Annotated in this window: 43 protein-coding genes, 7 tRNA genes, 1 pseudogene and 1 other annotated feature (1 of these 52 running past the window's edge); of the genes and pseudogenes, 13 read left to right on the forward strand and 38 right to left on the reverse strand. The window is 38.0% G+C overall.

Annotated features, from left to right (window positions below; genetic code table 11):
• Positions 1 to 107 precede the first annotated feature (107 nt).
• Positions 108 to 521: pseudogene (locus H8700_RS01540) on the forward strand (manganese catalase family protein); the annotation flags it as partial.
• Positions 522 to 675: 154 nt separating this feature from the next.
• Here the strand turns inward: H8700_RS01540 and metG are convergent.
• The 6 genes from metG to H8700_RS01570 all read right to left on the reverse strand — a co-directional run bounded on the left by metG (position 676) and on the right by H8700_RS01570 (position 7,651).
• A complete protein-coding gene (gene metG, locus H8700_RS01545; RefSeq protein WP_249302550.1) occupies positions 676 to 2,676 on the reverse strand; it encodes a methionine--tRNA ligase in 2,001 nt (666 codons plus the stop codon).
• A 627-nt stretch (positions 2,677 to 3,303) separates the two neighbouring features.
• Entirely contained in the window at positions 3,304 to 4,086 is a 783-nt protein-coding gene (locus H8700_RS01550) for a TIGR03915 family putative DNA repair protein (RefSeq protein ID WP_022142512.1), read from the reverse strand.
• A gap of 82 nt (positions 4,087 to 4,168) precedes the next feature.
• Positions 4,169 to 5,659, reverse strand: coding sequence for a putative DNA modification/repair radical SAM protein (locus tag H8700_RS01555; protein ID WP_249302554.1), 1,491 nt, complete (start codon positions 5,657 to 5,659; stop codon positions 4,169 to 4,171).
• Positions 5,660 to 5,767: 108 nt separating this feature from the next.
• Positions 5,768 to 6,418, reverse strand: a complete 651-nt coding sequence (locus H8700_RS01560) for an HAD family hydrolase (RefSeq protein ID WP_249302556.1) — start codon at positions 6,416 to 6,418, stop codon at positions 5,768 to 5,770.
• An 83-nt stretch (positions 6,419 to 6,501) separates the two neighbouring features.
• Positions 6,502 to 7,194, reverse strand: coding sequence for an LrgB family protein (locus tag H8700_RS01565; RefSeq protein WP_022142509.1), 693 nt, complete (start codon positions 7,192 to 7,194; stop codon positions 6,502 to 6,504).
• An 88-nt stretch (positions 7,195 to 7,282) separates the two neighbouring features.
• On the reverse strand, positions 7,283 to 7,651 hold the full coding sequence (locus H8700_RS01570) for a CidA/LrgA family protein (RefSeq protein ID WP_249302558.1): 369 nt from the start codon (positions 7,649 to 7,651) through the stop codon (positions 7,283 to 7,285).
• Positions 7,652 to 8,123: 472 nt separating this feature from the next.
• Here H8700_RS01570 and H8700_RS01575 point away from each other — a divergent pair, with 472 nt between their 5' ends.
• Positions 8,124 to 9,767 (forward strand): glycoside hydrolase family 25 protein, encoded by a 1,644-nt coding sequence (locus H8700_RS01575; RefSeq protein WP_249302561.1) that lies wholly within the window; start codon positions 8,124 to 8,126, stop codon positions 9,765 to 9,767.
• Positions 9,768 to 9,954: 187 nt separating this feature from the next.
• Here H8700_RS01575 and glgB read toward each other — a convergent pair whose 3' ends face one another.
• The 8 genes from glgB to H8700_RS01615 form a co-directional block, all read right to left on the reverse strand.
• Entirely contained in the window at positions 9,955 to 12,183 is a 2,229-nt protein-coding gene (glgB, locus tag H8700_RS01580; protein WP_249302563.1) for a 1,4-alpha-glucan branching protein GlgB, read from the reverse strand.
• 203 nt (positions 12,184 to 12,386) lie between these two features.
• Entirely contained in the window at positions 12,387 to 13,115 is a 729-nt protein-coding gene (locus H8700_RS01585; RefSeq protein WP_249302565.1) for an OmpA family protein, read from the reverse strand.
• Between the two features lie 30 nt (positions 13,116 to 13,145).
• A complete protein-coding gene (locus H8700_RS01590) occupies positions 13,146 to 13,997 on the reverse strand; it encodes an anti-phage protein ZorA-like protein (protein ID WP_249302569.1) in 852 nt (283 codons plus the stop codon).
• A 259-nt stretch (positions 13,998 to 14,256) separates the two neighbouring features.
• The gene (locus H8700_RS01595) at positions 14,257 to 15,990 is read right to left on the reverse strand and encodes a phospho-sugar mutase (protein WP_249302570.1); all 1,734 of its coding nucleotides are present in this window, start codon (positions 15,988 to 15,990) and stop codon (positions 14,257 to 14,259) included.
• Between the two features lie 121 nt (positions 15,991 to 16,111).
• Positions 16,112 to 17,443, reverse strand: coding sequence for a PEGA domain-containing protein (locus tag H8700_RS01600; protein WP_249302572.1), 1,332 nt, complete (start codon positions 17,441 to 17,443; stop codon positions 16,112 to 16,114).
• 156 nt (positions 17,444 to 17,599) lie between these two features.
• Positions 17,600 to 18,661: a YutH/CotS family kinase-like spore coat protein gene (locus tag H8700_RS01605; protein ID WP_249302574.1), complete on the reverse strand. Its 1,062-nt coding sequence runs from the start codon at positions 18,659 to 18,661 to the stop codon at positions 17,600 to 17,602.
• Between the two features lie 193 nt (positions 18,662 to 18,854).
• The gene (locus tag H8700_RS01610) at positions 18,855 to 19,691 is read right to left on the reverse strand and encodes a DegV family protein (protein ID WP_249302576.1); all 837 of its coding nucleotides are present in this window, start codon (positions 19,689 to 19,691) and stop codon (positions 18,855 to 18,857) included.
• 104 nt (positions 19,692 to 19,795) lie between these two features.
• Positions 19,796 to 20,965: an FprA family A-type flavoprotein gene (locus H8700_RS01615; RefSeq protein WP_249302578.1), complete on the reverse strand. Its 1,170-nt coding sequence runs from the start codon at positions 20,963 to 20,965 to the stop codon at positions 19,796 to 19,798.
• Between the two features lie 256 nt (positions 20,966 to 21,221).
• Here H8700_RS01615 and H8700_RS01620 point away from each other — a divergent pair, with 256 nt between their 5' ends.
• Complete coding sequence (locus H8700_RS01620; protein WP_249302580.1) at positions 21,222 to 22,586, forward strand: MATE family efflux transporter; 1,365 nt, start codon at positions 21,222 to 21,224, stop codon at positions 22,584 to 22,586.
• A 109-nt stretch (positions 22,587 to 22,695) separates the two neighbouring features.
• Here H8700_RS01620 and H8700_RS01625 read toward each other — a convergent pair.
• The 7 genes from H8700_RS01625 to H8700_RS01655 form a co-directional block, all read right to left on the reverse strand.
• A tRNA-Gln gene (locus tag H8700_RS01625) sits at positions 22,696 to 22,767 on the reverse strand.
• A gap of 110 nt (positions 22,768 to 22,877) precedes the next feature.
• Positions 22,878 to 22,951 (reverse strand) — tRNA-His (locus H8700_RS01630).
• Positions 22,952 to 23,010: 59 nt separating this feature from the next.
• Positions 23,011 to 23,084 (reverse strand) — tRNA-Arg (locus tag H8700_RS01635).
• A gap of 7 nt (positions 23,085 to 23,091) precedes the next feature.
• A tRNA-Gly gene (locus H8700_RS01640) sits at positions 23,092 to 23,162 on the reverse strand.
• 59 nt (positions 23,163 to 23,221) lie between these two features.
• Positions 23,222 to 23,296: transfer RNA gene (locus H8700_RS01645), tRNA-Pro, on the reverse strand.
• 174 nt (positions 23,297 to 23,470) lie between these two features.
• Entirely contained in the window at positions 23,471 to 24,535 is a 1,065-nt protein-coding gene (hisC, locus tag H8700_RS01650; RefSeq protein ID WP_249302584.1) for a histidinol-phosphate transaminase, read from the reverse strand.
• Between the two features lie 3 nt (positions 24,536 to 24,538).
• On the reverse strand, positions 24,539 to 25,732 hold the full coding sequence (locus H8700_RS01655; RefSeq protein ID WP_022142496.1) for a pyridoxal phosphate-dependent aminotransferase: 1,194 nt from the start codon (positions 25,730 to 25,732) through the stop codon (positions 24,539 to 24,541).
• Positions 25,733 to 26,051: 319 nt separating this feature from the next.
• On the opposite strand from H8700_RS01655, the gene H8700_RS01660 reads away from it, so the two are divergent.
• From H8700_RS01660 to H8700_RS01670, 3 genes are all read left to right on the forward strand, one after another.
• Positions 26,052 to 26,124: transfer RNA gene (locus tag H8700_RS01660), tRNA-Lys, on the forward strand.
• Between the two features lie 77 nt (positions 26,125 to 26,201).
• Positions 26,202 to 26,274 (forward strand) — tRNA-Lys (locus H8700_RS01665).
• Positions 26,275 to 26,377: 103 nt separating this feature from the next.
• Positions 26,378 to 27,757 carry a sodium-dependent transporter gene (locus tag H8700_RS01670; RefSeq protein ID WP_249302586.1) on the forward strand — a complete coding sequence of 460 codons (1,380 nt, stop codon included), beginning with the start codon at positions 26,378 to 26,380 and terminating at the stop codon, positions 27,755 to 27,757.
• A 199-nt stretch (positions 27,758 to 27,956) separates the two neighbouring features.
• Here the strand turns inward: H8700_RS01670 and H8700_RS01675 are convergent, their stop codons facing one another.
• The gene (locus H8700_RS01675) at positions 27,957 to 28,721 is read right to left on the reverse strand and encodes an SDR family NAD(P)-dependent oxidoreductase (RefSeq protein ID WP_249302588.1); all 765 of its coding nucleotides are present in this window, start codon (positions 28,719 to 28,721) and stop codon (positions 27,957 to 27,959) included.
• Between the two features lie 359 nt (positions 28,722 to 29,080).
• On the opposite strand from H8700_RS01675, the gene H8700_RS01680 reads away from it, so the two are divergent.
• Positions 29,081 to 29,314, forward strand: a complete 234-nt coding sequence (locus H8700_RS01680) for a hypothetical protein (RefSeq protein WP_022142493.1) — start codon at positions 29,081 to 29,083, stop codon at positions 29,312 to 29,314.
• Between the two features lie 389 nt (positions 29,315 to 29,703).
• A complete protein-coding gene (locus H8700_RS01685) occupies positions 29,704 to 30,462 on the forward strand; it encodes an HAD family hydrolase (protein WP_249302590.1) in 759 nt (252 codons plus the stop codon).
• A 462-nt stretch (positions 30,463 to 30,924) separates the two neighbouring features.
• Here the strand turns inward: H8700_RS01685 and eno are convergent, their stop codons facing one another.
• Positions 30,925 to 32,226: a phosphopyruvate hydratase gene (gene eno / locus H8700_RS01690; RefSeq protein WP_249302592.1), complete on the reverse strand. Its 1,302-nt coding sequence runs from the start codon at positions 32,224 to 32,226 to the stop codon at positions 30,925 to 30,927.
• A 530-nt stretch (positions 32,227 to 32,756) separates the two neighbouring features.
• Between eno and H8700_RS01695 the strand changes: the two genes are divergently transcribed.
• Entirely contained in the window at positions 32,757 to 33,494 is a 738-nt protein-coding gene (locus H8700_RS01695) for a LytR/AlgR family response regulator transcription factor (protein WP_249302594.1), read from the forward strand.
• Between the two features lie 270 nt (positions 33,495 to 33,764).
• On the opposite strand, the gene rplL is transcribed toward H8700_RS01695, so the two are convergent.
• The 3 genes from rplL to H8700_RS01710 all read right to left on the reverse strand — a co-directional run bounded on the left by rplL (position 33,765) and on the right by H8700_RS01710 (position 36,818).
• A complete protein-coding gene (gene rplL / locus H8700_RS01700) occupies positions 33,765 to 34,130 on the reverse strand; it encodes a 50S ribosomal protein L7/L12 (protein ID WP_022142490.1) in 366 nt (121 codons plus the stop codon).
• Positions 34,131 to 34,239: 109 nt separating this feature from the next.
• Complete coding sequence (rplJ, locus tag H8700_RS01705) at positions 34,240 to 34,740, reverse strand: 50S ribosomal protein L10 (protein WP_022142489.1); 501 nt, start codon at positions 34,738 to 34,740, stop codon at positions 34,240 to 34,242.
• An 83-nt stretch (positions 34,741 to 34,823) separates the two neighbouring features.
• Positions 34,824 to 34,969: a sequence feature (ribosomal protein L10 leader region), on the reverse strand.
• Between the two features lie 124 nt (positions 34,970 to 35,093).
• Entirely contained in the window at positions 35,094 to 36,818 is a 1,725-nt protein-coding gene (locus H8700_RS01710) for an ABC transporter ATP-binding protein (RefSeq protein WP_249302632.1), read from the reverse strand.
• 248 nt (positions 36,819 to 37,066) lie between these two features.
• Between H8700_RS01710 and H8700_RS01715 the strand changes: the two genes are divergently transcribed.
• Positions 37,067 to 38,551, forward strand: coding sequence for a TRM11 family SAM-dependent methyltransferase (locus H8700_RS01715; RefSeq protein ID WP_249302596.1), 1,485 nt, complete (start codon positions 37,067 to 37,069; stop codon positions 38,549 to 38,551).
• Positions 38,552 to 38,660: 109 nt separating this feature from the next.
• Here the strand turns inward: H8700_RS01715 and H8700_RS01720 are convergent, their stop codons facing one another.
• Positions 38,661 to 39,929: a chloride channel protein gene (locus H8700_RS01720; protein ID WP_249302597.1), complete on the reverse strand. Its 1,269-nt coding sequence runs from the start codon at positions 39,927 to 39,929 to the stop codon at positions 38,661 to 38,663.
• A gap of 217 nt (positions 39,930 to 40,146) precedes the next feature.
• Here H8700_RS01720 and H8700_RS01725 point away from each other — a divergent pair, with 217 nt between their 5' ends.
• Together H8700_RS01725 and H8700_RS01730 are read left to right on the forward strand one after the other, a co-directional pair.
• A complete protein-coding gene (locus tag H8700_RS01725; RefSeq protein WP_022142485.1) occupies positions 40,147 to 40,533 on the forward strand; it encodes a Fur family transcriptional regulator in 387 nt (128 codons plus the stop codon).
• Positions 40,534 to 40,803: 270 nt separating this feature from the next.
• Positions 40,804 to 41,391 carry an NADH peroxidase gene (locus tag H8700_RS01730; RefSeq protein ID WP_022142484.1) on the forward strand — a complete coding sequence of 196 codons (588 nt, stop codon included), beginning with the start codon at positions 40,804 to 40,806 and terminating at the stop codon, positions 41,389 to 41,391.
• 164 nt (positions 41,392 to 41,555) lie between these two features.
• Here the strand turns inward: H8700_RS01730 and H8700_RS01735 are convergent, their stop codons facing one another.
• From H8700_RS01735 to H8700_RS01760, 6 genes are all read right to left on the reverse strand, one after another.
• Positions 41,556 to 42,557 (reverse strand): hypothetical protein, encoded by a 1,002-nt coding sequence (locus H8700_RS01735; protein WP_249302598.1) that lies wholly within the window; start codon positions 42,555 to 42,557, stop codon positions 41,556 to 41,558.
• Between the two features lie 32 nt (positions 42,558 to 42,589).
• Positions 42,590 to 44,065, reverse strand: a complete 1,476-nt coding sequence (locus H8700_RS01740; protein ID WP_249302599.1) for a zinc-ribbon domain-containing protein — start codon at positions 44,063 to 44,065, stop codon at positions 42,590 to 42,592.
• A gap of 12 nt (positions 44,066 to 44,077) precedes the next feature.
• Positions 44,078 to 44,632: a YARHG domain-containing protein gene (locus H8700_RS01745; RefSeq protein WP_249302600.1), complete on the reverse strand. Its 555-nt coding sequence runs from the start codon at positions 44,630 to 44,632 to the stop codon at positions 44,078 to 44,080.
• A gap of 180 nt (positions 44,633 to 44,812) precedes the next feature.
• Positions 44,813 to 45,847 carry a hypothetical protein gene (locus H8700_RS01750; RefSeq protein WP_249302601.1) on the reverse strand — a complete coding sequence of 345 codons (1,035 nt, stop codon included), beginning with the start codon at positions 45,845 to 45,847 and terminating at the stop codon, positions 44,813 to 44,815.
• A gap of 380 nt (positions 45,848 to 46,227) precedes the next feature.
• Entirely contained in the window at positions 46,228 to 47,961 is a 1,734-nt protein-coding gene (locus tag H8700_RS01755) for an Ig-like domain-containing protein (protein ID WP_249302603.1), read from the reverse strand.
• 433 nt (positions 47,962 to 48,394) lie between these two features.
• A complete protein-coding gene (locus H8700_RS01760) occupies positions 48,395 to 48,826 on the reverse strand; it encodes an Lrp/AsnC family transcriptional regulator (RefSeq protein ID WP_334299637.1) in 432 nt (143 codons plus the stop codon).
• Between the two features lie 536 nt (positions 48,827 to 49,362).
• Here H8700_RS01760 and H8700_RS01765 point away from each other — a divergent pair.
• On the forward strand, positions 49,363 to 50,622 hold the full coding sequence (locus H8700_RS01765) for a Glu/Leu/Phe/Val family dehydrogenase (protein ID WP_249302605.1): 1,260 nt from the start codon (positions 49,363 to 49,365) through the stop codon (positions 50,620 to 50,622).
• Between the two features lie 156 nt (positions 50,623 to 50,778).
• On the opposite strand, the gene H8700_RS01770 is transcribed toward H8700_RS01765, so the two are convergent.
• The 5 genes from H8700_RS01770 to H8700_RS01790 form a co-directional block, all read right to left on the reverse strand.
• On the reverse strand, positions 50,779 to 51,354 hold the full coding sequence (locus tag H8700_RS01770; RefSeq protein ID WP_249302606.1) for a 4'-phosphopantetheinyl transferase family protein: 576 nt from the start codon (positions 51,352 to 51,354) through the stop codon (positions 50,779 to 50,781).
• The gene (locus H8700_RS01775) at positions 51,347 to 51,571 is read right to left on the reverse strand and encodes an acyl carrier protein (protein WP_249302608.1); all 225 of its coding nucleotides are present in this window, start codon (positions 51,569 to 51,571) and stop codon (positions 51,347 to 51,349) included. The genes H8700_RS01770 and H8700_RS01775 overlap by 8 nt, the downstream gene beginning before the upstream one ends.
• Positions 51,568 to 53,208: an AMP-binding protein gene (locus H8700_RS01780; RefSeq protein ID WP_249302611.1), complete on the reverse strand. Its 1,641-nt coding sequence runs from the start codon at positions 53,206 to 53,208 to the stop codon at positions 51,568 to 51,570. The genes H8700_RS01775 and H8700_RS01780 overlap by 4 nt, the downstream gene beginning before the upstream one ends.
• Before the next feature lies 1 nt (position 53,209).
• Positions 53,210 to 57,484: a non-ribosomal peptide synthetase gene (locus H8700_RS01785; protein WP_249302613.1), complete on the reverse strand. Its 4,275-nt coding sequence runs from the start codon at positions 57,482 to 57,484 to the stop codon at positions 53,210 to 53,212.
• A 96-nt stretch (positions 57,485 to 57,580) separates the two neighbouring features.
• On the reverse strand, positions 57,581 to 57,671 hold the 3' portion of the coding sequence (locus H8700_RS01790) for a leucine-rich repeat domain-containing protein (RefSeq protein ID WP_249302616.1). The gene runs 275 nt beyond the window's last position; 91 of the gene's 366 nt are visible here — the last part of the coding sequence; its start codon lies off the right edge, out of view; the stop codon is at positions 57,581 to 57,583.

Here is a 57,671-nt window from a genome sequence, read left to right on the forward strand (position 1 = left end):
TAAAGATAAAGGTGACAGTTCCAAAGCCAAGCCTGTGATCCATCTGGAAGTCACTTTGCATCTGTAATTTTAAAAATCCCTTACACCTATATCATCAATGAGCGTATGAACTGGCTCATCTCGAAATTGTTGCAACAATCATCCGCCAGCTCACCAGAAACCTGACACCGGAAGAAATTAAGTCATCGGGCTTTGATAAATACTATGTTGATCATACCCTTGCAATCTGGCCTCAAGCGGCAGGCGGTATTCCATTCAATGCCTGTGAGTTTCAATGCAAAGGTGACACAATCACCGATCTGCATGAAGATATGGCCGCTGAGCAAAAAGCCCGAAGCACCTATGATAATATCTTACGCATGATCAAGGATCCTGAAATCTGCGATCCTATCCGTTTCTTACGAGAACGTGAAATTGTTCATTATCAGCGTTTCGGTGAAAGCTTACGTCGTATTCAGGATGATCTGGATTCCAGAAACTTCTATGCATTTAATGCACAGATTGATAAGAAGCATTGCTGACATGCCTCTGTAATCACCTTTACAGATTGCATTTTATATAGATTAAAGAGGATAGTGCCCCGGCACTACCCTCTCTTTCTTAAATCTTCTATGCTCTTTATCTACTACATGCTTTACATTTTCCAATCCCCAATTTTCAGGGTTTTGCATTCTATTAGCAGATCTCTGCTCCTGCCGGCATTGCTTTTTCCGGTGTCATAAGGGCAAGATTACCTTCTGCATCTTCGGCACAAAGAAGCATTCCTTCCGAAAGAACACCTGCAAGTTTAGCAGGTTTCAGGTTCACAAGAACCATAACTTTTTTGCCAACCATCTCTTCTGCTGAATAGTATTTTTTTATACCGGAAACGATCTGTTTTACTTCACTTCCGATCTTAACCTGCGAGCAGAGAAGTTTCTTTGATTTCTTCACTTCTTCACAAGCAATAATCTCACCGACCTGAAATTGCATTTTCATAAAGTCATCAAATTCAATCTCCGGTTTTGCTTCTATATCAATGCTTTCCTCGTCCTGTTCATCCGTATTTACTCCTGACTCTGCTTTTGCTTCTGCCATTTGTTTCTTCTTAATCTCTTCTGCCTGTGCAAGAACTTCTTTCGGATCCAGACGCATAAAAAGGATTTCCGGCTTATCGGTTACTTTTGTTCCCGAAATATATTTTCCAAATGTATCCATTTCATCCAATGGACGCTTCGTTGTATTAAGCTGTGCTAAAATCTTCTCTGTTGTCTCAGGCATAAATGCTTCTAACAGACTTGCACCAATCGTAATGCTTTCCACAAGGTTATAAAGAACTGTAGAAAGTCTGTCTTTTTTCGATTCATCTTTACCAAGAACCCAAGGCTCTGTTTCATCAATATATTTGTTACAACGTTTGAACAATGTAAAAATTTCCGTGATCGCATCTGCTACACGCAAATGATCCATCTTATCTTCAACTGCTTTCGATGTACTAAGAACTTTCTCTTTCAGGCTTGCATCCACATCTTCTACAACATCCTTGTCTTCTACAACGCCATCCAGATATTTATTTGTCATGGAGATCGTTCTGTTTACAAGGTTACCAAGGACATTCGCAAGATCTGAGTTCATACGCTCAACCATCAATTCCCAACCTACTACGCCATCACTTTCAAATGGCATCTCATGAAGCATGAAATAACGGACTGCATCTACGCCAAACACATTAACCAAATCATCCGCATAAATAACATTACCTTTTGATTTGCTCATTTTTCCATCACTTTGTAACAGCCATGGATGACCAAATACCTGCTTTGGTAAAGGAAGATCCAATGCCATCAGCATGATCGGCCAATAAATCGTATGGAAACGAAGAATATCTTTTCCGATCAGATGAAGATCTGCCGGCCAGTATTCTTCATAAAGATTTCTTCCATTTTCATCTGTTGTATGATTTCCATCCAGATCAAAACCAAGACCGGTAATGTAGTTGCTTAACGCATCAATCCATACATAAACTACATGATCCGGATCAAAATCTACCGGAATACCCCATTTGAAAGAAGTACGTGAAACACAAAGATCCTGTAAGCCCGGAAGGATAAAGTTATTCATCATTTCTTTCTTACGTGATTCCGGCTGGATAAACTCAGGATGTGTATTGATATGCTCGATCAGACGATCTGCATATTTACTTAAACGAAGGAAATATGCTTCTTCTTTTGCCGGCTGACATTCACGTCCACAATCAGGACACTTGCCATCTACTAACTGCGATTCCGTAAAGAATGATTCACAAGGTGTACAATACATTCCTTCATAATATCCCTTGTAAATATCGCCCTGATCATATAACTTCTTAAAAATCTTCTGAACCTGTTTCTCGTGATCCGGATCAGTTGTACGAATGAATTTATCATATGAAGTATTCATCAGATCCCAGATAGTCTTGATCTGACCGGACACATCATCAACAAACTGTTTTGGAGTAACGCCTGCCTCCTGTGCCTTCAACTCGATCTTCTGACCATGTTCATCTGTACCTGTCTGAAAACGTACATCATATCCCTGCTGACGTTTGAAACGAACAATACTGTCTGCAAGAACAACCTCATAAGTATTTCCAATATGCGGTTTACCTGAAGTATACGCAATCGCTGTGGTTAAATAAAATTTCTTCTTATCTGCCATAGTTTCCTTCCTTTCCTGCTCTGTTTCTTATGATCAATTTTTCTAAGAATTCAGATATCAAAAATCCATTTTCATAACAGTAAGCCATCTGTCAAAAAAATTTAGACCTTTTCATCGCTGAATTTTCTAAGCAATAAAAAACTACTGATCACACCAGCCACAACTGCAGATGCTTTTAATCGCTGAACTTTCTCAGCAATAAAAAACGCCTCTAAGAACCTGACGTTCTTAAAGACGAGTATATCCCGTGTTACCACTTTAATTCCAATTTGTCTCGCGACAAAATGCTCTGATACTGCAATAGATCTGATCTACAGTATGGCACTATAACGGGTGCTCCCGTCGCAGCCTAACAAGAATATAATCTGTCGTATAATATACTATCTTCTGATCACTATTGCGATCAGAACATTGCCTGATAAACAATTCCTGTGTCGGTACGAGGCTCCAAGACCATCTTCCATCATAAAATACAATTCCCTTTCTCAGCCTCCGGGTTCTCTGTAAAAGTTTTTATCATGTACTCTTCTTTTCATTGCTTTTTACTAATATCTACATTATTTTATGCTTCCTGCCGCTATTTGTCAATAGATTTTCCCCTCTAACCGGTAATACCTATAAACGCCTTTAATGAAACTCCGTCATATACTTACGATAATGCAATGGCAGCATATTTGTTTGCAGCTTCTGATTTTTTCTTTCCACAATGGCGATATGATCAAAGAATGTTTTCCACAAATCTGCGTATTCTTCCTGCTTTTCTGTTAATTCTTCTAACTTTTTTGCCTCCTGTCCGGTTAAAAGCCGTAACTCCCACGATCCGTCTGCCTGATGAAAAGCTGCCTCTTGATGTGTCTTGTCATAGATGATAAACCATTCACTGATAAAACGTTCCCCAAAATGCTGCATCAAATTCGGTATTACATGGTGGCGCGGTTCGATCACACCAAGCAACAAGGAAGGTTCTTGGGCTACTTCCTGAAAACGCAAAAATTCATTAAAATAATGTGCTTCGTTTTGTACTGCACGATTGATTGCAAAGATTCGCTTTACACAGGGAAGCTGTAATGCTTCACATACCTGCTTTCCCATTGTAAAACCATATGCAACAAACCGGTATACAACATCTCCTCTGTCTGAAAAATCGGATGCTAATGCATTCATCATAAAAGCATATGCTTTCCATGATATCTTAGACCGAACAGCCTTGATCACACTGTCTTTTTTACCGGAATCTGTCTGCACAGTGATGTATTCCGAAAAAAGAGTTCTATTCGTAGTATATCCCGGACTTTGTGGTTCTATCCGAATATATTCATGTCCATAACCGGATATACCGGCATCATATATCGCACTTAAGATCCCATCTACGGTGTCTTCACATTGGTATACTCTGATCATCTTATCCATAAGCCCCTCCTTTCCATAACGCTTACCAGGATATCAAGTTTTCAAAATATTTCACCCCTGCATTTCAAAATCCAAGAATATCTTAACCGGACATTTCGGAATCAGAAAAAAATGAAAGCTGACGGTATGTGACTTTTTCACCATATCCCTTCATGACATCCGGTTCTTTATCTATGAGATTGCGTGTAATATAGTCTTCATCTATTTTCAAAAAAGAATACATCATTTTCCCCTGACAAGTGATAAAATAGACGGCACGTTTCATAACAACACCAATCGCTTTTAAAGCTTCAAAATCCAGATTACCGGTCTTTCTTGCTTTAATAATTCTTCTTGCTGATTTCACCCCAATTCCCGGAACACGCAACAGCGTATCAAAAGATGCACTGTTGATTTCTACCGGAAACTCTTCGAGATGTCCTAATGCCCAGTCACATTTCGGATCTAAATATGTATTAAAAAACGGGCGCTTTTCTGATAATAATTCATTTGCCTGAAACCCATAATAGCGAAGAAGAAAGTCAGCCTGATATAGCCTGTGTTCCCGTCTGAGCGGAGGCTGTGTATTCCATGCCGGAAGTGTAACATCCTGATTGACATTGACAAAAGCAGAGTAAAATACTCTTTTGAGATCAAACTTCCGGTATAATGCTTCCGTCACTGCCATAATCTCATAATCACTCTCACCGGAAGCGCCTATGATCATCTGCGTACTTTGTCCACTCGGAACAAAACCTCTGCTGATATCCCTGTTTTCCCATTTTGTAAGAGCTGTTGCCTTTGATGGCTGTATAATGTCTGCTTCCTTGGTCACTTCTTTTTCCTGTCCGCTCGTTCCATGAAGCAATCTGCTTCCTATCTGCCCATTCTGACTTCCCGGTAAAGCTCTTCCTATTCTTTTTTGCGTATACCAGTATGCGCTTTGATTGCCTCCTTTCATCCCTAAAGCCAGTCGGCTTTCTTCCACACCATTTTGAATCTGACGCATCGGTGTTAAAATAGTGCTTCTTGACTTGTTCGGTGCTAACTCTTGCAATCCTTTTGCAGTCGGCAGTTCCAGATTAACGCTCATACGATCAGCATACCATCCTGCTTCTTCAATTAGTTCAGGTGATGCTCCGGGGATTGCTTTACAATGAATATATCCATTAAAACGATGGATTGTTCGAAGATCATGTAATGTCTTACAGATCCGCTCCATTGTATAATCCGGTGATTCAACGATTCCGGAGCTTAAAAATAGTCCTTCTATATAATTTCTACGATAAAATTCCATCGTTAAGGAACAGACTTCTTCCGGTGTGAAAGTTGCACGCGGCACATCATTGGTGCATCGGTTAATACAATATTTACAATTATAAATACACTCATTTGTATACAATATCTTTAAAAGAGAAATACATCTTCCATCCGCAGAAAAGGAATGACAGACTCCTGCTGCCTCACAGCTCCCAAGCATTCCCTTTTCCCCTTTTCGGGAAACACCGCTGGATGTACATGCTACATCATATTTTGCTGCATCTGCCAAGATTGCCAGCTTCTCTTTTATTCCGGCTTTTTCCTGTAAAACCATATCATGTCTCCTTTCTGCACGCAAAAAGAGGTTGACGAACATTTGTTTGTATGCTATACTATCACATGAACAAACGTTCGTCAACCTCTTTTTCAAATAAAAATACGATCATTTTCCGGTTACAACAGAAAGGATTTCTTCCGGTTTATGTATCAGATATTCGGGTTCCAAACTTACAAGAAGCTCCTCACTTCGAAAACCCCAGGTAACGGAGATACATGGAATTCCGGCATTTTTTGCCGTCGCACGATCCACATCCGAGTCTCCGACATACACGGTATTCTCCTTTGTTGCTCCAAGCAAGCGCATTGCTTCATATACAGAATCCGGTGCGGGTTTTCTGCTAATCCCCTCTCTCTCTCCTATTGCTACATCAATATATTTTGCAAAATAATATTTTGCCAGATCTTTTACGGCATCATCTGCTTTATTTGATACGATCGCCATAGAGATATTCTGCTCTTTTAATGCATCCATCACTTGTTCCATTCCTTCATACATAGAAGTTTTTACACGCGAATGTGTTGCATAATACTCACGGAATGTTGCAAAGACTTTATCCGTTTTCTCAACACTTGTTCCCTCCGGCACTGCCCGATCGATCAATTTACGTATTCCATTGCCTACAAAGCAACGCACTTCTTCCAGAGTATGGGTTGGATAACCATGCTGAGCCAGTGCATAATTTGTACTATCCTTTAAATCTTCTAATGTGTTTAACAAAGTTCCATCCAGATCAAAAATTACATTTTGATACATAGTATCCCTCCATTCTGTTTATATATACTCTCGGTAATTTTTCAAAACAAATCCTTCAGCCGGATTTCCGAGAGTACATTTATCTATATCAATGTCGCAAAGAACGGTGCCAATACAACTGTGATCACACCCGAAACTGCAATAGATAACCCACTCATGGCACCTTCTATTTCGCCAATTTCAAGTGCTTTGGCTGTTCCCATTGCATGTGCCGAAGTGCCTAACGCAACGCCTTTGGCAATCGGTTCTGTAATATGAAAGATCTTATAGATCATTTCAGCGATCACATTACCAAGAATTCCCGTCACTACGATCACCGCTACCGAAATCGTTACATAACCGTTCAGTTCTTCTGAAACCCCCATTCCAATCGCTGTTGTGATAGATTTAGGAAGCAATGAAACATATTCCTTATGTTCATAAGAAAATACGACTGCAAAAAGGAAAACACAGATCGCACTTGTCAGACATCCTGCCAAAATACCTGATAAAATTGCGACCCAGTTCTTTTTTAATTTTTCAAACTGCTGGTGCAAAGGAATTGCAAGACAAACTGTCGATGGTGTCAGGAAATAGCTAAGATACTTAGCCCCTTCCTCATAAGTTGCATAATCAATATCAAACCCCACCAAAAAAACAATTGTTGCTGCAATTGAGATCAATAACGGATTAAACAACGGAAAATTTACTTTCTTTTTCAAAAGTAGTCCGATCTCATAAGTACACAAACTGATAAACACTCCAAAAAAAACTGATTCCTGTATAAAATCTTTCATATAATTCTTCTCTCCCGGTTTTTGAACTTTTTACTAACTCGATTTATGATACAAATTTGACATGATGTGTCTCTTTTATAAACACCTTTTAAACTTCATCCATATTTCTTCTTTTTCGAAGTGCGATCACCCCCTGCGTTACCAGACCGGATACTGCCATAACCAGTATCGTAGATACCACGACTGTTAACACAAGACTGCCAAGCATTGGTTTCATTACGCCCCATGACTCTAAAAGACCGACACCTGCCGGAATAAAAGTGAGCGGCATGATCTCTACAAAGAATTCGCCTACATCCCGAACAGAGGCTAACGGAAGCAGCTTTGTTTCAAGTGCGATCAGAAGTGCAAGCAATCCATAAATGCTGGCAGGCACCGGAAACGGAAGTAATGCTTTTAACACTTCACCTAAAAAAGTAAATAACATAATAATTACAAATTGCCTTACATATTTCATATTGTTCCTCGTTTCTTTCTAAATAAGAAGCAACATCAGCATGCTTTTATATCTTTAAGCACAAAGTGTGTCAGATGCAAAGCATCTGGATTTCGAAGTTATTATATTGCTTCTATACAAGTATTTTCTGTTCCATAAAAATACTAGATACTATAGTATCACATTATTTTCAAAAAAATAGTACAAATTTAATACAATTATGCACCAATTCTCTTGTAACCTTTTGCTGAATCAGAAAATACTACACCGGGATCTGAATATTCTCTTGTCCCAGATATTGCTTTGTATCTTCCAAACTTATCAATTTTTTTATATTCAGACATGTAATTGCCTTATTTTATGGTAAAATAAGAAAGTGCGAAGAATGAGCTTTACACGCTAAGAATTGCTTTGGCAATTCTTGCTGATACATTACTACTGTTATGAACAGTTTTCAATCCCATAAGAAAATACAAAAAGAATGGAGAACATAATGAGAAAAAAATTACTAACATCTATCCTGGTACTCAGCATGGTCTGCTCTGTAATCTCAGAACATACTGCCTTTGCTGCTTCTGTAGCGACTCAACCTGCTATCAGTACTGACAGTACCGAAACTACCGACACTATAAAAGATACCGATACAACAAAAAATACAAATACACAGAAAAGCTATTCCTTTAAGAAAAATACCTTTTCTTATAAAGGTTCAAGCCAGAGTGTCAGTCCATTGACAAACTCTACTTACACACATGCGGATGCATTTGATGGGATGTACATTTTTAACGGTATTGATGTTTCTTATCATAATGGTACGATTGACTGGAATGCAGTTGCTGCAACCGGCATTGACTATGCGATCCTGCGTGTCGGTTATCGTGGTTACGGCAGTACCGGCAACCTATGTGCCGATGTTAAATTCGATGAATACATTCAAGAGGCAATCGCAGCCGGAATTCCGGTTGGAGTTTATTATTATACAGAAGCAATCTCTACAGATGAGGCAATTGCAGAAGCCAATTATTGTATTGAAAAGATAAAAGATTACAATATCACACTTCCTGTTACGATTGATTTTGAGCCGGGTACGAACAAAGGCCGTTCTTATAAAGCAAATCTTAGCAAGACACAGGCGACCAACCAGGTAAAGGCTTTCTGTGATACGATCGCAGCAGCCGGATATACGCCTGCCATCTATGCAAACAAAAGCGACCTGACAACTCGTATTGATGGTGCTTCTCTTGGAAGTTCTTATAATATCTGGCTGGCGCAGTATAACAGTAAAACCACCTACACCGGTGCCTATCAGCAATGGCAATATAGCAGCTCCGGTACAATTTCCGGAATCAGCGGTAAAGTAGATTGTAACTTCTTCTATTCTGCTGCCGATTCTTTAACAAGTACGGCACCAACCGGTACAAGCATTGCGTCTGCTACAATTTCGTCTATTCCGAATCAGACCTACTCTGGAAAAGCCATCTCTCCTGCCGTAACAGTTCGCTACAACGGGCAGACATTGCTACAGGGTACTGATTACAAATTGACCTATTCTAACAATACTGCGATCGGTAAAGCTTCTGTTACCGCAAAAGGTATCGGTGCTTATAGAGGCAGTGTCACCAGACAATATAATATTAATCCTGCAAAGATCTCTTCCTTTAAAAGCAAATCCGCATCACGCCAGATTACCTTAAAATGGAAAAAAGGAAGCAACAATTGTGGTTATCAAATATTTAGAAAAAACACCTACAATGCTAAATCTTATAAGAAAGTCAAAACAATATCTGCGAATACCACAACAAAATGGATTAATAAAAAACTAACATACAACCGGGAATATTATTATTATATCCGCCCATATAAAACAGTAAATGGTGCTAATTTCTATGGCAGCTTAACTTACCTGACAACTTCTACTACGCCACGGAATAAAAAGCGTACGATTCGCAAAAAAACTGCATTATATAAACAGCCAAGCCTGAAAGGTACAAAACTTGCTACTATTCCAAAGAAAGCAAAAATAACCTGTATTTCCAGAACCTATGTGACAGCTTCTAAGAAAGTTTACCATGTCACATATAAAAAAGGCAGTAAAACATATACAGGATATATCGCCGGAAAGACACGGCTTTACTAGCCGGCAATCAGAACCTTTTCCAGCAACAATTTCCACATCACATCTTAACTGTAACACACAAAATAACCAGACTACAAAACAGCCGGTTTGACTACATTCTTTCCTGCCATACAAACGCTTGAAAGAATTGCCAAACCGGCTGTTTTTATTGTTCTTATAGTATAGAGTTCCTTCTTATTCCCTGCTTTTATTTTTTATAGTCAAAACGATATACATTGACAGACAATGGTGGAAGCTTCATCTGTAAAGAATATGTTTTTCCTTCACATTCTTCTTTGTCTGCTTCGACAAATTTCTTATTCCGTACGCCTGTTCCACCGAAGCGTTCTTCATCTGATGAAAGAAGCAGCTCATAACGTCCTCTGCATGGTACACCTGTACGATATGCATCATATTCTACCGGTGTAAAGTTACAAATGAAAAGCAACTGGTCTTTTGCACTTAAACCACGTCTCACAAAGCTGACGGTACTCATCTGTGCATTTTCACAGCTCATCCATTCAAACCCCATCGTATCATAATCATTTACATACAATGCATCATACTTTGCATATAAATGGTTCAGTTCGCGTACAAAATCCTGCATCTGTTTGTTTCTTTCTTCATCAAGAAGGAACCAATCCAGACTTCTCTTTTCACTCCACTCTCTAAACTGGGCAAATTCCTGTCCCATAAAGAGAAGCTTCTTGCCGGGATGACCATACATAAAGCCATACGCAGTACGCAGATTTGCAAATTTATCATCGATTTCACCCGGCATTTTATTGATCATAGAGCCTTTTCCATGCACTACCTCATCATGTGACAAAACCTGAATAAAGTTCTCACTATAAGCATATTGCATACTAAAAGTCAGTCTTCCATGGTTATTTGCCCTAAAATACGGATCCATATGCATATATTCAAGAAAATCATTCATCCAACCCATATTCCATTTGAACAGGAAGCCAAGTCCGCCAAGCTCAACCGGAGAAGTCACGCCCGCCCATGCGGTAGATTCTTCCGCTATGATCAAGGTTCCCGGAGCCTGCTTTTCAAATTCACGGTTCATATGATGGAACAAATGGATCGCATCATAGTTTTCATTGCCGCCATCTTCGTTTGGCAGCCATTCTCCATCATCTTTTCCATAATCGAGATAAAGCATAGAAGCAACGGCATCCACACGCAATCCGTCCACATGGAATTTTCTCAGCCAGAAAAGTCCGTTTGCAAGCAGGAAGTTCTCGACTTCTTTTTTGTTATAATTAAAAATATATGTGCCCCAGTGTGGATGTTCACCACGTCTTTTATCAGGATGTTCATACAATGGCTGTCCATCAAAGTTTCCAAGTCCATGCTCATCCTTTGGAAAATGTGCCGGTACCCAGTCTAAGATCACATAAATACCCTTTTCATGCATATAATCCACAAAGTACATAAAGTCTTTTGGATCTCCGTAACGTCTTGTCGGAGCATAATATCCGGTTACCTGATATCCCCACGAGCCATCAAACGGATGCTCTGCAATTCCCATAAGCTCAACATGCGTATAGCCCATTTTCAGAACATAGTCTGCAACCATCGGAGCAAGTTCGCGATAGTTATAGAAACCATCTTCCGTTCCGTCATCTTTCTTTTTCCATGATCCTAAATGCATTTCATAAATAGCCATCGGCTTTTTACGAAGAGACTGTCTTGTCTCTTTGACTCTGGCATTCATCCATTTGTTGTCTTTCCAATGATAACCTTCTATATCAGCTACTACAGAAGCATTATTGGGACGAAGTTCTGCACAATTTGCATAAGGATCCGACTTCATCAGCAGATCGCCTTTTCGCGTTAAAATCTGGTATTTGTAAACAGCTCCCGGTTCTACTCCGGGAATAAATATCTCATAAACTCCTGACACCTCCAATGTACGCATCAAATGAAGTCGTCCATCCCACATATTAAAGTTTCCAACCACACTGACTGCTCGTGCATGAGGTGCCCAGACCGCAAAATACGTACCCTTCACACCATTGATCGTCATAGGATGTGCACCCAGCTTATCATAGATCTGATAATGCTTTCCTTCTGCGAAAAGATACAGATCATCACTACTGATCTGTGGTTCAAATGCATATGGATCAGCTGTGACCACCACATCATTCTCTCCATAATAGATATGAAGCAGATAATCTGACTTATATTTCTTTCCATCTACATATAGCCCAAAGAAACCACTGCCTTCTCCAACTTCTTCGAGTTCAACTTTCTGCTCTCCCTTAGCATTTGTTACAAAAATCTGCTTTGCTTCCGGACGATATACAGTAAAGACCTGTCCTTTGCCAAAGTTGTGTAATCCCAGAATATTATGAGGTGCATTGTGACATCCTGCCAGCAGCTCATCATATTCTACCCAATTAATCCATTGATCTAATTTTTCCTGCATAAAACCTCCCCCTATCGACATCTCCTTATGTTATAAAAAGCGCAAAGCCAGCGCTTTGCTATGTGTTCCACTACTGTACGAGCAGCTTCCTATTCCATAAAAAAGCCACCTACACTGCATGTATAGATGGCTTTGCTTTTGCATGTGTTTTTATTATAAAATAATTCACATTAGAAGTCAACGAAAGCTTATATCCCCCTGATCTATTCGCTAAGAACATCGCTCATCTGATTGATCATATCTTCATCCTTTAAGCGGAATAAAAATTCTACACGTCGCGATGCATTCCGATCTTCTTTTCCATCCTTATCCAATACAGGATTGCTAAAAGACTTTCCATTTGCCGTGATCATATCACGTACCCCTTTGATCTTACTTTCTGATAAAACCGCACTCTTTGCATTCAGACAATAAGAAGACACCGACAATGCTCTCTTTTGTGAAAGCTCTAAGTTATACAGATAATCACCTTCCGAATCAGTATGACCTTCAATGATGATTTCCGAAACATACTCCTTAAACTGTTTATTTGTCAAAACACCAATATATTTTGGTATAAATTTCTTTAAAAGACTTTCTCCCGACTGCTTTAACACTGCCTGTCCCGAATCAAAAAGAATGCTTGAATCCAATGCGATCGAACCTGTCTTTTCATCGACATTGATACTCATATCGGTTCCGTCGAATTCCTCTTTCAATGCTTCGATCAGCTCTTTACGGATTCCGATCAGCTTATCTAACTGTTCCTGCTGTTCTTTTATCACTTCCTGCTGCTGCACTAACTCCGCCTGCTTTTCTTCATATTGGGACGTAGATTGTAAGATTGTAAAAGAAATAATCAATATAAAGATCAAAAGCAATGCCGCCATCATATCGGAATACGACAGCCAATAACTTGTCTCTTCTTCTTCCCGCTTATGTTTATTACGCATTTTTCCCTCGTTTCTTATACTCATTTCGAACTATCTTCCATACGGATTTTTCATTGCATTGGCAATCTTTTGCGCCAGACTGTCTCCAAAAGAATCCAAAAGCTTTTCCATCTCCTGCATCTGGTGTTCCTGAAACTTCAAAAGCATTCCGATCTGATCATTTGCCATATCCGGCAGTACATATTTATGATAAGCATTTAGAAAATATTCTACTGCGTTATATGCATCTTCCAAATTCTTTTTATATACAAAGTTAAAAATCAGTGAAAAAACCATACCATAGATAGATGTATGAAATGCGATCTTAATACCATCCATCAAAGGTGCGATACTATTTGTGATCTCTGCTGCACTTCCGGTATTGAAATTTTGCAGACCGATTGAAAGTCCGATAAAAGTACCAAGAATACCAAGACCTGTCATAACACCCGGTATAATACTTAAAATTCCTTTTTTGATCACCGCATCAAAATAATCTTCATTGATATAATCCGCCAGATCACAGGTTGATCCATATGCAGAAAGCATATTCAAACGTTTTCGTTCTACCCGGTATTCATTAAATTTGTGGTTTAATGCTTTATTATGAAAAAAATTTGTCTCATCCTTGTATTGTTCCCAAAGATATGCTCCGCTTTTATTAAAATCAATCTCCATAGTCTCTACGGCATATTTCATGCTTTTGATCATTTTATTGACCGGCATAAAGCACTGTGTATTGGCCCAAAGGATCACGGCACCGATAATGATAAACATACTGATATTAACGACCAGATTTGCCATGTCCGGCTTAGCACCGCTAAAAAAGTTCAAACATACTGCTACACCTACCATAACAAAATACAATGGCAGTAGTATTCTTTCACTATTACTTGTTTTCATTCGTTTCTCCTTTTTGTTTTTACTTTTTAAGATTAGGGTGTCAGGGAAATTCAGACCACTTAACACCATGATCTGTTTAGAGAAATTCACCCCTGATAAGATAACAAAACCCACTAAAACATTTTTGCATGAAACAGATCTTATATCAAAGATCCGTTTCATAACATAATCCTATATACAAAAATGTTTAGCGGGAAAATATCTGAAAACACTGCCGGTTCTCTCATATACCAGACCGGAATGTTTTCGAAGATTTTTTTTATGACATAGATTCTACTAATTTTGTAACGGCTGCTGCCATTTCTTCTGACTGCTTGTCTGCATCTTCAAGAGAAGTACCTACAACACCATAGTAGAATTTGATCTTAGGTTCTGTTCCGGAAGGTCTGATACACATCCATACATTGTCTGACATATCAAAGTATAATACGTTTGACTTTGGAAGTCCTGTTGGTTTTACCTCACCGGTTGTAATATCTGTAATCGTATCTGCCTGATAATCACGGAATGATGTGACTTTGTGTCCGCAGAACTCTTTTAACGGCTCTTTACGAAGTGTTGCCATAATCTCCTGAATCTTAGCAAGACCTTCGATACCTTTCATGGTTACAGCCTGTACACCATCTTTATAATAACCATATCTCTCATACATAGCGATCATGGCATCCCATAATGTCATGTTCTTTGTCTTATAGTAAGCTGCTGCTTCACAAAGTGCCATTGTAGCAACGATCGCATCCTTATCACGAGCATGTGTGCCGATCAGGCAGCCATAACTCTCTTCAAAACCAAAGAGATATTTGCCCTTGCCGGTTGTCTCAAATCCAAGGATCTGCTGACCGATAAACTTAAATCCGGTCAATACTTCGATCAAGTCAACATCATAGTATTTTGCAATCGCATCTGCAAGATTCGATGTAACGATCGTCTTGATCAGCTTACCATCCTCAGGAAGCCCTTTTGTCTCTTTAATCTGGGAAATCTCATAATCAGCAAGCAGACAACCTGACATATTACCTGTTAATGCAATGTATTCTCCGCTCTTTGTATCCTTCACATAGACACCAAGGCGATCGGCATCCGGATCAGTCGCAAGTACCAGATCGGCATCCTTTTCTTTTGCAAGCTTTAATGCAAGTTCAAAAGCTTCTGCAGCTTCCGGATTTGGATAACTTACTGTTGGGAACTCGCCATCAGGAAGCTCCTGCTCCGGTACAACATATACATTTTCAAAACCAATCTCTTTTAAGACACGTCTTGCCGGGATATTACCTGTTCCATGTAATGGTGTATATACGATCTTAATGTCTTTTCCAACTTCTTTGATGCTGTCCCAATGAATCACCTGTTTTTTAAGTTCTTCAATATATTTATCATCAATCGCAGCACCGATCACTTCATATAGACCTTTTTCCTGTGCGTCCCTCTTATCCATTGTCTTAACTGTTGCATAATCCGTAACAGCTTTTACTTCATCCATAATGCCGGTATCATGAGGTGGTGTGATCTGTGCACCATCTTCCCAATATACTTTATAACCATTGTATTCCGGTGGATTGTGGCTTGCAGTCACGTTAATACCGGCGATACATTTTAATTCTCTTACAGCAAAGGAAAGCTCCGGTGTTGGTCTGAGTGATTCAAAAACATAAGCTTTGATACCATTCGCAGCCAGGCAAAGAGCAGCTTCATCAGCAAATTCCGGTGACATTCTTCTGGAGTCATATGCGATTGCAACGCCCTGGCTTGTCTTACCTGCTTTTACAATATAATTAGCAAGTCCCTGTGTCGCTTTACGAACCGTATAGATATTCATGCGGTTTGTGCCGGCTCCGATAATGCCACGAAGTCCTGCTGTGCCAAATTCAAGATCGGTATAAAAACGTTCTTTGATTTCATTGTCGTCATTTGCAATTGCCTGCAATTCCTTTTTGGTGTCTTCATCAAAATATGGATTTTCTAACCATGCCTTATAGCTTTCTTTGTAATTCATGAATTTTCCTCCTGTCATCCGGCATATGCCGTAAAGTGATTGATTTATCTATAGACGCATACGCGTTCTTATATTTAGTATTTCTTGTGCCTGACAAAACTATTTTCACCGGTTTTGTCATTTATTGTGTATCATCTGCTACAAGATCAGCAAATGATAGTTTGGTATTCTTGTCATCATCCAGAATATCTACCGTATAACTCTTTGTAACTTTTCCGGTCTCACTTAATGTAATAGTCTGAGAACCGATTACTTTTGTAAATGTACAAGGTGCCATACCTTTATAAACATTATCCAGATATACAGATGCACCTTCCGGTGCTGATACCGTGATCGTATGTCCGCTGTCGATCTTCTTCGTAACAGTATTACTGTCACTCGAACTATCTGAAGACGAGGAAGATGCAGCCGGTGTACTGCTTGCCGATGGTGTTGCAGAAGCTTCTGACTCCTCCTCATCGGTCAGGCTGATCGATATTGTTTTCGATGCTTCTTCTACATCTAAAATACCGGAATACGTCTGATATCCTGTCATAGACACTGTAACTTTATATTTGCCATAATTTAACCGTACCGGCTTGTCATAGCGGATCGTTGTACCGTTCAAGGCAACATCTGCTCCTTCCGGCTCTACATTGAATGTAACTTCACCAATGTTTTTCTTCGTTGGTACATAATCACTAAAATCAACAACAACTTCCGAATCCGCCTTAACCATAACAGTCTTTGTCGCACTTGCTCCGGTCTTTGACAATGTCAGACGATATGTGCCTTCTCCGGCAGTGATAAGCATATTATCTGAAACAGGAACAATGATCTTGTCTCCCACTTCTGCCATACCACCTTTGAAATCATTATAATTCGTAATACGGATATAGCCATGACCGGATGTCCTGACTGCTGAATATACTTTAATACCGATACCACGGACTGTCAACACATCCTGCGAACTAAACTCCATTGTATCGATCTGTGCTGTCTCGGACGCAAAATAAGTATGCTGGTCATATTGGTATTTCTCACCGGCAAATTTCATCATATTCTGATCCGCATCAAATGAAAATTTCTTAACATCCTGATATTCCCATTCGTCTTCCGGAACGGATGCTGTCACGATCTTTGCATCACTGATGCGGTATTCCACCGTAAAGATCTCTCCTATCTCAATCTCTGATGCATCTTTTTCCTGTTGATAGCGATCTGTCACTACCGAAGTCTCACCATAGGATAATGTATCTACAGTATCTGTTTCTAATTCTCTTAACTGGATCTCTTCTTTTGCCGTATCGTTCTTCAAAACAACTCCGGTTACACCATGTGTTTCTATTGCCGGCGTCGATGCCGCTGTATTGTTCCTCTTTTTAATCGAAATACTACACGAAGTCAGAACGGTTACGCATAAAGCAGCTATGCATACCAGTAAAGTAATGTGTTTGTGTGTTCTTTTCAACATTCATTCGTCCCTTCATCTACATCCGTGTAATATCTTCCGATCAGAGTGTCAATGCCTTCTTCCGACACAATAATCTTCTCAAAATAAGTATATGCTTTTGCATTCGTCCCTTGCAAATATATAGACATACCTATTTATATTTTACCACACACTTCTCTAAAATAAAAGCCCCCTGATCTCTCTTAAAAACTTTTGACGCTCCTGCTCCTGTTCTTCCATTTTTCTAAGTTTTTCATAGTTTTTCAAAGACATCCATGATTTCTTTCCATTGTAATAAAAATCAATCTGTTTCCAGAACTTTTCCGGAAATAAAAACAAAAGATACAGCATTTTTGCTTCGATATCGGAAAGCGGTCGTATTTTTTGATATTCTTCAATCATTCTTATACCGCTATGCACACTCCAGCCCTTTTTTTCCATCCATTTCCGCAAAAAATGATACAGATCCACAATTTGCATGCCAAACTCTGCCCGTTCAAAATTAACAACCGCAATCTCATGTTCCGTAAAAAGAACATTATGATGATTATAACTGCCATGATACAGACGGCCTTCATTGACAGACTGTTGCTGCAAATACAAAAAAGATTCCTGATCCATCTGTTCAAGAGCTTTTCCTGCCTGTTCATAATACAGCGGGAAAAGATTTAATATACAGATCTCCATTTCGTTTTTCTGCTTTTTCGTACGGATATAATTATAAACGCGTTTCATTTCACGCATGTGGCGATGCAATGTTCCCGTGATTTCTTTTTTGCAACCCCACTTTTTGAAATCTTCCAAACAATCCGTCTTCGTCTGATCCTGCTCCTGCGTCAATATCTTAGACGCATCTTTTATTATATCTTGTGCCGGATAAACAAATTCCCGATGCAGACAGGCAAGATTTTGTACAACCTCCCTGACATCATCATTATCATGCAGGTTACATTCTCTTCCTAAAAACCACCGCTTTAATATCCATACATTACCCTGTTTATCTCTCGTTGTATAAGAACCATTCTCTGTCTTCAATGCCAGATCAATCGCCTTGCGTCCCTGTTCTTCCAGCTTCATCTTAATCTGCTCCGTAAAACTAAGCTTCTTCTCACTTTCCCGGCAATGGATCAGTGTAAAAATACCTTCTTTGGCTTCAAAGAGGATTGCACCACGAATTCTCCTTTTTCCATTCACATGAATCGGATATTGTTTTACAATTTCTTCCGTCTTATCTTCCATTTTACAACCCCCTGCTCCCCTGATTTTAATTCCGATCATAAATACATTAATCTTACCAATGCATTTTTATATGTCCGGTATCGAACGTGTTCTTTTTCATCATATGACACAGAAGGAGGAATCATTCCAAAAAAATCCCTTTTGTATCACAAGTATTCCTTATCATACAAAAGGGATTCCGGGGATTGCAATATTATTTTTCAATATAACCGATACCAAGGCTGTTTGGTCCGATATGTGTACCAACGACAGGTCCGATACATGTTACGAATACCGGATTCTTTACGCCTGCTTCTTCAAGCTGTTCTTTGAGCTTTTCTGCACGTTCCGGTGCATTGGAATGACCAATTACGATCGGGTAGTCGGGATCAGCCGGATTTTCAAGTAAGCGGTTGACAAGCCATGCATTACAAGACTTCTTTCCCTTAACCTTGTCTACCGGCTTTGCGCCATCCGCTACTACCTGCAAAACCGGATGAAGTTTCATCAATCCGCCGATAAGTGCTGCACTCTTTGAGATTCTGCCGCCACGTTTTAAATATTCCATTGTGTCAATAACAATGTATGTCTTTGTCTGCGGAAGTAATTTACGGATCGCATCTTCAATCTCTTTGGCACTCTTTCCCGCATCACGAAGTGAAACAGCTGTCTTAACAAGAAGAGACTGCCCCATTGCTCCATTTTCACAATCGATCAGATGGATCTTGTCAGAGTCCACTTTTTCCTGTGCAATATATGCCGACTGGAAAGTAGCACTCATTCCCTTTGAGAAAATAATCGCTACCACGTCATCTCCGGCATCTGCATACCGCTGAAAAACCTCTTCAAAATCATAAGGATTTACTGCTGATGTTGATGGCGGAGTACTGTTTTCTTCTAACTTTGTATAAAAATCTTCATTTGATAATTCTATACCGCATTTGTACTCTTCTTCACCAAAACATACATTTAACGGAAGGATATCAATATTGATCTCCTTTGCATATTCCATTGTCAAATCACATAAACTGTCCGTAATTATTCGTATCATTCTTGCCTCCATACCTGTATCATGTCCTCTCGATATTTTTCGCTAAGAAGATACTGAGAGGACATACTTAATTTTTCTGTTATTTTGAACTGTCTTACAAAATGCTACTCTGAGAGGAGTTCATCTGCAAGTGTTTCCATTGCTGCGATATCTTTGTCTTTCATAACAGACATGATCGTAACATTATTCTCACATATAGAAAGATTCTTCATACCCTCTAACATACCTGTCATCGCTCTTTTTGCTGTTGGTGCCCAGGAACCGTTCTCAATCATTGCAACCTTACGCTTCTGATAGCTCTTATGGGCAAGTCGGTTTAAGAAGTCTTCCATCGGAGGGAACACACCGCCATCATAAGACGCTGCACAAAGAACTAACTTGCTGTAACGAAATGCATCTTCAACAGCCTCTGCCATATCATCACGGGTCAGATCAGTAAATGCAACCTTGGCAGCACCCTTTTCTTTCAGGATCTCTGCCATCTTTTCTGCTGCCTTTCTCGTATTTCCATGAATGGACGCACTTGCAACCAAAACACCTTCATCTTCCGGTTCATAACTGCTCCATGTGTTATACTTATCAATATAATATTCTAAATTTTCTTTTAAGATCGGTCCATGCAGCGGACAGATTGTCTGAATATCCAAACCTGCTGCTTTCTTCAGCAATGTCTGCACCGGAGCACCATATTTTCCTACTATATTAAAATAGTATCTTCTGGCTTCACAAGTCCAGTCTTCATCTGCACTTAAAGCACCAAACTTACCAAAACCGTCTGCTGAAAACAGAATCTTTTCTGTTGACTCATATTCCACCATAACTTCCGGCCAATGTACCATCGGAGCCATGACAAATGTTAATTTATGTGCACCAAGTTCTAATGTATCGCCCTCTTTGACTGCGATCGCACGTTCCTCAAGATTTTCAATATCAAAAAACTGTGGAAGCATTGCTTTGGCTTTGACACTAAGCACTAATTTTGCATCGGGATACGCATCTGCTAATGCCTTTACATTAGAAGCATGATCCGGCTCAAGATGAGAGATCACAAGATAATCTACTGTTCTGCCATCTAACGCAGCTTTTAAATTTTCAAACCACTCTTTGGATTTTCTTGCATCTACGGTATCCATAACTGCTGTCTTCTCATCTAAAATGACATATGAGTTATATGATACCCCATTCGGAATAATATACTGTCCTTCAAAAAGATCCAGATCTGTATCATCTACGCCTATGTACTTTACAGCATCAGAAATTGTAACTTTATCCATGTAAATTTACCTCCATTATTCATATGCTATTGTATTCTTAAAATCTTTTGTATCATATCAAAACCGATTTTAAGAATGCCTACAATTTTTTTATTCAGAATGATTATAGCATTAGGGCAAAAAAAAAGAAAGCATATCTTTCTTGACACCACATAGTATAATAATTATTGCAAAAAACTCTTCTTATTGATGTATCATTACTATAGAATGAACCTTTTTATTGCGAAATAAAATAAGCTAGAAATGAGGATGATTTATGACCACAACACAAAATACAACAGACAATCCACTGGCAACCGGAAATATCAACCAATTGATGATCAAGTTTGCCGTTCCAAGCATCATTGCAATGATGGTCAGTGCTGTTTATAACATCGCCGATCAGTTATTTATCGGCAACGCTGTCGGTACATTAGGAAATGCTGCAACAAATATTGCATTTCCGCTTTCTATGATGTGTACAGCGATTGCATTGATGTTTGGTATCGGTGGTGCATCCAGCTTCAACCTGCATATGGGAGCCGGTGAATCCCAAAAAGCACCATATTTTCTTGGTAACTCGATCACGATGCTTCTTGGTCTGGGAGCAATCCTATTTATCGGAACGGAACTTTTCTTAGATCCGATGTTAAAGTGCTTTGGTTCTCCTGATAATGTACTGCCGCTTGCAAAGCAATATGTCAGCATCACAGCGATCGGTTTTCCTTTCCTGATCATTACAATCGGTGGCGGTCATCTGATCCGTGCCGATGGCAGCCCAAAGATGACAATGATATGCAATCTGTCCGGTGCCATAATCAACATTGTATTGGACGCTCTTTTTGTACTTGTTCTCCGCTGGGGTATGGTCGGTGCTGCTCTTGCAACGATCATCGGTCAGATCTTTTCTGCATTTCTGGCTCTGAACTATTTAAGACACTATCGGACCGTAACAATCGAAAAAAAACATTTGCGTCCACAGACTATTTATCTGAAAAGGATCATGGCACTTGGCATGGCTTCCTGCTTTAACCAGATTGCAATGATGACCGTACAGATCTGTATGAACAATCTGCTCAAACATTATGGTTCTCTTTCTCAATATGGTGAAGCAATCCCGATCGCCTGTGCCGGAATCGTTATGAAAGTCGGACAGCTTTACTTTTCCATCGTGATCGGATTGTCTCAGGGCAGCCAGCCGATTGAAAGTTTTAACTATGGTGCACGCCAATATAAACGTGTAAAAGCCGCATACCGCTATGCTATGATCGCAGGTGGAACCGTATCGGTAATCGCTTTTGTAATCTTTCAGCTCTTTCCGCACCAACTGCTGGCACTGTTTGGGAATGGATCGAAAGAATATTTTGAATTCGGATCTTTCTACTTCCGTATCTTTATGTTAATGGCATGGGCAAACTTTATGCAGCCAATCTCTTCTACATTCTTTACTTCCATCGGTAAAGCTAACAAAGGTACATTCCTGTCTCTGACAAGACAGATCATCTTTTTGCTGCCGCTGATGTTCTTTTTGCCTACCATCTTTGGGATCAAGGGAATCCTGTATGCAGCACCTATCGCAGATGGCATGGCATTTGTGACAGCTGCCGTTATGGTATGGTCGGAAATGCGTGCCATGAAATAAAAATACAATTTCAAGATATTACCGTGTGTACCACCACTGTACGAGCAGTTTCCTATTCCATAAAAAAACAAAAAAAGAAGCCGGTCAAAACCGACTTCTTTTTTCTATTCTGGACCGGCGGGATTCGAACCCTCGAATGCAGCAGTCAAAGTGCTGTGCCTTACCGCTTGGCGACGGCCCACTATTTATAATTGGAATATTATGATCATGAACGATCCAATATTCCCGAAGTGTAACAAAATGTCCACTCCTATATTGAAAAAATCCCTGCCATAATAACAAGGATTTCAAGGTGGATAGTGGGATTCGAACCCACGGCCTCCAGAGCCACAATCTGGCGCGCTAACCAACTGCGCTATACCCACCATATGAATAACATCATATAAGTAATATCAGTACAGATTGGTTCATCTTAACTGATAAGCGTGCCAGGAGGGATTCGAACCCCCGACAACCGGCTTAGAAGGCCGGTGCTCTATCCAGCTGAGCTACTAGCACGTATAAGAGCGGGTGATGGGAATCGAACCCACGTATCCAGCTTGGAAGGCTGGTGTTCTACCATTGAACTACACCCGCATATTTTTTATCGAAGCTCCAAGTACCTGCTTCTTCTTTATTCAATTCACGTCACACAATCGGGGTGACAGGATTCGAACCTGCGACCCCCTGATCCCAAATCAGGTACACTAGCCAAACTGTGCCACACCCCGAAGTGCTGTCTCATTAACAACCGTCTTATCCGTGACGCAAGTAAGATTATATTATAGCTCTATCAGAATGTCAACACTTTTTTTGATTTTTTTCAAACTTTTTTATCATACAAGCTACAAACCCCTATTTTTACTGGATTTGTGGCTTGTATTTTTTTCATGAATTTATCTCTTTTAATGCATTTTTTCGATCTTTTCTAATTCCTGTACCAGAATTTCCATCTCTTTTTGTGTTCCGATCGAAATACGCAAATAGTCTTTAATTCTCGGATTATTTCCAAAACGACGAACAAAGATATGCTTTTTACGAAGCTCATCAAAAAAGACTTCACCCGGAATCGTCTTGTGCTTTGCAAAGATAAAGTTTGTTTTAGAATCACCAAAAGTAAATCCCAGACGTGTCAATTCTTTCTTCGTCCACTCTCTGGTATCGACAACACGCTTACGCATTTCTTCAAAATACGCTTTATCACGGATCGCAGCTGCACCGATCTCTACTGACAATCTTGTCATCGGATAACTGTTGTAAGAAAAGCGGACATCATTCATCGCAGCAATCAGTTCTGCACTACCCATGGCATGTCCGATACGCATACCGGCAAGTGAACGGGATTTAGAATAGGTCTGTACGATCAATACATTGTCATATTCTTTGATCAGTTCTAATGCACTATGATCACTAAAATCAACATAAGCTTCATCAATGATCACGACTACATCACGGTTATGGTCAATGATATCACGCAGCGCATCAAGTTCCTGCACGACACCGGTAGGTGCATTCGGATTTGCGATCACGATACCGCCATTTTCCCCATAATAATCACTTCTTACAAACTCAAAATGATCATCTAAAGGCTTTTGGACATATGGAATCTGAAAAAGTTCTGCCCATACATCATAAAAAGAATAAGTAATATCAGGGAAAAGGATCGGCTTTTTCGAATTGAAGAAAGTCATAAATGCGATTGCAAGCACATCATCTGATCCTACTCCGACAAAAACCTGATCAGAATTTAAACCATTATATTCTGCAATCGCATCTACAAGATGCTGTGAATTCGGATCAGGATACAAACGCAATGCATTGATATCATATTGGTCTAATACTTCCTGTACTTTAGGAGATGGCGGATAAGGATTCTCATTCGTGTTCAGCTTGATCATATCGGGAAGATCCGGCTGTTCTCCAGGTACATATGGTTCTATCGTTCTTAAATTATCTTTCCAACTACTCATTTTCTACCTCTTTTCTGCATAACTTTCTGCCAGTTTTTCAAATGCCGCAAACGAATGCTCGATCATGCTCTTATCGACACAATATGCAATGCGCACATAACCCGGACACATAAAGGCACTTCCCGGTACTAAGAGCAGATTAAACTCTTTTGCTTTTGCAACAAAAGCACTATCGTCTTCTTCGAGACTCTTTACCCACATATAAAATGCGCCTTCCGGCTTTGCACAGGTAAATCCAAGTTCTTTTAACTTATTATATAATAATTTACGATTTTCATCATAGATTGCAATATCTGTTGTCTGATCCAGACATTTTGCAACGGCAAGCTGCTGTAAGGATGGTGCATTGACAAAACCTAAGATACGTGTTGCGATCGTAGCTGCATTGACCACATTTTCAAAATCATCCACTTCATTTGGGATGACAAGATATCCGATTCGCTCGCCCGGAAGCGATAACGATTTGCTGTATGAATAACCGACAATCGTATCCTCATAATACTTTGTCAGATACGGTACGTCAGCTCCATCATAAGCAAGCTCACGATATGGTTCATCTGCGATCAGATAGATCGCTGTACCGAATTCTTTTTCCTTTTCCCTTAAAATATCTGCTAATTTCTGAATTGTTTCTTCCGAATAGATCACACCGGTCGGATTATTTGGTGTGTTGACGATCACAGCTTTCGTCTTTGCCGTAATCTTTGTTTTTAATTCCTCAAGGTTTGGTTGAAAATCCGGTATGCTCGGAGAGATAGCAACCATTACACCATCAAAATTTGCTACATAGTTGTTATATTCTCCAAAATAAGGAGCAAAAGCAATCACTTCATCTCCCGGATCTATGATTGTCTTTAACGCAACGTTGAGCCCGCCTGCTGCCCCTACTGTCATAATAATATTCTTTTGATCAAAATGTGTATCAAATTTCCTGTTCAAAGACTGTGCGATTGCTTCACGCACCTCTTCATAACCGGCATTGTTCATATAACCATGTACTTTATTAGGATGGACATGCTCTAAAACATCAATCATACTTTCCTTTACTGCTTTGGGCGGTTCTACGCTTGGATTTCCAAGGCTGAAATCATATACATTCTCGGCACCATAGATCCCGGCAAGACGTTTCCCTTCTTCGAACATTGCTCTTGTAACAGAACTTCCTTCAACATATTTTTGCATTTTCTTTGCTATCATTCGCAACCATCCTTTCCTTATCAGGTGATCCCATCTCATGGTACACTCTGCTTACTCCTTATAAACAGTTCTATCTTATCTTATTTTAATATAAATTGCCATACTTTTATCATTCCTGCCGGACTGTTTTTGAAAATCCTATTTTTGAAAACGGATATTTAACCCCCTGATTATAGCACAGAAGAAAGTCGGCATATAATATATGATTTTTCACATTAAAATAAAATTATTAAAAAAAATTAAATTTATAAAAAGGAGTTGCATTTTGAAAATTTTTTTGTTATTATATCAACGTTGCTGTAAAAGCAACGCATGTCATGCGCGATTAGCTCAGCTGGCAGAGCACCTGACTCTTAATCAGGGTGTCCAGGGTTCGAACCCCTGATCGCGCACTTTCAGTAATTTGTACTTGCATTTTTGCAATACATTTGCTATAATGAATTCGTTGCGTAAAAGCAATGACATATCAGCGCGATTAGCTCAGCTGGCAGAGCACCTGACTCTTAATCAGGGTGTCCAGGGTTCGAACCCCTGATCGCGCACTAGAGTCCTCGTTTGACAGATAAGCTGTTGGGTAAGGGCTTTTTTTATTTTATATATACAAATGATGTTTGTATATAAGAACAGGTAGAAATGGGGATTATTATGAAGCAAAAGAAAACACATCAGAAAAGAAGCACATTTTCGGGAAAAATCGGATTTGTTTTATCCGCAGCAGGTGCTTCTGTCGGACTTGGAAACATCTGGAGGTTCCCTTATCTTGCTGCTAAATATGGCGGAGGAATCTTCTTATTGATTTATATCTTACTTGCATTAACTTTCGGTTATACAATGATCATTGCCGAAACATCCATCGGACGACTTACAAAGAAAAGCCCGGTCGGTGCTTTCCGCTTCTTTGGCAGCTCTCGCTGGCTTTCTTTTGGTGGCTGGATCAATGCAATCATTCCACTTTTGATCGTGCCATATTATTCTGTGATCGGTGGCTGGGTGATCAAATATCTTGTCGAATATTTAATGGGGAAGGGCAAAATACTTGCTTCTGATCATTATTTTACTAATTTTATCAGCAATGGGTTTAGCACAGAGATTTGCTTTGCAATCTTTTCTCTTTGCACGCTGGCGATCATTTATGCCGGTGTACGAAACGGAATAGAACGCGTCTCTAAGATCATGATGCCGCTCCTGATCGTTTTATCTATTATCATTACCATTTATTCGGTGACACGTCCCGGTGCTTTAGCCGGTGTAAAATATTTTCTGATACCAAATCCGAAAAACTTTTCATGGATGACCGTTGTTGCCGCCATGGGACAAATGTTTTACTCTTTGTCGATCGCTATGGGTATTCTGATCACATTTGGTTCTTATATGAAAAAAGACGTATCGATTGAAGAGTCTACTACACATGTAGAATTCTTTGATACAGCGATCGCAATGATCGCAGGATTAATGATCATTCCTGCCGTCTTTGCTTTTTCAGGTGGAGATCCGAAAGCGTTACAAGCCGGACCTTCTCTTATGTTTATTACAATTCCTAAAATGTTTGACAGTATGGGACTAAGTACCTTTGCCGGAATTTTATTCTTTATGCTTGTGCTTTTTGCCGCTTTAACAAGCTCGATCGCTTTGACGGAAAGTGCTGTCTCTACATTTGAAGATGAGCTTGGCTGGAGCCGCAAAAAATGTACTGTTTTAGTCGGCGTGATCATGCTGTGCCTTGGAACTCTTTCCTCTCTTGGCTATGGTCCACTGGCATTTGTAAAACTGATCGGCATGGAGTTTCTGGATTTCTTTGATTTTGTTACAAACTCTGTTATGATGCCAATCGCTGCGATCACAACCTGTCTGCTTGTATCCAGAGTGATTGGCATTCAAAAGATTGAAGACGAAGTCACTGCCGGGAACGGAACATTTCACCGCAAAAAAATCTTTTATTTTATGATCAAATACTTATGTCCGATCTTTGCTGCGATCATTTTGATCAGCTCCGTTGCGAATGCATTTGGCTGGATCTCCATTTAAATCGCGGCCACCGGCTTAGCCGTTGCTTTGGTACTTTGCATTCTGCTGTTTCGATCATTTTTCTATTCCACAAGAAAGGCAACAGAATTTCTTAATCTTGAAAATCTGTTGCCTTTTTCATGGTCTCTTTCTATCCTTAATATTTTATCTTTAATGTTTCATTTTTATTTTCGATGTTTCACTTTCGATGTTTCCTTTTTTATTTTCGATGTTTCATTTTTGCTATAAACCGAATTTTTATTTCTGACGGTATCCAGCGCACGATACGGTCTATAATCCCTGGCATGATCGTTCCTTCATTTTCCCAGAGCTTGACATAGGCAATTCTTGCAACTTTGTCAGGGTTCATTGCCCAGATCGGTGTTCTCGTACCGGTTTTTTCAAAGAATGCGGTTCTGGTGCTTCCCGGATATAACGTACACACCTGTACACCATATTCCTGTGCTTCGACACGAAGTGCACGGCTAAAGCTTGCTACATACGATTTACTGGCAAAATATGCCGCTGTATATGGCCCGGGCTGAAAAGCTCCTGTCGATGCCACATTCAGGATCTTCCCTTCTTTTTGATGACTCATATCTTTCAAAAACAAGTGACACAGCTGCGTCAATGCTGTAATATTAACTGCGAGCATTTTTTCCTCCTGCTCTAATTTCAGATCTTTCTCACTGCCGACCAGGCCAAAACCTGCATTATTGACCAAAATGTTTACCATGTATTTCTTCTCTTTGATTTTTTGATACAGTTTCCTTGCCGCATCCGGTTCACTCAGATCCTGGCAGATTGCTTCGACAGATACATGATATGCTTTTTGCAATGCTCTTTTTGTGATATTTAAACGTTGTTGATCCGATGCAGTTATGATCAGTGTATTTCCTCTTTGCGCAAAAACCTTTGCCATGGAAAGCCCGATCCCACTTGTTGCACCCGTGATCAAAACTACATAATCTCTTACATCTCTCATATTTTCGTACTCCAATTCCTACCTGATTTTCACCTTTTTATTAAATGTACGCTATATTTTCTGCTTTTGCAAGAACTCTTTTTTATTTTAAGAATGATGGTAAAAAATTCCTGCATTTTAGAATATAACGGAATGGTTCTTATCATTTCATTTTAACTTATCCCCAAAGCTTTCCGACATTTTAGAATCTATAATATAATTTCTCGGCATTTTGTAAGACAATCCCTGACTTTTTATCATTTTCAAACCGTGTCGGAGGATTCTTCCTGTTTTAGATACTGCGAATTGCATATTTCAGAAAATATGATAGACTGTTTTCATACAGAAGAGCAAAACCAGAAAAGAAAGGAACTGTACCGATGATAAACCCAACTATGTTATTTCGTATTAAAAATTCATGGAGCCGCTTTACGACATCCCATCCCAAATTTCCGATGTTTTTACAGGCAGCTTCCAAAAATAACGTTATTCAGGAAAATACAGTTTTAGAGATTAAAATTACAACACCGGAGGGCAAAAACTTATCTACAAATGTCAAACTGACAAATGATGATCTCGCACTTTTTAACGATCTGAAAGAAATGGCACGCTAGAAGATATCGGAGAATAGCATGCCAAACACATTTATTTCTTTCTATGGCAAAAAGGAAATGTACAATACAGACATTTTGCGAGCAGGATCCGGCACATTTATCCGATCATTTTCATATCATTAATATAAGAAGTTTAATATAGAGGATGCAACTGCAAACGGAACCGGCTTTTTGCTTTTCCTGACAGTTTGCACGAAAAAGGAGCCATCATGTCATTCAAACACAAGCTTGCGAATCATTTTCAATGTAATAGTGCCTTAAACAAAAAAGCAATCTGTCTGAAGCGTTCGTGGGATGAAGTTTCCCGCATTCTTGACCATGCCTGCCGGAAAAAATGCGACTGTGATCGCCCTAAACACAAAAAATAAGCAAAGAAGAAAGGACACTCTATGTTTTTTCCAAAATTAATCGTCACCGATTTAGACGGAACAGCATTAAAAAATGATAAAACTATATCCGATCGTACCATACAGGCATTTTCCCGTTGCGAACAAATGGGCATCCCGGTAGCGATTGCGACTGCACGCTACATTTACGGTGCCAGACCTTATGCCGAAGCGTTGCATGCAAGGTATCAGATCCTTACAGATGGTACTTTGATCTATGAACATGAAAAATGCATTTATTCAAACTGTATGGATCTGCACACTACACGGGCTTTGGTTCGGCTGCTCTGTGAGCACAAACTGACAACACATATTGCAATCCCAACCGAACACGGTTTATACCGTTATCCAAAAGATCCATCGGTCACACATGATTATATTCTCTTTTCACCGGAGGAACCTTTCCCTTATCCGGCAAATAAAATGGTAGTGGAGATCCCGACAGAAGGCATCGCCAAAGAAATTGCCGAAAAATGTGGCTGTGCACAGCTTCGTTATCGTGGCGAAGACCGCTATACTTTTTTTGATCATAGTGCAAGCAAGCTTTCTGCTATCCGTTTTCTGACACAAAAGCTTCATATTACTCTAGAGGATGTCCTTGTCTTTGGAGATGATTTAAACGATATGGAAATGATCACACATTGCGGTTGCGGTGTTGCCATGAAGAACGCACTTCCACAGGTACAGGCTGCCGCCAATGCAACAACTTTATCAAACGAAGAAGATGGTGTCGCTGTATATCTTAATACACTCTTATCATGAAATTTACTAAGAACTCACAAATCCACTCTTACAGAATTTCTCTTTCTGCTTCGCAGAATAATTTGTTCGTTAATTCGCACTGAAAAGCAAATGCCAGCTTTGCTTTTCTTTTAGACTCATTATATTACGCCACACAAAAAAACTGTGCCGGATTACATATCAATAGATAATATCCGACACAGTTTTTACCAGAACCATATTTCCCTGCTCTAATATCTTCTTATTGAAAATTTTTCTATAAGAGCATTCTTTCATTCTTCTAACCAAGAGAGTTTGTTTCTCTGATGTTTCTTTTCTCTCACTGCATAAGAGTTTTCGTCTCTTTGATGTTTCTTTTCTCTCACTGCATAAGAGTTTTCGTCTCTTTGATGTTTCTTTTCTCTCGCTGCATAAGAGTTTTCGTCTCTTTGATGTTTCTTTTCTCTCGCTGCATAAGAGTTTTTATCTCCTTGCTATTTCTCATTAACCCTCTACATTAAAGGCTTTCACTCCGGGATATACGGCACTTGCACCAAGTTCTTCCTCGATTCGTAAAAGCTGATTGTATTTTGCTACACGTTCACTGCGGCTTGGCGCACCTGTCTTGATCTGGCAGGTATTCAAAGCAACGGCAAGATCGGCAATCGTTGTATCGGCTGTTTCACCGGAACGATGTGAACTGATCGCTGTATAACCTGCTTTATGCGCCATCTTAATTGCTTCAAGAGTTTCTGATACCGAACCGATCTGGTTTAATTTGATCAGGATCGCATTGCCTGCCCCCATTTTGATACCCTTTTCTAATCGTTCTGTATTTGTAACAAAAAGGTCATCACCGACTAACTGAACTTTGTCACCCAGGCGTTTGGTAAGTTTTTGCCAACCTTCCCAGTCTTCTTCATCCAGTCCGTCTTCTATCGAAATAATCGGATATTTGTCACAAAGAGCTGCCCAATGCTCGATCAGTTCTTCTGCTGTATATTCCGTACCGGCCTTTGGAAGCTTATAATACCCTTTTCCTTTTTCGCTCTTCCACTCTGAAGAAGCCGCATCCATTGCAATCTTAAAGTCTTTTCCCGGTTCATAACCTGCTTTTTTGACCGCTTCAAGAATTGTCTCAATTGCTTCTTCATCTGATTTTAATGCAGGAGCAAATCCACCTTCATCACCAACAGAAGTAGCAAGTCCTCTTTCTTTTAAAATAGAAGCTAATGCATGGAATACTTCGGCACACCATCTTAAACACTCTTTAAAAGAAGGTGCTCCAACCGGCATGATCATAAATTCCTGTACATCAAGGCCGGATGATAATGCATGGCAACCACCATTTACAATATTCATCATCGGAACCGGAAGGCGGTTTCCATTGACACCTCCAAGAAAACGATATAATGGAATATCCAAAGAAATACTTGCTGCTCTACAGCAGGCAATTGATACCGCAAGAATTGCATTTGCTCCCAGTTTTGATTTATCTTTTGTTCCATCTGCCTGTATCATAGCTGCATCGATCGCATAAATATCGGATGCATCCATTCCGGTCAAAGTTTCATCTATGATCGTATTGATATTTTCTACGGCTTTTGTAACACCTTTTCCAAGATAACGGTCTGTCTGTCCATCACGAAGCTCTAATGCTTCAAATTCTCCGGTGGATGCACCGGAAGGAGCCGTACCTCTTCCAACCGTTCCATCCATCAGATAAACCTCTGCTTCTACCGTCGGATTTCCTCTTGAATCCAGGATTTCTCTTCCAACAACTTTTTCAATTTCTAAATAAGACATGCCAATTTCCTCCTATTATATGAATTTTTATGATTTTATACATTTCTGCTTACAGTTTTACCTTCTTAAGATCAATTTATACTTTCATGAAAAATACAGTTTTTTCGGAACACCACAAAGCTTTCCTGCGTAATTCTTTACTATATTTGTATTTTTCGGAAATTTTATAAGTATATCGTCAGAATATTGCATCCAACGATGATGGATACAGTAATGCAGTTTTCTCCCCGGAAGCTTGCTCATTTCTTCCGGTTGTAGGAGAATACCACATGACTCATTCACAGTAGTTAGAGTTATCTAACTGGCGTTAGTATAATCTATATGATAAAGAATTACAACACAGTAAATAGCAAAAGATTATCATCTAATCCGACAAAACATGACAAGATCCAACTATTATCTTTTTATGAAATACGCTAAATACGCTTTTCGGCAACCATTTTTTACGTTATAATTTTATACAGAATATACAATTAAGATAAATGAAAAATACTTCAGTTTTGACATTTATTGAAACAAAGGAGACACTTATGTTAAAACTAAAAGCAGCAATTTGCGATGATGACACAAAGCACACTCAGGATATTGCATCCAAACTGGAACAGTATGATGTAGTACATGATGCCAATATCTCTTATCAGGCTTTTGATAAACCAACAGAACTATTGCATTTATATAAAACCGGAGAACGTTTTGATATATTATTTCTGGATATAGAAATGGAAGCGATCAATGGTCTGACACTTGCAGAAAAAATCAAAGAAATGGATCGACATGCAATCATTATTTTTATCAGTTTTTATCCTTCTTATATGCAGGCAAGTTTTCGAACGCATCCATTTTATTATCTTGTAAAACCGGTATCTATGGAGAATTTCACCTATGTGATGGATGATGTGATCCACTCGATCAACTCAGATCATCGTTTCATGACGATCCTGCATACAGATACTCACGAAGAAACAATCAATGTAAAGGACATTTATTTTATAGAAATTGCAGACAGCAAACGGCAGCTTTTATCATTTCATTTTTCGGATCATATAGCCGAAAGCCGCGGAACCTTAAACGACTGGGCAGATAAGCTGTCCGAATATGGTTTCTTCCTTTGCCGGAGAAATACTTTAGTCAATCTTGCACATATTCATTATTTTAAAAACGGGACACTTGTACTGGATAACGGAGAACAGATTTCTTTAAGCCGCAATAAAGAACGGGAGATCAAAGAACTATATACAAAGAATGTTTTTCGATTGAAAGAACTGTAGATAAAAAGTGCAAAGCCGGCGCTTTGCACTGCAAGAATTGCTATTGCAATTCTTGTTGATCACCTCTACTATACGAGCAGTTTCCTATTTCATTAAAAAGTGCAAAGCCGGCGCGTTGTCAAAAGTTTAATGGAACATTAAACTTTGCAAGAATTGCTATTGCAATTCTTGTTGATCACCTCTACTATACGAGCAGTTTCCTATTCCATAAAAAACAGAGGCGTTGCAAAAGCAACGCCTCTTCCGATTTCAATCATAAACAAATTTGAATTATTTAAGAGTAACCTTAGCACCCTCAGCTTCAAGCTTAGTCTTGATGTCTTCAGCTTCATCCTTAGAAGCACCCTCTTTAACAACCTTAGGAGCACCATCAACAACTTCTTTAGCTTCCTTAAGACCTAAACCGGTTACTTCACGAACAACCTTGATAACCTTAACCTTGTTTGGTCCAACTTCTGTAAGTTCTACATCGAACTCATCCTTTTCAGCTCCGCCTTCAGCACCTGCTGCACCTGCTGCTACAACAACACCTGCTGCTGCAGAAACGCCGAATTCTTCCTCACAAGCCTTTACTAAATCGTTTAATTCTAATACTGTCATGCCTTTGATAGCATCAATAAATTCCTGAGTAGTCATTATTATTTACCTCCATAATTTTTGATAGTAATGCGACCGCCTTATGCGTGTCGTAGTTTCTTTTTTCGTTCGTTTTCAGTCCGAACAGACTGTAAGAGTCTGCAACTTATTAAGCCTCTGCAGCACCTTCACCTTTCTCAGCGATCTGGTTAAGAACACGAGCCATATTTGTAATAGGTGACTGTAAAGAACCAAGTAACTTGGAAATAAGTTCTTCTCTTGAAGGAATGCTTGCAAGTGCTTTAACACCATCAACATCGTAGAATGCACCTTCTACTACAGCACCCTTGAATTCAAGAGCCTCTGCTTCTTTTGCTACATTGTTAAGAACTCTGATAGGAGCTGTAGCATCTTCCTTAGAAATTGCGATAGCAGATGGTCCATCTAATAAATCATCTAACTGTGCGAAATCAGTACCTTCAAAAGCACGTTTCATCAATGTGTTTTTGTATACTTTGTACTCGCATCCTGCCTCTCTAAGTCCTTTACGAAGCTTTGTGTCCTGCTCAACTGTAAGTCCGCGATAGTCAACTAATACAACTGTAGCAGCACCTTCAACCTTAGCCTTAATCTCGTCAACGATAGGCTGTTTTAATTCAACTTTTGCCATGAGTGAAATCTCCTTTCTTGGGCAAGCCCATATTATCACTGCACGCAAGACTGACTCAAAATAAAAATGCAACATTGCTTTTTATTTCATATAAAAAACCTCTCCGTCCACAGACAGAGAGGTGAAGTTTCATAAATAATCTTTTCATGATCACATCTTCCTCGGTAGGCGATTGTTCTTACGTCGGTTAACCGACACCTACTGTCTACGGCAGTGTGCTTTGCTTTTCGCAAAACCTAATATAGGATATCACACTCTGCCGTACGTGTCAAGCATTTTTATGCTATTTCAGCATATTTTTTGTCAAATTTTTGTTTCCATTTTTATGCCTTACTTTTTCCATTCACTATTTCTTATCCCATCTCATTATAATGTGCATAGATGCCATTGAGTGCCATCAATTCTTCATGTGTTCCCCGTTCCGCAATTCCGGTATCTGCAACGACCAAAATCTCATCTGCGTTACGGATCGTTGATAAACGATGGGCAATTGTGATCGTTGTTCTGTTCTTTGCTAACTCTTCTAAGCTGTGCTGGATCCAGCGTTCACTCTCATTATCCAATGCACTGGTTGCTTCATCTAAGATCAGGATAGGCGGATTTTTCAAAAAAACACGGGCAATAGAAATTCTTTGCTTTTGTCCTCCTGACAGACGTGTTCCCCTCTCTCCTACATAGCTGTCATAACCATCCGGCAGCGACAAAATAAAATCATGAATATTTGCTTTCTTCGCCGCATCCACAATTTCTTCCATAGAAGCATCCGGCTTTCCATATGCTATATTTTCCTTGATAGAACCGCAAAAAAGATAAACATCCTGCTGCACCAGACCAATCCGGTTACGCAGACTTTCCAATGTCAGACTGCGGATATCTCTTCCATCGATCAGGATTCTTCCGCCTGTGACATCATAAAAACGCGGAAGCAAGGAACAGATCGTTGTCTTACCACTGCCGGAAGGTCCTACCAGAGCAACTGACTTACCGGCTTCGATGCGAAAAGATACATCCGATAATACCAGCATATCGTCATCACTGTAATGAAAAGATACATTTTCGTAATCTACCGTTCCCTGTACCTGCTCTAATGGCTTTGCATCTTTTTGGTCCACAATGTCCGGCTCTGTCTCAACAACTGCCAGAAAACGCCGAAATCCCGACAGCCCTTTTTGCATCATTTCCGTTAATTCCACCAGTATCTGGATCGGACTGATAAAGATACCGATATAAAGTGCATACATTGCAAGATCCGCTACTTCCATCTGCCCTTTTGCGATCAAAAAGCCACCAAAAACCAATGTGACAAGATACATTAATCCCTGAAAGAACAAATTTCCGCTCATAAAAGTACCCATACAATGATAGTTAGCATCTTTAGAAACTAAGAAGTTATGGTTGCTGTGCTTAAATTTTTTGCGTTCGATCTCTTCATTTGCAAAAGACTGTACCACACGAATTCCGGCTAATGTATCCTGTAAACTTGAGTTAATGTCCCCAATCTTTTGGCGGTTGTCCAAAAAGGTCGCTTGCATTTTACGATTCTGTCCGTAAGAAAAAAGGATCATAAAAAATACGAGCACCAGAAGCGGGACAGCCAGTTTCCAGTTGATCATAAACAGGAACACAAACGATCCGATAATTTTGATCAGAGAAATGAAAAGATTTTCCGGGCCATGATGTGCCATTTCGGAAATATCAAAAAGATCGGACACCAGCTTACTCATCATCTGACCGGAATTGTTCTGATCGTAGTAAGAAAAAGATAACTTTTCGTAATGATCAAAAAGCTGCTGCCTCATATCGCGTTCCATATTAGCACCCATCATATGTCCCTGATAGCTGACATAATATTTGCAAAGCCCCTGAATAATGTACATCACAAGCATGGCAAGACCGATTGGAAGCAACGCCTTCAATATGACAGAAGAACTTCCGGCAAATATTGTTTTTGTCATAATACGTAGGATCTGCGGATAGGCAAGATCGATCAGACTGATCACTGCCGCACAGATCAGATCCAGAAAAAATACGACTTTATATGGTGAATAATACGGTATAAACTTCTTTAATATATGCACTTTCTTTCCCTCTTTTTTTCGTTTTTCTTTTTCAGGCAGCAAAACCATTTGCTTCCTGTTTATTTGTACGCATTATCGTATCACCACAAAGTTATAGTGTCAAACTGTTGCATAAAATGATCCATAAAGAAATGCCTGTCTTTTTTAGATTTGTTCCTCTGATACAAAACAGAAATACCCTATAGAATCTTTACCTGAAATAGGTTACAATAACAACAGAATTTTAAGATAGAAACGGAGAACTTTATATGATAGATGCATTACTTACCCGCTTAAAAGACGGCATTGAGATCCGGCAGACTTTAAGCAAGATCAGACAGGCGATCAAGGACGAAGAAGCTTTTAGCGATCTGTATAATATCATGTGGGATCAGACAAATCTTTTAATCCCTCTGCTTCAAAGCGAGGATGCCAAGACCAGAAAGAACACCGCCCTTTTAATGGGCGATCTGGCAATGGATGATTTCCTAGAACCGCTTTTTACAGCTTATCAAAAAGAGGAAACGCTCTTTGTACGAGGTTCTTATCTGACTGCCATGAAGAACTTTGATTACGAAGAACTTCTTCCCAAACTTCATAAACAATATGACAAGCTCTGCACCCAAAAGACAGCTGAGGAAAACAAAAAACACATTGAAGAAGAGATCCGTCTTTTACGTGAATTGATCATAGAAGAAGAAGGCATTCCGATGCATACTTTTACCGGAATGAACCGCAAACACCAATGTGTCCTTTTGACCAATCGTAACCATGCAGATTTCGTAGCCACACAGCTTACGGAACTCGGTCTGAAACCGACTGTCTTTTCTGCCGGAGTACATGTTGTAACAGATGCATTAGAACCGCTTTTATCTCTTCGTACTTATCAGGAAATGCTTTTTGAACCTGACATGCTAAAACCTTGTTCTTTTGATGCAAAAGCCATTGTCTCTATGCTGTTACAGTCTGATCTTCTTACCTTTTTGCAACAGGATCATAAGGGAGACACGCCATTTTATTACCGTATCGAATTAAAAAGTAATAAAGATCTCCGGTTCAAAAGTGACCTGACCAAAAAGATTGCAAGCACATTGGAACTTGAAAGTAACCGTATGCTTCTTAACTCGCCATCTCATTATGAGATTGAACTTCGTATCATAGAAAATGAAGAAGGCAACTGTAGCATCATGGTCAAATATTTCACACTTCCTGATCATCGTTTCTCTTATCGTACCGAATCTGTCGCAGCCAGTATTAAACCGACAGACGCTGCCCTGCTTGCGGCATTGGCACAGCCATATATGGCAGAAGATGCTCAGGTTTTAGATCCGTTCTGCGGAGTCGGTACCATGCTGATCGAGCGACAGAAGATCCAAAAAGCAAATACTTCCTATGGTATTGACATCTATCCGACTGCGATTGCAAAAGCACAGGAAAACACGCAAAATGCCGGACAGATCATCCATTATATCAATAAGGATTTCTTTAACTTTACACATGAATATCTGTTTGATGAGATCTTTACCAATATGCCTTTTGCTGCCGGTAAAACAACGCAACAGGAGATTGTGCAGCTCTATGAACAATTTTTCAAAAAAATACCTTCTCTGTTAACAAAAGAAGGCAAAGTTATTCTATATACACACAACGCAACAGAGGCAAAAAAAATAGCTGCAAAAAATTCTTACAAACTTCTTGCAGCCTTTCCATATCGTAATAAACCAAGAACCGACCTTTTGATCTTTAGCCGTTAAAGCTACAGATCTATATGTATCGTTTCCTGTTCCAAAAAAGAGTGCAACGTCAACATGTTGCACTCTTTTCTCTTCTGACTTAAAAATAGCATCGTTTTTCTGTCTTTATTTATTGTCGTGCCTTACGATTGATATATTCCGTTTTGTATTTGGAATATACGATCGTCTGGTCATGATACAATCCATAATATCCGGACATCAGATAACTTACACTGATCGCGATCAGGAAATACGGCACAGCGTCATATCCAAAAAGCTCAAAAGCGATCAGCATCGATGTGATAGGACAGTTTGTTACACCACAGAACACTGCCACCATTCCGATTGCCGCACAAAGCGATGGCGAAATTCCACAAATCTGTCCAAAAAGACAACCAAAGGTTGCTCCCACATAAAAAGATGGGACAATCTCACCACCACGAAAACCCGCTTCCAATGTCAATGCAGTAAATACAATCTTTAAAAGAAACGCTTCCGGTCGTACTTTCCCATTGATTGCATTTGCAATAACCGGAACACCGGCTCCCATATAATCGGTAGTATGCAATATGATTGTCAGCAGCACAATCACACAACTTGATACAATGATACGAACATAAGGATTCTTTAATTTATCCCTGTAAAAATCTCCAAGTGAATGTAGTGTCACACAAAAAAGTACACTAAGTGCTGCACAACAAAGTGCAAGCCCGATCACTTTAATACTGGGAATCAGATGAAAACCGGATAAATGATGAATAGAAAAGACATTCGGACTGATTCCCATATTGGTTGCAAACTTTGATGCGATCAATGCCGCAAAGACACATGGTACCAATGCCGCATAATACATAACACCAACACTGACAACCTCCATCGCAAAGATCGCTGCTGCGATCGGTGTACCAAATATGGCAGAGAACGCTGCGCTCATTCCACTCATTACAAAGATTCTTCGATCCTTTTCATCAAACCGCAGCCAACGTCCAAGCTGGTTACCGATACTTCCTCCTAATTGCAATGCCGCTCCTTCTCGACCTGCCGATCCGCCAAACAGATGCGTGATAATCGTTGATATAAAGATCAACGGTGCCATTTTAAATGGCAATTCTGTCTGTGCATGGATCGTTGACAAAACCATATTCGTACCTTTGTCATTTTTATAATGAAAGATTCCGTATAAAAAGACGATCACAACACCAGCCACCGGCAAAAGCAGGATCAGTTCAGGATGTTGTGTCCTGACTTCCGTTACAACTCTAAGAAGATATGCAAAAAGTGTGCTAAACGATCCAACAACCAGACCTACAATACTGGATACGATCACCCACTTTACAAAATTAAAAATATTTCTATATAATCGTGCCATATAAAATTTACACATCTCAATCCGCTTCATTTTGTTCTTCTCACACTTTCCTTTTTTGGTTTCAATGCCTAGTCATATCCTGATAACCACGCTGTTGCAATGACCTGACACAGACCTATTTTTGTATGAACCTATTATAACGACTTTACCGGAAGTGGGCAAGTCTTGTAAATTATAAAAGTCACCATTGACTTTCCTCTTCAAATGCTGTTATAATAGTAATGGTTACTATTTAAGGAGGTGGATTATGGCTGCAATACGAAGAAGTAAACAACGAGATGCCATTAAAGCATATTTGATGTCTACCACCGCACATCCGACAGCAGAAGTTGTATATGAGAATATAAAAAAAGATTTTCCAAATATCAGTCTTGGAACGGTTTACCGTAATCTGAATTTTCTCGTAGAACACGACGAAGCTTTGCGGCTTGACTGCGGTGACGGCTTTGACCACTTTGATGGCAATACCCATCCACACAATCATTTCTTTTGTAAATCCTGCGGACGGATCATAGACCTGAAAATGGATAAGATCGATCATATTGATCTTATCGCTGCTGCCGGATTTGATGGTCGTATTGATGATCACATTATATATTTTCGCGGAATCTGTAAAGATTGTTTAGAAAAATAATCAGATTTTTTAAAAAAAGCTATTGACATTATTAAAAATCATGTTAAAATGTAGTCATTAACAGTAATCATTACTGTTAATAAGATATAACAAGTTAATCAAACACCATATAAATCATCATTTAGATACACTCTATCATATGATTATTTATTGGTACAGTTTTCTCAAGATGAAAGAGAGTACTTTCTTCATATTTTAGAAAAGTATATATCTTGTATTTATCTTGATAATGTAAATAACAAAACACAAAAAGAAAAGGAGATTATTATTATGGCTAAGTATGTATGTTCTGTATGTGGTTATGTTTATGAAGGAGACAGTGCACCGGAAGAATGTCCGGTCTGTCATGCAGGTGCTGATCAGTTTAAGGAAGTAGAGGGTGAGCTTACACTTGCCGCTGAGCATGAGTTTGGTGTATATGGTTCTACTGTTAAGAACAATCCTAACATCAGCGACGAAGACAAGAAATTCCTGTTTGATCAGTTAAAAGCAAACTTTGATGGTGAATGTTCTGAGGTTGGTATGTACCTTTGCATGGCTCGTATTGCACATCGTGAAGGATATCCGGAAATCGGTCTTTACTGGGAGAAAGCAGCTTATGAAGAAGCTGAGCATGCAGCAAAATTCGCTGAATTACTTGGTTCTGACTTAGAATCTAACATGAAAGCATCTACAAAGGAAAACCTTGCTTGGAGAGTTGATTGTGAATTCGGTGCTACAGCAGGTAAAACAGACCTTGCAAAATGTGCTAAAAAGAATAACCTTGATGCGATCCATGATACTGTTCATGAGATGGCTAGAGATGAGGCTAGACATGGTAAAGCCCTCAAGGGATTATTAGAGAGATATTTCGGTTAATCATTTCTAACACGGAATTGCACAAAATATGATTTTAAAAAGAGGAAATCGCAGATGCGGTTTCCTCTTTTTATGCTGTTTTTTAACTTTTCTTACTCTGTGTCCCATGCTATGATTACCATTTAACATATAGAGCGTTACTGCTTGCCTTTGCCAATGGTTGTTTAGAAGAACTGTGTCAGAACCTTTGAAAGATCATTCTTCGCATTCTGTAACTCTGAAATCGCCTTAGAAACAGATGTCTGTAATGCAGATGAAAAATAATTTACTGACATATAGCGGAAGAAAATGAACATACAAAGTAATGACGCAATGCAAACTACCAATACAATAAATACTGTCTTATCTCCATCCGCTCCAACACCGGTTGGTACTACCATGCAGGAATAACAAAGTCCCACAATTGCACTAAGCATAAAAAAGAGCATTCCTAATCCAATATTGATCAGACCCAGTAATAATGCAACCAGAATAACCGGTGTCTTTGCAACACATCTGACTGCTGACGCACTGATTGCTTCTATAAAAGTGGTCTTACCTTTAAAAGCACTTGTCATTCCCCATGCAACCAAAGCAACAATGCAAGTCAATACAACAGATGCGATAACCGTAATGAAAAAGTCTTTGAACAATGGGAACTTATATAGATCGAACATGTTTAAATAATCAGAATTCCATGTAAGCACCTGAGTCTTAGCTAAACTATTGATCTTTCCAAAAAAGATTACGGCAAACAATCCCGAACAGATCGCCTGGAGTGCAATAAAGATAAATGCTGTAATGATATTCGCTTCTTTTACAAAAGCTCTTCCGACACTCTTTGGTTTTAATAAGATCTGAAGAAAATTCATCGCCATTGCCTGAATATCAAAATTCAACTTCGGCTTAGGCTTCTGATAATACATCTGCTGGTTTGGCATGCCCTGATTATATGGTATCTGCTGTCCCATTCCCGGCTGATGCATCTGACCGCCCGGTATCTGCTGTCCCATTCCCGGCTGGTGCATCTGACCGCCCGGTATCTGCTGTCCCATTCCCGGCTGGTGCATCTGACCGCCCGGTATCTGCTGTCCTGCTCCCGGTCCATTCACAGCTCCTTTTTGCTGCTGACAGATACAGATTTCTCCCGGATTTAATTTTCTACCACAATTTGTACAAAAAGCCATACTCTTTCTCCTCCTGTTGATTGTTTTTTATTTTATTCATATTGTGTCTCATGTAATGTGCTGACAGAGTATAAAGAAATCCCTCCATCTTTTATTCCATAATAAAACTTCTGAGTGATGATAGCATTTCGATCAGTCATATCACTTTGTGTATAACTGCCCTTCATATGCTCTGTAATTGTTACACAACCTACAAGTATCGTATCTTCTGCATTGATGTAATCATAGTCACCGTCTCCATTTGTACTTCCTGCCTCATAACTGACATTCACATCAGAGAGCACGGCTTTGGATACAGAAGTATCTTCATAAGAAAATGTATTAGAATTCCACCAGCTATCCTGCAGATACTCCTTAAATTCATCATAATCTGAATTTACGCCGGAACGATCTATCGGATTTATTTTAGAAACCACATTTGTTGCATTTTCCTGCTTGACCGCATCTTCAATAAACCTCTTATTATTGTCAACAGCTTCTCCTGCTATACGTTTTACAACATCTTCTGTCAACTTCAGGTCTGCCGTATAATGTGTATCGTCATCTGTAAATTCTACTTTATCTTTTACACTTTGGAATCCATCTGCCTCTACTTCAATAACATGATTACCCGCATAAATCTTGTCAATCGTATAATGCGTCATACCATCATCACGATTCTCTGCTTTTGCTTTTTTGGTTACATCAATTCCATCTAATGTTACTTTGCTGCCCTTTGGAACGCAGATCAAACCGTCACTGACTGTCGAAAAGCTATTACTAACCGCCCATTCGTCAAAGAAAAGAAACTTCTTATTCCCGGTTTTGTTCAAAGTCAGACTCATTGTCTGATCACTGTTTCCGTTTGACTTTGTCTGATATGTCACCTGTACATTAGCACGATAACCATCATTCTGTTTTACAAAAACGCTGTAGTTTGAAACATCTCCCCGTATTGCATTGTTATCTAAATTAACTGCAGATTCGAAAGTATCTTCACAAAGGAAGTTTCCTTCTCCTGCGTCTATGTACTTATACACATCTTTTAAATCACCCTGCGTATATGTCTGAAAATATCTTTCTGCTACGCTTTCGGGACTACATTCTTTTCTTGCATTCATTTGAAAAACAAAAGCAAGAACTACGATTGCCGCGATCTCTGCCACAATGATCCAGGTACGTTTTGAAATTTTCTTTGAAGTCGTTGATGAGGTCTGTACATATCCTGTATTAAAACCGTTGTAGCCATCATTTACAGGTATTCCACCCATTCCATTTGTTCCGTTAAAGCCATTGTTTACAGGCGTTCCACCCATTCCATTTGTTCCGTTGTAGCCTTTGTTTACAGGCGTTCCACCCATTCCATTTGTTCCGTTAAAACCTTTGTTTACAGGTGTTCCACCGGACGCAGTACCGTTTATATTATTATTTGCTGTACCATTAACTGTATTAGCTATTAACGCCGCACCACAATTAGCACAAAACTTACTTCCTTCATCATTTGGTGTTCCGCATTTTGGACAAAACATTTTTCTCCCCCCTTATTTCTTCTTAGCTTCAATCTTTTTGATCAGATTTCGGTTAGCGATCTCGTATTCATTAAAATACTCTTCGTCATTAAAATCTTCACCCTCTACAGATGGTGTATACCAGCTCTTTGATTCAAAATAATTCTTTAATTCCTCATCTTCGAAAATATAACCATGTCTGGCATATAACTCATTTCGTGCATAACGCAGTTCTTTCTTTGATAATTTCTTAACTTCTGACTTCTTTAACTTTCTTGAATCGCTGTCAGGGAAAATATAGTCACCATTATTTTGGGAAGCATCCGCTGTTGCTTCCGGTTCCGGTGTTGCTGCTGCCGGGCTTTCCATTTTTTCAGAAATGTTACTTGATTTAGATACCGTAAAATTGTCTGAATCTTCTTCGTATCTGACATCCTTTCCTGCTACTGTCTTCACTTCCTGTTTTGTGATCGTCGCCTTCTTTACAGAAGATTTTGCAAATACCACAAAACAAATGTTACCAATAAGCATTGCAGCGGCAATCACACCCAGCACGATAACTGCTGCATTCTTCTTAAACTGCTCCATATTCCTCCTCCTTTATAAGCTTTTGGAAAACTTTCAATTTATTTAACCATAGAATAACTTAAGAAATAAATATTTGTCGAAAAAACACAATATTTTGTCATAATCGGACGATAAATTTATGAACGGCAAAAACTTTGGAACAACACATTTTTAATATACTACACTTGTATTTTAAAATGATCATAACATGATATCAATTGCACCCGAAGCACTGACTACATCTGTTGTTCCTTGCGTAGAAGCTTCTAATGCTTGACTTTTAATCTGCGTATCAGCAGACATTGCGATTGCATTCGAAACACCCTCTGCCGCATTTGAACCGTTATTCCCCATCATAATTGCGAAATCCCCTTTACCGGCTTTTAACAATTCGATCTTCTTCCGCAGATATTCCATATCTGAATTCATAATATCAATATTTTCATCCTTCCGGTTACCTTTTGATCTTTGCTTCTTGACGCTTTCAAGCTGATCTTCTAACAATCTGATCTGCTGCTGTACATCTTCATTATCCTGCTTTTTTGTTGTAACAGATTGTGTCATTTCTTTCTTTTTATTGCCCACATAAGCGTCATCACTCTGATCCTGTTTTTGTTCATATTTGAGATGGTTCATTTTCTTTTTTGCTGTACGCACCATCTTTTTTGCATGTTTTAATGCAATCTCAATCTCATCCTCATCATATTTTCCGGTCATACTTTTTCTTTTTAAAGAATTCAGATTTGAAATTGCAGATGTCAGGGCACTGCTTGCCTGTGATAATGTCTTTGCACGCATAACGCTGCCCGATACTTTTTTATAACTGTAACGCAACGCCTTTTTCTTCGTATTGGTTGCCTCTTTTTTAATCTTTTTCTTTTCCTGAAGACGTTGTAGCTTTTCTTCTAAACTTTTGATCAATGCTTCTGCCTGATTCTCCTGATCATCTTTTACATCGACTTTTTCTTCCTCTACATTGATCTGCTCTTGTTCCTGTTGAGCAATTTCCTTCCATACACCGGTTTCCCGAACCATTTTTTGCAGAGTTTTTCCTTCTTTTGAAAAACTCAGATCAATCCCAGCCGAAACAGTTGTATTTTCTTTTGTTTTTTCCTGCTGATTTGCACAAGAACTGTAAAGAGATACATTCTGTTGTTCTGTTCCGTATACTGCTGTTCTTACATTTGTCATAGTTGATGTATAAGCATATCCTTTGCTGATATTATCTGTATTCATACCAGATCACTCCAATTCGCATATCCTTTGCTCTTTTACCAGTTATCTACTATATATATCGGTACGTTAGTTATATTTATTTATATGATTCAGGTGTTTTCATAATCAATAAAAACGTATCTGTCAAACATCTACGAAAATAGATCAGGATCTGCAAAAAACGGAGAATATCTGAATTTTACAAAAAAAAAATATTGAACTCATCCGGATTCCGACATTGCTATCGAAGTCCATCTGAGTCAATATCCTTTTTTAAGAATAGCTGTCAAAATCGTATCGTCGATCTTAACAGCTATTCTGCTAATTCATTTTGAACACTCATCCGATAAAAGAATTCTTTATATCATATCTATTTTCAAAGCATTCTTTATCAGCAAATATTACAACTTATTATTTTCTGTCACATCTACAGAACTCTTAACAATAACTGCTGCCTGTGTATTACCTGTTACAGTAATATTTAATGTATAAACTTCTTTCTTTGTAGTAGTCTTACCTGCAGCATCTGTAGTTGTTACATAAACCTCATCGGATGTGAGCTTATATGTACCTGCCTTTAAGTTCAGTACACCGTTATATGAGTCAAAATAATCTCCTGAAACAGAATCCTTCCATGAAAGATAACCCTGTTTTGTAACATTGGTAGTAACTGCAAATAATTTGTCTAATACGAAGTCTGCAGGAACTGTTCCCGTAGCACCTACTGTTGTATTATAAACTGTCTTTCTTGCATTATTCTCATATGCTGTAATATTATATGTTTTTGAAGCCGGTACATATAATTTGTATACACCGTTTTCATCTGTAGACGCATAGAATGATGAAGCGCTGTTTGCATATTCAGGATCATATTTTGTGAAATCTGCTGTTACATTTGCACTCTTTACAATCGTACCTGCTGCATTCTTAACAGTACCTGTGATCAATACAGAAGGAACAACCTTTGTCTGAACATTAATTGTAATAGCGTGACCAGATTTATCAGCTACTGTAACAGGTACATCATATACACCTGTAGGTGCTGTCTCAGCGAGACGAACATCACCATCTTCAGCATCTACAGTAACTAATGCATTCTGAAGAGTTGTTGTAAATGTCTTGCTGTCACTAGCCTTACCGCCTACATAAACAAGATTACTGTTCCATACAGATTTTCCTGCAGGTGCTAACTTTGGTAACGCATAACCTACCATCTGATTTTCACTACCGATATAGAAATGAGTTGTAATAGAAACTGTCTTCTTCATCTCATCTTTTGCTGTGATCACAGTCTTGAAGTCACTGCAAACACCTGTAGGAACACCGGTAATTGATACAGAATAATCATTTACTGTAGCTTTTAAACCTGCAGGAAGTGCTCCAATTGTAAATGATGAATAACCTGTTGTATAATCACCAAAGTAAACAGATGATGAGAATCTTTCATCAACAAGACCTGTCACATAATTGTCTCTTGGTGTAGTACAATATACATACTTAGCTGTCTTTGTCTTCGTTCCTGCAAGACCTGCTACAGTAACCTGAACAAAATCGCCATCATTGATGCAGTTCTTATCATTGTCATTATCATCAAGAACTTCTGAAAGTACAAGCTCATATGTCTTATTTGCTGTATTATTAACTTTTGCAATACTTAATTTCTTCTGAGCTGTACCGTTACTATCTGCTTTTCTGTAGATAGAGAACTTAGAAGCAGCTACCTTCTGTGCTTTGTTCAAAGTCACACGAACTGTCTTAGATGTCAGAACTTCTACATTAGATACGGCAACTTTTACAGGGGCTTTCTTAACTTTTACTTTAAATTTAGCTGATTTCTTACCTGACTTTACAGTAATCTTAGCTGTACCTGCTTTTTTACCTTTTACAACACCTTTACTGGTAACCGTTGCAATTTTTTTCTTGTTAGAAGACCACTTTAATTTAGCCTTTGCCGGTTTTACTTTTACCTTTGATTTTAATTTAACTGTCTTACCTACTGTTACGGATACTGACTTCTTTGTAAGCTTCAAGCTCTTTGCTTTGATTGTCTTAGCATCAGCCGGTGCAACACAAAGCATCATACTTGCAGCGAAAAGAGAAGCAGCAATACCAAGTTTCTTTCCTGCTATTTTCATTTTCTTCTTCCTTTCCTGAGATAAACTCATTCAATTCAAATTTACAGTACAAAGTGATGATAGCACTAAAAATATAAAAAAACAACCCTATTTTGTTTCTATTATATTAATATTCTTTTATATCTTGTTAATATTTTCAGTGTGCAATTTATCTAAATAATGCCATCATTTATAAGAATAGAATGCCAATCCTTTTCTGACCGGCAGATATCACCCTCTTTCTGATTTATTTTGTTCCCACAATTCTTATCAAAAGAAGACTCTGTCTATTCTCACTGTATAAAAAGAAGACTACTCTTTTCGTATGTCAGAAATGAGTAATCTTCTTGTCAATTCTATGTTAAATTCATTGGTGCAAATGCAATAAAAAATTGCTCTATGAAACCATTTGCAATTCCGATAGCATATTACAAATACTTTTTGCCGTACCGGATCAGATTTGCAATCCTCTGTGTTCCACGGATGTCGAAAAGACAATCAGCGTCTTTGTACGTCCATACTCCTGTAACTCACCAATGAATTGATCCAGTTCATCGGTACTTGGAAAAAGCACCTCCAAAAGCATAGAATAATCTCCCGTCACACAGTTACACTCCACTACATTCTTACAGCTCTTTATATAAGGATAGAAATCTTTCTTATCCACCGGTGACACTTCGAGATTGATAAAAGCCTTGATATGATATCCCATCTTCTCTGTATTGATCTGTGCATGAAAACCTTCAATATATCCACTTTCTACCAGATTATCAATTCGTACGGATACCGCCGGAGAAGATAAAAAGACCTGTTTTGCAATATCTTTTAAAGACATTCTTGCATTCTCCTGAAGCATTTTGAGTATTTCTCTGTCAATGTGATCCAATTCGTTATTTTTCATAGTAATCCCTCATTTCTGTCTGTCCTGCTGCCAAAAAGCCCTCTGCCTTTCTTTTGGCTGTTGTTGTCTGTTACTATTTTATATTGCTTCCCCTGTATTTTTCCTCTTATAGAAACACAGAGTATTGCATTTTATTGTTTTCCGATAGTTCCTGCTGTTTTTCTTTTTATATCCGATACAGCATTCTTGTTTCTTTTTACTTTTACTGACCATTTTTCTCTCCATTATCAAAATAGCACTTCCTTTCTGCTGTGTCAACTTAGCAAAAGATTTTAACTTAATATTATTAACTAATTTTCGTATTTACATATTATTTTTAACCATTTTCATTTAATAAAATAAATATTCTCGTTCTGTTTCAAAAACTATTGACCATTTTTCCAAAAAGAAATATGATTGCGACATGCAAAAATACATGTATACATTTTCCGGAAATGCAGTTTCTAGAAAAGCCAGCGACTTGCTTTTAAGCACTCCACTACTTTTCACATAACATTTTTTACATAATAAGGAGAGTTCTTATGGCGAAAACATATGATCCATTTAAAAACGTTCAAGACGTTATGACCAAAGCAATGGAAATCGGGCATATTGATACAACAATGTTTGAGATCATCAAAAACCCGCAAAGAGAAACAAAAGTTTACCTTCCGGTAGAAATGGACGATGGCACAGTCAAAGTATTTGAAGGCTATCGTGTACAGCATTCCAATATCAGAGGACCTTTCAAAGGTGGTATCCGCTATCACCAGGATTGTACCTTGTCTGAAGTCAAGGCTTTAGCAACCTGGATGTCACTCAAATGTGCCGTAGCAAATATTCCATATGGTGGTGCAAAAGGTGGTATCAAAGTCGATCCGTCTACTTTATCAAAAAGAGAGCTTCGCAACCTCACAAGACGTTATACGTTCGCTATCGCACCTATTATCGGTGCAGATACTGATATTCCGGCACCCGATGTCAATACCAACGCCCAAACCATGGCATGGGTACTGGATACTTACAGCCAGTTAAAAGGAAAACCTTGTCCAGGTGTCGTAACCGGCAAACCGGTTGAGCTTGGAGGCTCACGCGGAAGAAATTCCGCAACCGGCCGTGGTGTTGTGATCAGCACCAAACTCATTTTGAAAAAGAAAGATAAGACACTTGCCAACACCAGAGTAGCCATTCAGGGTATGGGTAATGTCGGAAGCAATGCCGCAAAGATTTTCTATCACAGAAATGCCTGTGTTGTAGCGATCAGCGACATTTCCGGTGGATTATATTGTGCAGACGGATTAAATATTGATGCAATCTGTGACTTTATGGAAGATACCGGAAAACTCCTGAAAGATTACAATGCAGATGGTGTTTCCCATATTTCAAATGAAGAAGTGCTTGCCTGCGACTGTGATGTTCTGGTTCCTGCCGCCCTTGAGAACCAGATCACGGCAGACAATGCCAATGATCTGAAATGTTCTATTATCGTAGAAGCTGCCAATGGACCAACTACAGAGGAAGCCGATGCGATTCTTGAAAAACGTGGCATTACCGTCGTTCCCGACATTTTTGCAAACAGTGGTGGTGTTATCGTATCTTACTTTGAATGGGTTCAGAATATTCAGGAACTGACCTGGGAACGCAATCAGGTAAATGAAATGTTAGAAAACCTGATGAAAAAGTCTTTCGAAGACATTATGGATGTCGTAGAAGAATGCAGCTGTACCTGCCGTATGGCAGCTTATATCGTGGCATTGCGAAAGTTAGTCTATGCCGAAAATATCAAAGGAATCTTCCCGTGATTCTGTGGATTCTATCATAAATACATATTTTTGCCTATGCCCACTGCCCCTGCTGCTCTTTGGTGTTGGTTGCCGGAGAGTGATAGAGGCAGTGTGTTATTCTTCTAACTGTTCATTAATTGTGGCAATCCATTTACTATCATCACTTTCAAACAATCATTTTTTTCTGCACACAACTATAATAATATTTTTACTAAAAACAATTTCAGTCGAACTCGAACTCATTTCTAATGTATTAACTGATTTCAGATCGCCAACAATACCTTCTCCAATCATTTTCAAATAACTTTCCTTTATTGTCCACATACGAATAAAATCTATTGTTTGATTTCTACTATTAGTCAATACATTTAATTCTTCAGAACAACATACTCTTTCAGCAACATTATAAGAAAATGGAATTACATTTTGAATATCAACTCCTATTAATTCATCAGCTACTGCAACAACACATCCGTATACACAATGACTAATGCTAAAAAAGATATCCGGATATTCTAACAAATATGGTTTACCATTCTCATCATATTTCATAGTAAACTTTGTTATTCCAAAACATTCTTTCAATGCAATTTTCAACATAATATATGAAATTACACAATTGTTCCTATCAATTAAATTACGATATCGCAATGCTTTTTCTTTTCTTTCCATCGGCAATAAAGTAAGCAACTGTTTTACAAAATCATCTTTTACAAATTCTTCCTGTTGAAATAAATATGTTTTATACATTCTGCTCAATATATTCTACAATATCTCCCACTGTATTCAGTTCCTTTATTTTCTGATCTGGTATTTCTATATCAAATTCCTCTTCAAATGCCACCACCACATTTATAACATCCAAAGAGCTTAATCCTAAATCAATCACAAGTTTTGATTGTTCTGTAATGTTGTTCTTTTCCAATATTGTATAATCAACTAATATATCAATTACTTTTTCTATCATTTAGTATTTTCCTTTCTTTTATATCTTAATATTTTTCTACTTGTATTTTTTTCAAATTCAGAATTTCGTAGCTTTATCTTTTTTACCTGTTTATATAATGGTCGTTTACTATTTATCTCTCTGCAGATATTATCAAAATGTTCTTGCAAAAATTCCAATTCAGCCTTCTTTACCAGGCATTCTTCATTAGGATAAATTTCTGCTATTATCATCCCATCTTCCTCATATACAAGCACTTCTTGTATTTCATCATATTCCAAAAAATCAGCTTCCAGTTCTTCAGGTGATACATTTTCTCCATTACTTAAAATAATTAAATTTTTGCATCGTCCTGTTAAAGTAAGAAAACCATCATCATCCAAATATCCTAAGTCCCCTGTTTTATACCAGCCATCCCTAAAGACTTCCTTATTTGAGTCAGCAGCATTATAATAACCCAGCATAACTATTGAACCTTTTACTAACACTTCTCTAGAATTACTGATCTTCACATCAATACCAGGCACTACAACACCAACAGTTCCGTCTTTATGATAAAGATTTCTGTTTACTGCAACACAAGGAGAACATTCTGTAGTTCCGTATCCATTAAGTATTTCAATTCCAAAGCTCCTAAATTCTTTCACATACTGTATACCAAGTGGTGCACCACCACATATAATATACTCTATTGCACCACCAAAGACATTCCTTATATGTGCAAACACTTTTTTTCTCACATCAATTCCAAATTTCAACAAAAAATCACTGAGTTTCATCATTCTTTGAAGTGATTTTTCTTTACTTTCTTTTTTGGCAGTTATCCATATCTGCTTATGAAACATTTCCACAAATAACGGAACCAAAAACATTGTCTGCGGTTTTGCAATTTGTAAATCCTTTTGAATTGTTTTTAAGCTTTTATTGATATAAATTGTATGACCATAATTAAAGGCCATTAAAACTGCAACCACTAACCCAAAAGCATGATGAAATGGTAAGACAGCAATTGTATTTCCCTCCAGAATAAATAGTTTACAACTGTTATTGATATCCTCTACAATATTTTCATGACTTAGCATGACCCCCTTACTATTTCCAGAAGTTCCCGATGTAAACATTATGCAACATAACTGTTTACTATCAATTTTATAATTTGAAAATGCATTTTTCCATGATGTAAACTGTTCTTTTCCAATTTCTATATAATTTTGCATATCAGCCATACAATATATAGTAATCTTTTTTTTCAATAATTCCACTACATTTGTAACCAATTGCCGATATGACTTTGAGAAAAATATAATCTCTACATCAACCGTTTCAAGCAATCTTGCAATTTCATTTTCCGGCAGCTCCTTATCAATTGGAACTACCACATTTCCACCACATGTAACTGCAAAAAAAGTCATAAGCCATTCATATGAATTTTCTCCAATAATTGCGATATGTTTTCCAATATGCTTTTTTTCATATAACCATGTTCCAAATGAATTTACATCATCAAAAACTTTTGTATATGTTTTTGAAACAATATTTTTCCCTTTTGAAAACGTAAACGCTATCTTATCCGGACTCATCTTTTTCTTTTGGAATAGCATATCCTTTAAATCATTAATTTTAGGAAGTTCATATAAATCATATGGTTTATATTTCATGCTACACCTCCAAGTATCCTATTTTCCTGAAATAGTCTATATACCCACTGATATACCGTATGTCTGTTTCATTCCACTCAAATCCTACCTTCTTTAAAAAACATAGAGTGAAATTATTTTCAATATGGATATTGCTATCATATACAAGGTATCCCTGTTCGTCTATATCATTTTGGAATGCTTCATAAATATATTCTGTACTATCTTGCTTAGCTGTCTCCTGAAGGGCTTTGTTAAACTCTCCCCCATTTACAACTTTCATAGATATTCCAAGTTTATTGGCTATTTCAAGAAAACGATCAAAATATATAACCTTATTACTATTTAGATGAAATACACATTGCCTGTTTGCATACTGAGCAATCTTTACAATTCCTTCTGCTGTCTTATCAATTGGTGAAAATTCTGTATATAAACTCATAAGATACTCTGGGAATAAACCAAATTCCAAAATTGCCTTTATTCTAGTAAGAAAAGCATTTGATTCATAGTTAGGCTGAAATTTATAATCACATACACGATTTGTAAGATTTCCTACTCTAATTATTTTTGCATCCAAACCATTTAGCATTGCATCATATACTTTTCTTTCTGCTTCAAATTTACTGCGAATATACACATTATCCAAAGATTGTCCGATATAAAAAGACGTCTCATTAAAATTTTTTTCTTTATTAGAACGATATATCGTAAAATCGTCTGCCATACTGTTACCACTAACACTTAAAGTTGATATATGAATAAACTTTGCTTTAATTTTTTGTGCATATTCTACTGCATGTTTCGTTCCTTCCGTATTTACTTTATAAAAGTATTCATATGAACCATAATGCTTTACACTAGCAGCTGTATGTATGACAGTCTGCACATCTGTAGGCATATCATAAGACAGTCCTTCCTTTTCTATATCTCCAACAATTGGAATAATTCTCTTATTTATCTCAGAATCATACTTGTCTCCAAAGTAATATTTAAGAATTTTGCTTAATCTTCCTCTCCTGTCATCTGCTTTTTGACTTCTAATTAAACAATATATTTTTCCATTCTCTTTTTGCATTAATTCATTGAGTACATGAGCACCAAGAAATCCTGTAGCACCTGTAAGAAGTATATTTCCAAGTGACTTTTTTTCAAATCTTTCTTCCTTTACTATAACGTTTCTCCCAAAAATACCCTTATATTTTTTTAATTCTGCTTCTTGATACTGCACCTTTAACTTTGATTTATCTTGTAAAAAATCATTTAAAGCCTTTATTGTAGGATAATCAAACACATTTTGTAAATCAATTTTAATTCCCATGCTATGTGCTTTCGTAACATACTGAATAGCGGTCAGACTGTCCCCACCAACTTCAAAAAAATTATCATTAATACCAATTCTATCCATATGTAACAATTTTTCTAATATGTGACATAGTTTTTCTTCTACCGGATTTGACGGTGTTACATATATATTTGTATTTGAAAATAGTGGTAATGGTAAATTTTTACGATCCACTTTTCCACTCCGTGTCATTGGCATCTCATTCAATCTCATAAAATAATTTGGAACCATATACTGTGGAAGTGATGTCAAAAGATTATTTCTTATCCGATTCTCGTCTATTTTATCATCAGACGTATAATAACCAACTAAATATTGTCTACCGTTTTCATCTGTTTTGTCAGCAACAGCAACTTGATAAATCCCCTCATTCCTAGACATTACACTTTCTATTTCGCCGAGCTCTATTCTTAATCCACGTATTTTTACTTGTGCATCAATTCTACCTAAATATTCAATTTCTCCATCTATTCTCCAACGTGCTAAATCACCTGTATGATATATTATTTTTCCATGCATATTCTCTACTGTAGCATATGGATTAGAAACAAATTTTTCTGCCGTAAGTTCCGGACAACCAATATATCCTCTACTCACTCCTTCCCCTGCTACACACAATTCCCCTGCTACACCTATCGGTAATGGATCTCCATTTTTATCAAGGATGTAAATTTGACTATTAGCAATTGGTTCTCCAATTGTAATATTGTATTCTTTCATTCCTCTCTCATACATTTTAATACAGCAACCTACTGTAATTTCTGTAGGACCGTATTCATCCAGCAATCTTGCATTTTTACAAATATATTCAATATTTTTGAGTTTAATTGCTTCTCCACCTAAAATAAATGTAGCATTTTTTGGTAATTCCAATTGCATTTCCTGCAACATATCTACATGTGTTGGTGTGAGTTTATATAAATCATCTGATTTATTAATAATATATTTTAATCCATTCATAAGATCTTGATTTACAACTTCTAATGTACTGCCTGTAAGCAATGGTAAAAATGTAACTGTAATTGATAAATCCACATATAAGCTAGTAATAAACGACATATTGAAATGACTAATTTTATAGGTATTCATTACTGTTTTTACATAGTTATACAAATTTCTATGTGTTATCATTACTCCCTTGGGTTGACCACTTGATCCTGATGTAAAGATTATATAACACAAGTTTGACATTTCATTAAGATTACTTATAATTGGAGCCTTCAAATTATTGTTTGAAATCTTTTCCAGATCTTTTTTCAAATCTATATAATCAACATCCTGTATTTTTTCAAAATAATCCAACACACATGCCACTTTACTCCTTGCACTTCTTACAATAAACTGAATTCTCTCAAATGGATATGTAGGATCAACAGGCATATATGCTCCACCTGCTTTTAAAATGGATATTATTGCGACTACTGCCTGCCAGCTTTTTTTTGCGATAATAGGAACAACCTCATTATTTTTAACACCTTTTTTTCTTAATATATATGCCAACTTGTCAGTTAAAAAATCCAATTGTTTATAAGTATACTGTCTATCATTCTCAACTAATGCAATATTGTTTGGCGTTTTTTTGGCCTGTTCTCTAAATAATTCATGAATACACTTTTCATCTGTATATGACATATGTGTATCATTAAATTTTTCTATTATAGATTTGTTTTCTCTGTAAGGAATAATCCTTATTTCTTTAATCTTCCCATTCTTGTCATCCACTATTTGATCTAATATAAACATTAACCTATCAAACAGCATAATGACTTCTTTTTCATCAGAAAAAACTGCTGTCTGATAATCAAAATTTATTGTATGACTATTTTTAGTATCTCGGTTATCAATATGAATCACAAGTGGAATCTCGCTGCATCCATTGCTATACCATCTTGTTTCGGCTTTTGTATTCGTTTTTGCATTTTGATAACTTATCATTACATCATATAAGTTTCCTTCAAAATTTTGTCTTTCTCGTAAAGATTTTAAAATATTGCTATAAGGATATTTTTGGTGTCTAAACATATCCATATGTCCCTTTGTTATTTCATGTATTAAGCTAGATATCAGCATACTTTTGTCTACATAAATAGTAAATGGCATTGTTGAAACAAACATCCCTGCGATCTTTTTTTCATAAATATTTTTTCGATTTAATACTGGAATTCCTATTGTTACAGATTCATTATCATAATTTATACGTGACAAATAAATTATAAGTGCTGCTTCAAAAAGAACTGCTGGTGTTGTATTATATAATTTACAATAGTTTTCTAATTTCTTCTCAATTTCCATTGGTACTGATTTTGTCACCCTTTTAGCTTCAATACTGTTCTTCTTATTTGAACATATTTTAATTATACTTTTTTCTGGCTGATAGCGATACTTTTCATCCCAATATAATTTATCTTTTTTGAAGCGATCCGATTTGAAATATTCATCTTCTGCACATATATAATCCATATAATCTGCAATATCTAATATTTCATCCTTTCCCTGTTCTAAATTATGATATACTACATCAACCTGATTTGCCATAAGACTAAAACTCCATGCATCAGATATTAAGTGGCTTAACGTCACTAATACACCACTTCGATCTTGCACCTCAAAAATGACAAAACGATACATTTTCTTTGCATAAAGTCCCACTGGATTTTTTGCAAATTCTTTTGCGTATTCTTCAAAGTGCTCCATTGAAACAAATTTTTTCACCGGAATATCTTCACAAATTTCCTGAGATATACATTGCATGGGCTCATCTTTTTCTATGAAAAATAATCTCATACCACTTTGACTTTTTATAAATTTATAAATTGCTTTTTTCAACAATTCCGTATTTTTCTTTTCATTATATAATATGGCACCGCATTGATTTCCAATTGCTGTCTCACTATAAAATTTTTGAAGATTCCAAATATTTTGCTGTGGTACACTTAAATGATATTGTTTCATCCGTCTCCCCCTTGTATGTCTTTCTTATGTGGTTTCTAATTCTTTTTGATACACTTTGAAATATTCTCAAATATGCATTCTGCAATTTTAAAAAAACTATTCATAATTTTCATATAGGTTTCCGGCTTCCCTAAATGTATTCATAAATTCCTCTAAAGTATTATATGTCATATTATTCCAAATAATA

Origin of the sequence: Jutongia hominis (assembly GCF_014384965.1) — a bacterium.
GTDB lineage: Bacteria > Bacillota > Clostridia > Lachnospirales > Lachnospiraceae > Butyribacter > Butyribacter hominis.

Coding starts and splice junctions, on each gene's coding strand:
- metG (WP_249302550.1), bottom strand. CDS start 2,676: ATGGCAGATAAGAAGAAATTTTATTTAACCACAGCGATTGCGTATACT.
- H8700_RS01550 (WP_022142512.1), bottom strand. CDS start 4,086: ATGGATAAGATGATCAGAGTATACCAATGTGAAGACACCGTAGATGGG.
- H8700_RS01555 (WP_249302554.1), bottom strand. CDS start 5,659: ATGGTTTTACAGGAAAAAGCCGGAATAAAAGAGAAGCTGGCAATCTTG.
- H8700_RS01560 (WP_249302556.1), bottom strand. CDS start 6,418: ATGTATCAAAATGTAATTTTTGATCTGGATGGAACTTTGTTAAACACA.
- H8700_RS01565 (WP_022142509.1), bottom strand. CDS start 7,194: ATGAAAGATTTTATACAGGAATCAGTTTTTTTTGGAGTGTTTATCAGT.
- H8700_RS01570 (WP_249302558.1), bottom strand. CDS start 7,651: ATGAAATATGTAAGGCAATTTGTAATTATTATGTTATTTACTTTTTTA.
- H8700_RS01575 (WP_249302561.1), top strand. CDS start 8,124: ATGAGAAAAAAATTACTAACATCTATCCTGGTACTCAGCATGGTCTGC.
- glgB (WP_249302563.1), bottom strand. CDS start 12,183: ATGCAGGAAAAATTAGATCAATGGATTAATTGGGTAGAATATGATGAG.
- H8700_RS01585 (WP_249302565.1), bottom strand. CDS start 13,115: ATGCGTAATAAACATAAGCGGGAAGAAGAAGAGACAAGTTATTGGCTG.
- H8700_RS01590 (WP_249302569.1), bottom strand. CDS start 13,997: ATGAAAACAAGTAATAGTGAAAGAATACTACTGCCATTGTATTTTGTT.
- H8700_RS01595 (WP_249302570.1), bottom strand. CDS start 15,990: ATGAATTACAAAGAAAGCTATAAGGCATGGTTAGAAAATCCATATTTT.
- H8700_RS01600 (WP_249302572.1), bottom strand. CDS start 17,443: ATGTTGAAAAGAACACACAAACACATTACTTTACTGGTATGCATAGCT.
- H8700_RS01605 (WP_249302574.1), bottom strand. CDS start 18,661: ATGGAAGATAAGACGGAAGAAATTGTAAAACAATATCCGATTCATGTG.
- H8700_RS01610 (WP_249302576.1), bottom strand. CDS start 19,691: ATGATACGAATAATTACGGACAGTTTATGTGATTTGACAATGGAATAT.
- H8700_RS01615 (WP_249302578.1), bottom strand. CDS start 20,965: ATGGATAAAGTTACAATTTCTGATGCTGTAAAGTACATAGGCGTAGAT.
- H8700_RS01620 (WP_249302580.1), top strand. CDS start 21,222: ATGACCACAACACAAAATACAACAGACAATCCACTGGCAACCGGAAAT.
- hisC (WP_249302584.1), bottom strand. CDS start 24,535: ATGAGTAGTTGGAAAGATAATTTAAGAACGATAGAACCATATGTACCT.
- H8700_RS01655 (WP_022142496.1), bottom strand. CDS start 25,732: ATGATAGCAAAGAAAATGCAAAAATATGTTGAAGGAAGTTCTGTTACA.
- H8700_RS01670 (WP_249302586.1), top strand. CDS start 26,378: ATGAAGCAAAAGAAAACACATCAGAAAAGAAGCACATTTTCGGGAAAA.
- H8700_RS01675 (WP_249302588.1), bottom strand. CDS start 28,721: ATGAGAGATGTAAGAGATTATGTAGTTTTGATCACGGGTGCAACAAGT.
- H8700_RS01680 (WP_022142493.1), top strand. CDS start 29,081: ATGATAAACCCAACTATGTTATTTCGTATTAAAAATTCATGGAGCCGC.
- H8700_RS01685 (WP_249302590.1), top strand. CDS start 29,704: ATGTTTTTTCCAAAATTAATCGTCACCGATTTAGACGGAACAGCATTA.
- eno (WP_249302592.1), bottom strand. CDS start 32,226: ATGTCTTATTTAGAAATTGAAAAAGTTGTTGGAAGAGAAATCCTGGAT.
- H8700_RS01695 (WP_249302594.1), top strand. CDS start 32,757: ATGTTAAAACTAAAAGCAGCAATTTGCGATGATGACACAAAGCACACT.
- rplL (WP_022142490.1), bottom strand. CDS start 34,130: ATGACTACTCAGGAATTTATTGATGCTATCAAAGGCATGACAGTATTA.
- rplJ (WP_022142489.1), bottom strand. CDS start 34,740: ATGGCAAAAGTTGAATTAAAACAGCCTATCGTTGACGAGATTAAGGCT.
- H8700_RS01715 (WP_249302596.1), top strand. CDS start 37,067: ATGATAGATGCATTACTTACCCGCTTAAAAGACGGCATTGAGATCCGG.
- H8700_RS01720 (WP_249302597.1), bottom strand. CDS start 39,929: ATGAAGCGGATTGAGATGTGTAAATTTTATATGGCACGATTATATAGA.
- H8700_RS01725 (WP_022142485.1), top strand. CDS start 40,147: ATGGCTGCAATACGAAGAAGTAAACAACGAGATGCCATTAAAGCATAT.
- H8700_RS01730 (WP_022142484.1), top strand. CDS start 40,804: ATGGCTAAGTATGTATGTTCTGTATGTGGTTATGTTTATGAAGGAGAC.
- H8700_RS01735 (WP_249302598.1), bottom strand. CDS start 42,557: ATGGCTTTTTGTACAAATTGTGGTAGAAAATTAAATCCGGGAGAAATC.
- H8700_RS01740 (WP_249302599.1), bottom strand. CDS start 44,065: ATGTTTTGTCCAAAATGCGGAACACCAAATGATGAAGGAAGTAAGTTT.
- H8700_RS01745 (WP_249302600.1), bottom strand. CDS start 44,632: ATGGAGCAGTTTAAGAAGAATGCAGCAGTTATCGTGCTGGGTGTGATT.
- H8700_RS01750 (WP_249302601.1), bottom strand. CDS start 45,847: ATGAATACAGATAATATCAGCAAAGGATATGCTTATACATCAACTATG.
- H8700_RS01755 (WP_249302603.1), bottom strand. CDS start 47,961: ATGAAAATAGCAGGAAAGAAACTTGGTATTGCTGCTTCTCTTTTCGCT.
- H8700_RS01765 (WP_249302605.1), top strand. CDS start 49,363: ATGGCGAAAACATATGATCCATTTAAAAACGTTCAAGACGTTATGACC.
- H8700_RS01770 (WP_249302606.1), bottom strand. CDS start 51,354: ATGTATAAAACATATTTATTTCAACAGGAAGAATTTGTAAAAGATGAT.
- H8700_RS01775 (WP_249302608.1), bottom strand. CDS start 51,571: ATGATAGAAAAAGTAATTGATATATTAGTTGATTATACAATATTGGAA.
- H8700_RS01780 (WP_249302611.1), bottom strand. CDS start 53,208: ATGAAATATAAACCATATGATTTATATGAACTTCCTAAAATTAATGAT.
- H8700_RS01785 (WP_249302613.1), bottom strand. CDS start 57,484: ATGAAACAATATCATTTAAGTGTACCACAGCAAAATATTTGGAATCTT.